Annotated in this window: 45 protein-coding genes, 1 tRNA gene and 3 pseudogenes; 26 read left to right on the top strand and 23 right to left on the bottom strand. The window is 41.5% G+C overall.

Annotated elements, in window-relative coordinates; all coding sequences use genetic code 11:
- The coding region (locus tag ACYRY3_RS05830) for a serine hydrolase (RefSeq protein ID WP_460200766.1) at positions 1 to 612 on the top strand (612 nt) is incomplete at its 5' end.
- Positions 613 to 943: 331 nt separating this feature from the next.
- Entirely contained in the window at positions 944 to 1,816 is an 873-nt protein-coding gene (locus tag ACYRY3_RS05825) for a hypothetical protein (RefSeq protein ID WP_460200765.1), read from the top strand.
- Positions 1,817 to 1,903: 87 nt separating this feature from the next.
- Here the strand turns inward: ACYRY3_RS05825 and ACYRY3_RS05820 are convergent, their stop codons facing one another.
- From ACYRY3_RS05820 to crtB, 3 genes are all read right to left on the bottom strand, one after another.
- Complete coding sequence (locus ACYRY3_RS05820) at positions 1,904 to 3,226, bottom strand: ABC transporter substrate-binding protein (RefSeq protein WP_460200764.1); 1,323 nt, start codon at positions 3,224 to 3,226, stop codon at positions 1,904 to 1,906.
- Positions 3,227 to 3,579: 353 nt separating this feature from the next.
- Positions 3,580 to 3,671: transfer RNA gene (locus ACYRY3_RS05815), tRNA-Ser, on the bottom strand.
- Between the two features lie 272 nt (positions 3,672 to 3,943).
- On the bottom strand, positions 3,944 to 4,888 hold the full coding sequence (crtB, locus tag ACYRY3_RS05810) for a 15-cis-phytoene synthase CrtB (protein WP_460200771.1): 945 nt from the start codon (positions 4,886 to 4,888) through the stop codon (positions 3,944 to 3,946).
- A gap of 108 nt (positions 4,889 to 4,996) precedes the next feature.
- Between crtB and ACYRY3_RS05805 the strand changes: the two genes are divergently transcribed.
- On the top strand, positions 4,997 to 5,131 hold the full coding sequence (locus ACYRY3_RS05805) for a hypothetical protein (RefSeq protein WP_460200763.1): 135 nt from the start codon (positions 4,997 to 4,999) through the stop codon (positions 5,129 to 5,131).
- A 60-nt stretch (positions 5,132 to 5,191) separates the two neighbouring features.
- A complete protein-coding gene (locus ACYRY3_RS05800; protein ID WP_460200762.1) occupies positions 5,192 to 5,656 on the top strand; it encodes a hypothetical protein in 465 nt (154 codons plus the stop codon).
- 66 nt (positions 5,657 to 5,722) lie between these two features.
- Here the strand turns inward: ACYRY3_RS05800 and ACYRY3_RS05795 are convergent, their stop codons facing one another.
- From ACYRY3_RS05795 to folK, 3 genes are all read right to left on the bottom strand, one after another.
- Positions 5,723 to 6,526, bottom strand: a complete 804-nt coding sequence (locus ACYRY3_RS05795) for a prohibitin family protein (protein WP_460200770.1) — start codon at positions 6,524 to 6,526, stop codon at positions 5,723 to 5,725.
- A 291-nt stretch (positions 6,527 to 6,817) separates the two neighbouring features.
- Positions 6,818 to 7,369 (bottom strand): NUDIX hydrolase, encoded by a 552-nt coding sequence (locus tag ACYRY3_RS05790; RefSeq protein WP_460200761.1) that lies wholly within the window; start codon positions 7,367 to 7,369, stop codon positions 6,818 to 6,820.
- Between the two features lie 85 nt (positions 7,370 to 7,454).
- Entirely contained in the window at positions 7,455 to 7,940 is a 486-nt protein-coding gene (gene folK / locus ACYRY3_RS05785; protein ID WP_460200760.1) for a 2-amino-4-hydroxy-6-hydroxymethyldihydropteridine diphosphokinase, read from the bottom strand.
- Positions 7,941 to 8,204: 264 nt separating this feature from the next.
- Between folK and ACYRY3_RS05780 the strand changes: the two genes are divergently transcribed.
- Positions 8,205 to 10,088 (top strand): PBP1A family penicillin-binding protein, encoded by a 1,884-nt coding sequence (locus ACYRY3_RS05780; protein ID WP_460200768.1) that lies wholly within the window; start codon positions 8,205 to 8,207, stop codon positions 10,086 to 10,088.
- Between the two features lie 86 nt (positions 10,089 to 10,174).
- Here ACYRY3_RS05780 and ACYRY3_RS05775 read toward each other — a convergent pair whose 3' ends face one another.
- Together ACYRY3_RS05775 and ACYRY3_RS05770 are read right to left on the bottom strand one after the other, a co-directional pair.
- Complete coding sequence (locus tag ACYRY3_RS05775; protein WP_460200759.1) at positions 10,175 to 12,016, bottom strand: polysaccharide deacetylase family protein; 1,842 nt, start codon at positions 12,014 to 12,016, stop codon at positions 10,175 to 10,177.
- 319 nt (positions 12,017 to 12,335) lie between these two features.
- A complete protein-coding gene (locus tag ACYRY3_RS05770) occupies positions 12,336 to 13,151 on the bottom strand; it encodes a carbon-nitrogen hydrolase family protein (protein ID WP_460200757.1) in 816 nt (271 codons plus the stop codon).
- Positions 13,152 to 13,955: 804 nt separating this feature from the next.
- Between ACYRY3_RS05770 and ACYRY3_RS05765 the strand changes: the two genes are divergently transcribed.
- The 6 genes from ACYRY3_RS05765 (at position 13,956) to ACYRY3_RS05740 (ending at position 19,326) form a co-directional block, all read left to right on the top strand.
- Positions 13,956 to 15,137: an IS607 family transposase gene (locus tag ACYRY3_RS05765; RefSeq protein WP_460200756.1), complete on the top strand. Its 1,182-nt coding sequence runs from the start codon at positions 13,956 to 13,958 to the stop codon at positions 15,135 to 15,137.
- A 505-nt stretch (positions 15,138 to 15,642) separates the two neighbouring features.
- Complete coding sequence (locus tag ACYRY3_RS05760; RefSeq protein ID WP_460200754.1) at positions 15,643 to 15,894, top strand: hypothetical protein; 252 nt, start codon at positions 15,643 to 15,645, stop codon at positions 15,892 to 15,894.
- Positions 15,895 to 15,973: 79 nt separating this feature from the next.
- The gene (locus ACYRY3_RS05755; protein ID WP_460200753.1) at positions 15,974 to 16,120 is read left to right on the top strand and encodes a hypothetical protein; all 147 of its coding nucleotides are present in this window, start codon (positions 15,974 to 15,976) and stop codon (positions 16,118 to 16,120) included.
- A 204-nt stretch (positions 16,121 to 16,324) separates the two neighbouring features.
- A complete protein-coding gene (locus ACYRY3_RS05750; protein ID WP_460200752.1) occupies positions 16,325 to 16,924 on the top strand; it encodes a GUN4 domain-containing protein in 600 nt (199 codons plus the stop codon).
- Positions 16,925 to 17,253: 329 nt separating this feature from the next.
- A complete protein-coding gene (locus ACYRY3_RS05745; protein ID WP_460200751.1) occupies positions 17,254 to 18,600 on the top strand; it encodes a proton extrusion protein PcxA in 1,347 nt (448 codons plus the stop codon).
- A gap of 123 nt (positions 18,601 to 18,723) precedes the next feature.
- On the top strand, positions 18,724 to 19,326 hold the full coding sequence (locus ACYRY3_RS05740) for a carbonic anhydrase (protein ID WP_460200750.1): 603 nt from the start codon (positions 18,724 to 18,726) through the stop codon (positions 19,324 to 19,326).
- On the opposite strand, the pseudogene ACYRY3_RS05735 reads toward ACYRY3_RS05740, so the two are convergent.
- Positions 19,302 to 19,763 (bottom strand): annotated as a pseudogene (locus ACYRY3_RS05735) (Uma2 family endonuclease); the annotation flags it as partial. The gene ACYRY3_RS05740 and the pseudogene ACYRY3_RS05735 overlap by 25 nt on opposite strands.
- Positions 19,764 to 19,914: 151 nt before the next feature.
- Positions 19,915 to 20,094 carry a hypothetical protein gene (locus ACYRY3_RS05730; protein WP_460200749.1) on the bottom strand — a complete coding sequence of 60 codons (180 nt, stop codon included), beginning with the start codon at positions 20,092 to 20,094 and terminating at the stop codon, positions 19,915 to 19,917.
- A 50-nt stretch (positions 20,095 to 20,144) separates the two neighbouring features.
- Between ACYRY3_RS05730 and ACYRY3_RS05725 the strand changes: the two genes are divergently transcribed.
- On the top strand, positions 20,145 to 20,411 hold the full coding sequence (locus tag ACYRY3_RS05725; protein WP_460200748.1) for a hypothetical protein: 267 nt from the start codon (positions 20,145 to 20,147) through the stop codon (positions 20,409 to 20,411).
- Between the two features lie 39 nt (positions 20,412 to 20,450).
- Here the strand turns inward: ACYRY3_RS05725 and ACYRY3_RS05720 are convergent, their stop codons facing one another.
- Complete coding sequence (locus ACYRY3_RS05720; RefSeq protein WP_460200747.1) at positions 20,451 to 20,633, bottom strand: hypothetical protein; 183 nt, start codon at positions 20,631 to 20,633, stop codon at positions 20,451 to 20,453.
- A gap of 132 nt (positions 20,634 to 20,765) precedes the next feature.
- On the opposite strand from ACYRY3_RS05720, the gene ACYRY3_RS05715 reads away from it, so the two are divergent.
- Both ACYRY3_RS05715 and ACYRY3_RS05710 read left to right on the top strand, forming a co-directional pair.
- Positions 20,766 to 23,237, top strand: a complete 2,472-nt coding sequence (locus tag ACYRY3_RS05715; RefSeq protein ID WP_460200746.1) for a two-partner secretion domain-containing protein — start codon at positions 20,766 to 20,768, stop codon at positions 23,235 to 23,237.
- A gap of 185 nt (positions 23,238 to 23,422) precedes the next feature.
- The gene (locus ACYRY3_RS05710) at positions 23,423 to 23,656 is read left to right on the top strand and encodes a hypothetical protein (protein ID WP_460200745.1); all 234 of its coding nucleotides are present in this window, start codon (positions 23,423 to 23,425) and stop codon (positions 23,654 to 23,656) included.
- Positions 23,657 to 24,315: 659 nt separating this feature from the next.
- On the opposite strand, the gene ACYRY3_RS05705 is transcribed toward ACYRY3_RS05710, so the two are convergent.
- Entirely contained in the window at positions 24,316 to 25,683 is a 1,368-nt protein-coding gene (locus ACYRY3_RS05705) for an RNA-guided endonuclease InsQ/TnpB family protein (protein ID WP_460200744.1), read from the bottom strand.
- 82 nt (positions 25,684 to 25,765) lie between these two features.
- Here ACYRY3_RS05705 and tnpA point away from each other — a divergent pair, with 82 nt between their 5' ends.
- Complete coding sequence (gene tnpA / locus ACYRY3_RS05700; protein ID WP_460200743.1) at positions 25,766 to 26,176, top strand: IS200/IS605 family transposase; 411 nt, start codon at positions 25,766 to 25,768, stop codon at positions 26,174 to 26,176.
- Between the two features lie 135 nt (positions 26,177 to 26,311).
- Here the strand turns inward: tnpA and ACYRY3_RS05695 are convergent, their stop codons facing one another.
- The 4 genes from ACYRY3_RS05695 to ACYRY3_RS05680 form a co-directional block, all read right to left on the bottom strand.
- On the bottom strand, positions 26,312 to 27,607 hold the full coding sequence (locus ACYRY3_RS05695; RefSeq protein WP_460200742.1) for an FAD-binding oxidoreductase: 1,296 nt from the start codon (positions 27,605 to 27,607) through the stop codon (positions 26,312 to 26,314).
- A gap of 110 nt (positions 27,608 to 27,717) precedes the next feature.
- The gene (locus tag ACYRY3_RS05690) at positions 27,718 to 28,155 is read right to left on the bottom strand and encodes a type II toxin-antitoxin system VapC family toxin (protein WP_460200741.1); all 438 of its coding nucleotides are present in this window, start codon (positions 28,153 to 28,155) and stop codon (positions 27,718 to 27,720) included.
- Positions 28,156 to 28,163: 8 nt separating this feature from the next.
- Positions 28,164 to 28,463 (bottom strand): hypothetical protein, encoded by a 300-nt coding sequence (locus ACYRY3_RS05685; protein WP_460200740.1) that lies wholly within the window; start codon positions 28,461 to 28,463, stop codon positions 28,164 to 28,166.
- A 101-nt stretch (positions 28,464 to 28,564) separates the two neighbouring features.
- Positions 28,565 to 28,732, bottom strand: a complete 168-nt coding sequence (locus tag ACYRY3_RS05680; RefSeq protein ID WP_460200738.1) for a hypothetical protein — start codon at positions 28,730 to 28,732, stop codon at positions 28,565 to 28,567.
- 497 nt (positions 28,733 to 29,229) lie between these two features.
- Between ACYRY3_RS05680 and ACYRY3_RS05675 the strand changes: the two genes are divergently transcribed.
- Entirely contained in the window at positions 29,230 to 29,706 is a 477-nt protein-coding gene (locus ACYRY3_RS05675) for an NUDIX hydrolase (RefSeq protein WP_460200767.1), read from the top strand.
- Positions 29,707 to 29,839: 133 nt separating this feature from the next.
- Entirely contained in the window at positions 29,840 to 30,658 is an 819-nt protein-coding gene (locus tag ACYRY3_RS05670; protein ID WP_460200736.1) for an alpha/beta fold hydrolase, read from the top strand.
- Between the two features lie 351 nt (positions 30,659 to 31,009).
- Here ACYRY3_RS05670 and ACYRY3_RS05665 read toward each other — a convergent pair whose 3' ends face one another.
- A complete protein-coding gene (locus ACYRY3_RS05665; protein ID WP_460200734.1) occupies positions 31,010 to 32,518 on the bottom strand; it encodes a UbiD family decarboxylase in 1,509 nt (502 codons plus the stop codon).
- A 226-nt stretch (positions 32,519 to 32,744) separates the two neighbouring features.
- On the opposite strand from ACYRY3_RS05665, the gene ACYRY3_RS05660 reads away from it, so the two are divergent.
- Positions 32,745 to 33,425, top strand: a complete 681-nt coding sequence (locus ACYRY3_RS05660; RefSeq protein ID WP_460200732.1) for a MotA/TolQ/ExbB proton channel family protein — start codon at positions 32,745 to 32,747, stop codon at positions 33,423 to 33,425.
- Between the two features lie 13 nt (positions 33,426 to 33,438).
- Here ACYRY3_RS05660 and ACYRY3_RS05655 read toward each other — a convergent pair.
- Positions 33,439 to 33,615, bottom strand: a pseudogene (locus tag ACYRY3_RS05655) (RNA-guided endonuclease TnpB family protein); the annotation flags it as partial.
- Between the two features lie 183 nt (positions 33,616 to 33,798).
- Between ACYRY3_RS05655 and ACYRY3_RS05650 the strand changes: the two are divergent.
- From ACYRY3_RS05650 to hypE, 3 genes are all read left to right on the top strand, one after another.
- Complete coding sequence (locus tag ACYRY3_RS05650; RefSeq protein ID WP_460200730.1) at positions 33,799 to 34,869, top strand: glycosyltransferase family 4 protein; 1,071 nt, start codon at positions 33,799 to 33,801, stop codon at positions 34,867 to 34,869.
- 444 nt (positions 34,870 to 35,313) lie between these two features.
- The gene (locus tag ACYRY3_RS05645; protein WP_460200729.1) at positions 35,314 to 36,525 is read left to right on the top strand and encodes an FAD binding domain-containing protein; all 1,212 of its coding nucleotides are present in this window, start codon (positions 35,314 to 35,316) and stop codon (positions 36,523 to 36,525) included.
- Between the two features lie 115 nt (positions 36,526 to 36,640).
- Positions 36,641 to 37,741 carry a hydrogenase expression/formation protein HypE gene (gene hypE / locus ACYRY3_RS05640; protein ID WP_460200728.1) on the top strand — a complete coding sequence of 367 codons (1,101 nt, stop codon included), beginning with the start codon at positions 36,641 to 36,643 and terminating at the stop codon, positions 37,739 to 37,741.
- Between the two features lie 96 nt (positions 37,742 to 37,837).
- On the opposite strand, the gene ACYRY3_RS05635 is transcribed toward hypE, so the two are convergent.
- Positions 37,838 to 38,413, bottom strand: a complete 576-nt coding sequence (locus ACYRY3_RS05635) for a response regulator (protein WP_460200727.1) — start codon at positions 38,411 to 38,413, stop codon at positions 37,838 to 37,840.
- Between the two features lie 54 nt (positions 38,414 to 38,467).
- On the opposite strand from ACYRY3_RS05635, the gene psbN reads away from it, so the two are divergent.
- The 3 genes from psbN (at position 38,468) to ACYRY3_RS05620 (ending at position 39,429) form a co-directional block, all read left to right on the top strand.
- Positions 38,468 to 38,599, top strand: coding sequence for a photosystem II reaction center protein PsbN (gene psbN / locus ACYRY3_RS05630; RefSeq protein WP_460200726.1), 132 nt, complete (start codon positions 38,468 to 38,470; stop codon positions 38,597 to 38,599).
- 174 nt (positions 38,600 to 38,773) lie between these two features.
- The gene (locus ACYRY3_RS05625; protein WP_460200725.1) at positions 38,774 to 39,001 is read left to right on the top strand and encodes a hypothetical protein; all 228 of its coding nucleotides are present in this window, start codon (positions 38,774 to 38,776) and stop codon (positions 38,999 to 39,001) included.
- A gap of 2 nt (positions 39,002 to 39,003) precedes the next feature.
- Complete coding sequence (locus ACYRY3_RS05620; protein WP_460200724.1) at positions 39,004 to 39,429, top strand: transposase; 426 nt, start codon at positions 39,004 to 39,006, stop codon at positions 39,427 to 39,429.
- Between the two features lie 1,782 nt (positions 39,430 to 41,211).
- Here the strand turns inward: ACYRY3_RS05620 and ACYRY3_RS05615 are convergent.
- Together ACYRY3_RS05615 and ACYRY3_RS05610 are read right to left on the bottom strand one after the other, a co-directional pair.
- Positions 41,212 to 42,159 carry a nucleotidyl transferase AbiEii/AbiGii toxin family protein gene (locus tag ACYRY3_RS05615; protein ID WP_460200723.1) on the bottom strand — a complete coding sequence of 316 codons (948 nt, stop codon included), beginning with the start codon at positions 42,157 to 42,159 and terminating at the stop codon, positions 41,212 to 41,214.
- Complete coding sequence (locus ACYRY3_RS05610) at positions 42,156 to 42,827, bottom strand: type IV toxin-antitoxin system AbiEi family antitoxin domain-containing protein (protein ID WP_460200722.1); 672 nt, start codon at positions 42,825 to 42,827, stop codon at positions 42,156 to 42,158. The genes ACYRY3_RS05615 and ACYRY3_RS05610 overlap by 4 nt, the downstream gene beginning before the upstream one ends.
- Positions 42,828 to 43,527: 700 nt before the next feature.
- Here ACYRY3_RS05610 and ACYRY3_RS05605 point away from each other — a divergent pair.
- Positions 43,528 to 43,716 (top strand): annotated as a pseudogene (locus ACYRY3_RS05605) (hypothetical protein); the annotation flags it as partial.
- Between the two features lie 57 nt (positions 43,717 to 43,773).
- Here the strand turns inward: ACYRY3_RS05605 and ACYRY3_RS05600 are convergent.
- On the bottom strand, positions 43,774 to 44,352 hold the full coding sequence (locus tag ACYRY3_RS05600; RefSeq protein ID WP_460200721.1) for a hypothetical protein: 579 nt from the start codon (positions 44,350 to 44,352) through the stop codon (positions 43,774 to 43,776).
- A gap of 879 nt (positions 44,353 to 45,231) precedes the next feature.
- On the bottom strand, positions 45,232 to 46,650 hold the full coding sequence (locus tag ACYRY3_RS05595) for a site-specific integrase (protein WP_460200719.1): 1,419 nt from the start codon (positions 46,648 to 46,650) through the stop codon (positions 45,232 to 45,234).
- A 560-nt stretch (positions 46,651 to 47,210) separates the two neighbouring features.
- Here ACYRY3_RS05595 and ACYRY3_RS05590 point away from each other — a divergent pair.
- Positions 47,211 to 47,799: DUF3364 domain-containing protein (locus ACYRY3_RS05590; protein WP_460200718.1), on the top strand; the 589-nt coding region annotated here is incomplete at its 3' end.

The raw sequence follows: 47,799 nt of genomic DNA, 5'->3' as shown, positions 1-47,799 counted from the left end.
GTTGATTCTAGCAATGATGCTACCAGTTTAGTTGTGGATATTCTCAGTGGAACCACTTCAGGTCCAGAATTACCCGTCGGACCCTTTGACACTTGGAAGCACCAGCGTAACATCGTGAACCGATATTTTCAGTCTTTGGGCTGGTCAGACCTGGAAACGGTTAATATTTGTCAAAAAACCTGGGGTGATGGTCCTTACGGGCGCGAACGAGTATTTGTGGGAGAGTTACTCGAAAACCGTAATATGCTAACGACAAATGCTACAGCCAGATTACTACACAGTATCGTTGGTGGCGTGGCAGTGTCCAGCGTGCGATCGCAAGCAATGATGGCTTTAATGAAACGCAGCCTCAAACCGGAGGATTTGCCAAAAGATGTGGAAGAAGACCAAGTGACAGGTTTTATAGGCGGTGGTCTTCCCCAGAATGCTCAAATCTGGTCAAAGGCGGGTTGGACAAGTCAAGTCCGTCATGATGCTGCGTACATTGAAATACCAGATAAGCATCCCTATCTATTAGTTGTTTTTACTGAGGGTAAAGCGAACGCGAAAAATCGCTCCATTTTGCCTTTTGTGTCCCAACAGTTTGTAGAAGCAATTAGCGGGTTGGGTTGACAGGGAATTGGTGCAGTTCGAGATCGTCCTACCTCGTTTCGTTCCCACGCATAGCGTGGGTTTGCATTCTCAAAAAGCTCTATAGCTCAAGAATTTACTAGTCTTTATTAATAGACGTATGGATATATATTCCAACAGTCATCATTCTTGCTTGTCATCTTTCTATTTGTGGATACGCTCGTTAAATTTCTTCTACCAATCTTTAAAAGACTCATATCCGCTAGGGGGTGTGGGAAGCAGTTTTTTGGTGTTATATGTTGAATATTGCCAAAACGCGGTTTAAGGTCATATAACTCATTATTTATCAGGCAATATTCTTTTAGGAGTGAATGTGAACAATATTTTTTTCTGTAAGAATGCTTTTCAGTTACTGAGCATATCAGCTGCTATGGCAGTTTTAGGTAGCAGCTTACCTGTTGTAGCTCAGACAGTGGATACCAAAAGCACTCAGCAGTTAATCCAGTCTTCCGGAATTGAAGCGTCTTCCCAAGTAGCAACAAGTATTGAAGTAGAAAACTTCTACCCAAACGTCTTTACTCCATCTGTGGAATCTACCGTCTTGGAAGAGAATTCAGCATCTGCTTCAGATTTAGACCAGGTAAAGCAGTTAGCAGATAACAGACAACAAGAAACTGGTAACAATGTGGTTACACCTGTTCCAGGAACAACAGCAACTTCATCTGCAGCGCTTGTCACTCCCCAAGAAACAGAAGCCCAAATGAAGCCCTCGGGTTCTGATGTAGCACAGTCAGATATTACCATCGAACCTGGTAGAAGAACCCGTGGTGGCTCAAGCTACATCGGAGTAGGAGGAAACATCGGTCTGGGCGGTGACTCGGCTTTGGGTGATGGTAGCTTTATAGTTCTCAGCAAAATAGGATTTACACCTACCATTTCTGCGCGTCCATCAGTTGCAATTGGAGATGACACCACAATTCTCCTGCCCGTAACCTATGACTTTTCATTTAGTTCGGTAGATCCGTTCTCGGAACCGTTACCCATTGCTCCCTATGTTGGGGCTGGTGCGGCTATTCAAACTGGCGATGATACTGAAGCTGCCTTTTTACTAACTGGTGGGATTGATGTACCTATTTCAAGTCAATTTACGGCAACAGCTGCTGTCAATGCAGCATTTTTCGATGATGTTACCGTAGGTTTGGCGATTGGAGTTGGTTACAACTTCAGTGGCTTGTTTGGTAGGTAAAACTTAGGTGTTAGGGGTGAGGGGTTAGTAGTTAGTAGACAAATTCAACTAACTACCTAGGGACGCAGGTTCGTTCGCCCCTACTCCCTATTGAGGGCTAACTTTATCGATGGTTTTCAGTTTACCGTTGTCTTCAACAGCCCAAACGTTGTAGATACCAACGACATCCCCATTTGGGTCAACATCTACATTACCACTGGCTCCTTGGTAGTTAATATCCTGACCTTCTTTGAGTAACTTCAATCCCTCACAAACATCTGTGACTTCTACACCTGGGGCATTAGACACTTCACGGATTTTACTTGCTATGCCAGTACCAGTGTTCTCTTTAGCAGCTTGTGCAGCTAGCACTAACAAAGCGGTAGCATCCCAGGATTGAGGAGCAAATTCTCCTGGTGAACCACCTTTTTTAGACTGCCAAAGTTTGGTAAGAGATTCTAATGCTTTGCCGTTAGAACCCGGTACTGTACCAATAACTCCAGCAACGATGTATTTCCCATCATTTGTTTTTCCGACTTGCGCTGGAAACTCATCTGACTTCATCCCGTCGGTCAGCATCACCTGTACTCCCTGAAGCAAACCTTGTTGGTACGCCGATTTCAATAGCAAGCTACCTGTTTCTACGTAAAAAACTCCCAAAACTGCATCAGGTTTACCACCGAAAGCAGCAGCAGCTTCACTTTCAAACGTAGTCGATCTCGGGTCGTAGCGAACGGGGTTATTTTTGTTAACAACTGTTCCCCCCAATTTTTCAAAAGCTTGTACAAATGCTTTTTCAAATCCAACGCCGTAATCGTTGTTAATAACAAGCGTGGAAACTCGCTTGTAACCTCTTTTATTTGCCAGTGCCGCTAAAGCTGGTCCCTGATAGCTATCGGGCGGAACAGTGCGTGCCCAAAAACCTTTAAATTCTCCTTTTTTTGCTTGTTCGGTAAAGACAGGGCTTGTGCTACCAGGGGAAATTAGCATAACTTGATTTTGGGTAGCAATTGAGACAGCAGCCGTTGACACGCTACTGGCAAAGGAGCCTACCACCCCTGCAACTCTATCTACAGTTGCCAGTTTTGTCATGCCGGCTGCACCAGATTTAGGGTCGGTCTGGTCGTCTACTTGAATTAAGGTTACAGGTTGACCGTTTACGCCACCACAAGCGTTGACAGTGTCAACCAAAAAGGGAACAGCAGGTATCATCTGCTGTCCTATAGAAGCCAAATCTCCAGTTGCTGGTAGTAGGGAACCAATCTTCAAACCACTCCCACTGCCACCAGTGGTCGGATTTGAGCTTCCTGGAGTTGTGTTACCACTGGTAGTCGTGGGGTTATTTGGGGCTTGAGTATCACAAGCCGCCGTTAAGAAACCAATTCCTATGGTAACCAAAGCTAAGGCAAAGGCTGTGCTCATTCTTTGCATATAGTAAATCTCACTCCTCTGATGTGTAGGAGCCTATATATACGATCGCAAGTTGACTATAGCAGCCCTATTTGATTTGTGAAAATTGCCTGACCCCAGAAACTGGGTTTCTCTAATTTCACGCCTGATTCAGGATTGCTATAGATTAAGTAAAACAGTTTTTCTATCGGCTCCAGAAGATAAATAATAACAAGATTATCCTCCTATTAGAGGATGTGTGTTTTGTTTTTTATGTTCTTCCTTCAATCAATAAATCAATCACGATTATTAAATGGCTACCTACCTTTAGAGCGTGGCAGTTAAAGTAGTTGCCACTAAGTAAGTTATCAGTGCTTATCGATCGCTCTTCAAAACGGAGAGGGAGGGATTCGAACCCTCGGTACGGCCTTACGAACCGTACAACAGATTAGCAATCTGCCGCTTTCGACCACTCAGCCACCTCTCCAGGGTCACGAGTAATAATCATATTACACTCGGACTTGAAATGTCAAGAGTCATTTGTCATTTGTCATTTGTCATTTGTTCTCAATATGAACAAATGACCCTCTAGGTATCTCAGAAGGAGACGCTAAGCACAAAGAAAGCGCACGCTCCACTTTGCCGATAGGCGCTAGCCGTGGCGTCAGCCATAGGTTATGCCCTTTGGGCTCTACGCCAGTTGCCTAGGTTGGGAAACCCGCCTGCAGCACTTGGCTCACAAATGACAAAAGACCGACATCATAACACTTGTGCTCGCAACCATGCTACTGGTAAGCTACATAACTTTTGTAACTTGGGCACGTAAGCACGTTGATTGAACACGTCATAATCGCTGCGTTCAATAACTTTGAGAATTCCACTGTAATGGATGAGGGCTGCCCACACGGGTAAACGGGCATCGGCAGACAGATAACTGATGCCCCTTTCTGCCTTTGCATAAAATTGGCGCGTCCGGGCAATTTGGTAGCGCATTAATGCTCGCCAGCGATCGTCAATTACACCTTTGATCAAATCTTGCTCTGTGTAGTTGAACCGCTCTAAATCCTCTAGAGGGAGGTAAATCCGACCCCGACGTGCATCCTCTCCTACATCGCGTAGGATATTAGTCAATTGACTGGCTATTCCTAAGGCAATTGCTTCGTCAGTGGGAATATATAGTTGTTTGCTCTTATTCCACGGGGCTGTTTGATGAGATGTATCAACTCCCATAATTGCTGTTGACATCAAGCCTACAGTGCCAGCGACGCGGTAACAGTAAAGGTACAACTCCTCGAAGGTTTGATAGCGACTCCGGTATAAATCCATGCGCTGACCTTCGATCATATCCCGAAAGGGTTGGATATTTATCGGGTAGTGGTGGAGAGTATCCACCAACGCTACATCGAAACTGTCCGTTGGGTGTCCTGCGAAAATAGATTTAAGTTGCTGCTCCCACCGATCCAAGGTTTCCGGTGTGGTAATGGCAGCAACAGGACCATCTACCAGTTCATCTGTACGGCGGCACCAAGCATAAATTGCCCAAATATGCTTGCGCTTTGCCTTGCTCATCAGCAGAGTTGCCAGGTAAAAGGTTTTGGCATATTCTGCCGTGAGGTGGCGACAAAGTTGGTAGGACTCGTCTATAGAGACCAACGTTTTCATGCATGGGGGAGAATCTTCTTGATTGTTGTTTCCCCCCTTTATAAGGGGGGATTAAGGGGGGTACATCCAACTTGTATACCACCACTGTAGCCTACAAGTTTTATTGAGAAAATCACAGGCTAAAAAGCTTATTATTTCGTAGGGTCGGCTATGCCGCACATCCTCTTGTTCAAACCTCTCTCTTATAAGGTGGGAGACGAAGCAGAAGAGGCGATCGCCAATTATAAAATTCCTGTTGCTCCTATAAAATATAGGGCACATGGCTATTTTCCACTTCCGTACTAGACTTTCTCTTCACTTTTCGTTAAAATACGGTAAGTTGATGAACATTATGAATTTTAAATTATGCAAAACCTCCCAAAGCTAAGCCAGGAGTCGAGCGTAGTAGCAGGACAATCAACCCTTGAGCAATTGCAGTCAGATGCTCCAGAGGGTTTGAAACAAGGGATTTTAAAAAAGATACGGGGTGGTTTGTTTCTCGTCTTGGGGTATTTACTGTCACCCCTATGTTGGTGGAATGACTTGATATTCAATTTACCGATCGCTTATTTCTTTGGGTATATTTGTAGTTTATTCTCACCCCAATTACTTCTACCGTGCTCTATTGCAGGTTACTGGCTATCTAACGTTGCTGGAATTATTTTGATGCAACGGGGAGCTTTGGATATGTTTCAAAATCAGCCTACAGAGCAAAACCTTAAAAAGGAGCTACTTACAGGTTTAGTAACATCAACTGCTTACACAATTCTTATATTAGCATTAATCCAATTGAAAATTCTTGATACTCCTAATTTATTTCCGGGAAGTTAGTAGGTAAGAGATAGTGGTTAGTAGTTAGTAGATTTATTGACCACTAACCACTATCCACTGTCCCCATTAATAAGATTTCAAAAAATCACTGAGATTAAGTAATTTGTGCTCGCCTTGACCAACAATGACTGGAAGTTTACCGTCCCATTTTTCCAGTGCTTGCTTTTCTAAAATTTCTGGGGTTAAATTTTCGCGCAGTATCCTGTGACTTTCAGCTTCTCCTTTTGCCAAATTTACTCTTGCTTCTGCTTCTTTTGATGCTTTAATAGCGATAAACTCTGCCCGCTTCGCCTCTTGTGCGGCAACTTGCTTTGCTTCCACCGCCTCACCAAATTTTAGTGAAAAGTGAATATGCACTAGAGAGATATCATCAACTGCAATATAATAATTCGCAAGTCGATTCGTTAAGGTTTCGTCTACTATTGCTTTCACTTCACCTCGTTTGGTAATAATTTCCTCGGCAGTGTACTGTGCCATAACTGCTTTTAGTACTTCTTCAATTGCCGGGTTAATAATTCGTTCGATAACGTCCTTTTCCTCTCCAATTCGTTGAAAGATGGCATTGACTTGCTCTGGAATAATATGCCAGTTGAGGGCAACATCTGCAAATACGTCCTGTAAATCTTTGGAGGAAGCCTCAGCCGATATGTCTTGCTTTTGCACTCGAACGCTTAGTTTTTTCACTGTATTGACAACTGGAACAATAACGTGAATACCTTCTCCCAAGATTTGGTCTTGCACTTTACCGAATTCCATTAATACACCACGTTCGCCAGCGTTGACAATTACAAAAGGTGTGAGAAAAAGAGTTATTAGACATAAAAGAGCAGTTAGTTTACCGGCATTGTTAAATGCTTGACTTTTTTTCATCATGTGCTTACTACAATACTTTCACTAAAAGCCATTGACCAAAAATAAGGATAAAGGATTAAGGATGAAGGATAAAGGATGAAAAACAGGCTGATAGATGAATACAAGTTCATGGCATTTTTTAGTATTTGTAGAATACGGTATCTTTGTAGAAATACCGTATTTTTAGTCTGAGTGACTGCAGATGAATTGTGAGTTGGGTTTAGTTTCTCAACCCAACCTACCGACTGTAACTACAGGTTTTTGATGGTGGCCACTGCCCACCCTACAAAAATTGGATTTGGTGGGCAGTTATTGATTTAAGAAAGGACGAGCAAGGAAAAAGCTAGAAATTGTTTTAGCGTCTACTTGTTCGCCATCTAAAATGTATTTCTCCAATTCTTCAGGAGTAAAAAACACTGTTTCCATATCTTCGTCTTCATCTAGTTGAGGTTGCTCATCAAGCTTTTCTAAGTCTTGTGCTAAGAAGGCATGGATAATTTCGTTAGAATAACCAGGAGCCAGAAAAAACTCACCTAGTTTTTGCCACTTGTGAGCGCGAAAGCCAGTTTCTTCCTGTATTTCACGCTGAATTGTGTCCAGGGGATCTTCACCGTGTTCTATAGTTCCTGCGGGAAACTCAAACACCCTCCCTTGCGCTGCAAAACGATACTGGCGTACTAGTAAAAGTTTACCTTCTGGAGTCACAGGTACAACCAAAGCACCCCCTGGGTGACGAATGCACTCCCAGTCGCCTTCAGATTTGTTAGGTAAACGCAAGCGATTGACCTCAAAATCAAACTTGCGTCCCTTATAGTACAAGCGCTGTTTTAGTAGTTGGGGTAATTCTCTACCTAATGGCATACTCGATTTCTCTAGTTAAAAAACACACAAACTAGTACTTTCGGTGGATGTGAAAATAGCATTATCTGCCCTTATTGCTGTAAAATTAGTTTCCCACCAATAGTTGAACTTCTGTACAGTCTACCTCTTTAACTAGCTCTTTAATCGTCAGCCCGGAAACTGGCTCTACCCAATCTGGAGCAATTTCTGCAAGTGGTACCAAAACAAATGCTCGTTCTCTCATTCGGGGATGGGGAATTTGGAGTTGTGGAGTCTTTAAAATTAGGTCATCATATAGCAACAAATCCAAATCCAAAGTGCGCGGTCCCCATTGCTGCCGTCGCAAGCGTCCAAATTTATTTTCAATTTGTAATAAAGTTTCTAGCAGCAGTTCTGGCATCATCTCTACTTGCAGAATTGCAGCCCCATTGATGTAATCTGGTTGTGGGGGTCCTACTGCTTTTGTTTTATACCAACTAGATTTTGCTTGTACGACAATGCCTGATGTTTTGTCCAAAGTTTCTGTTGCAGCTTCTAGAATTTCCAGAGAATCACCGATATTACTACCCAAAGCAATTGCGATAGCTTTCATCCGCTTGTCAGTCAAGAAATAATTAGAAAAATCTATCAATAAAGATTTTTCTATAGGGATATAGCTAATTATTCAGCGGATGTTATACTAACACGGTTGTGGCTCAAAAATAAAACAAGTTTTTCATGAAGATCGGATTGCAACTGCTTGAAGCGAGGGATTGACGTGATAAAGTTTACCTCCTGGTTCAAAGAACGACCAATAAAGTCGAGTGAATCTGATAAGGAGAAACAGTCACTGCAGCCCAATTATCAGGACGGCGGCTTGGAGTGTACTGAGAATAAGAAGTTACCAAATTCCTTGGTAAAAATGAGGAAATCACTGAACGGTATACTTTCAAAACTTCCTGGAAGTCATAAACCTATTTATCGTCGCTCTTGGTTCTGGGCAGGCTTAGGTCTAAGTAGTGGGATTGTTGCTGTCAGTTATGGTGTCTGGACAATAGACCGTTCTCTACCTGATAAAGCAGCACTAAACGCGGTTGTCAGAGAACAAACACTGACTATCAAAGCTGCTAATGGTACTATTTTGCAACAGCAAGGAGAAGCAACCAGAGAACAGCTAAATCTAGAGGACATACCAGATAAACTCCAAAAAGCTTTCATTGCTTCAGAAGACAGAAGATTTACCAAGCACAAAGGTGTAGATTATCAGGGAATTGCAAGAGCAGTTTTAAATAACTTGCGATCGCAAAACGTGGTAGAAGGTGGTAGCACCATCACCCAACAACTAGCAAGAATTCTCTTCCTCAAACAAGAGCGTACAGTTTGGCGCAAGCTGAAGGAAGCCCGTCTCGCTCAGAAAATGGAAGAGGAATTGACAAAAGACGCAATTCTAGAACGATACCTAAATTTAGTGTACTTGGGTTCTGGAGCTTATGGTGTAGCGGATGCAGCATGGGTATACTTTAGCAAGTCAGTCAATCAACTCACTCTGGGCGAAATGGCGACGATTGCTGCATTACCTCCCGCCCCAAATAACTTCTCGCCGCAAGTGAATCAGCAAGCGGCGAAACAGCGGCGGAACTTGGTTTTACAACGGATGCAGGAAGAAGGATTTATTACAGCAGCTCAAAAAGAAGCAGCAGTTGCAGAACCTATCACTCTCAAGCCCAGTCCGCCCAGGCGATGGCAAGTAGAATCTCCTTACTTTATCAGCTATATTCAGAAAGAAATACCCAAGTACGTCCCCCCTCAAGTTCTCAGTGCAGGCGGCTTAACGGTGGAAACCACTCTAGACCTAGAGTGGCAGAAGGCGGCAGAAAAAGCTGTAGCAAAGACCTTGAGAAATCAGGGACGTTGGGAAAATTTTAAACAAGCAGCTTTAGTTGCCATTGACCCGCGCAATGGTCAAATTAAAGCAATGGTCGGAGGAAAAGACTTTAATAAAAACCAATTTAATCGGGTTACTCAAGCACAACGTCAACCCGGTTCAACATTTAAAGGGTTTGTGTACGCAACTGCGATCGCTAGCGGTTTCAATCCCACTGACGGCTACTTAGATGCTCCTTTAATAATAGATGGTTACGAACCGAAAAACTTCGATGAGGGTTATCGAGGTTGGATTAACATGAAAGATGCTCTCACCAAATCAATTAACATTGTTGCGGTGAGAGTGATGATGAAAGTCGGATTTGAGCCAACTATCCAATTAGCGCACAAAATGGGGATAAAATCCGAACTCAAGCCCATGTATTCCTTGGCTCTTGGTTCTTCAGAAGTCAATCTCCTAGAATTAACCCCCAACACCCACTTGGTAATGCACGGTTCTTCCTCCGTTCCTGAAGATTTGCTGGCTCTGATTAACCAGTACGGTGGTACAATTCCCGAAACTTATGGTGTACCCGTAGAAGAAATCCAAAAAGGTATCAAGAGCGGTGTACGTAAGGTGAACATTGACACCGACAACCGTTTGGCTATTACCGCGGCAGTACGTGAAGCATTGGCTGCAAATACTAAGGAGTTTGACCCCCGTCACTTCCTCAAGCCTTCTATTAAGTATATGCAGAAAGTTTGTGCCGATCGCTATCAGCAATTTAGCACTGCGGGTAATGCTAGCAAAATCAAGCAATTGTCTCTAGATGAGATGGCTGCTAAGTACGCTAAGGGCGAACTTGCTGCTACAACCAAGAAAACTGTAATTGTTTAATAGCTGAGGTAAATAGCGACACACTCTTTGGTGTGTCACTAAATTACTGAGGATTCTAGTATTAATGAGACTCAACCGGGTAGCGTTCAAGTTCCCCGGTTTTTTGTTTTATTTTCCACAAGAACGCAAGTGCTGTTATCTGCCGATAGAGGGGGCATGAGTGCAACAGCATGAGGAACGGGACGGGGTTCATAACGTACCAAAGACTCTCCCTGGTAAACCAAAGCAGCACTCTGACCCGAATCTACCATCACGACATCACGCAGCCCTGCCTTAACAAGTGCAGCACCCAAGGTCACAGAGTCCACAGACTCAAGAGAAACCCCGATAGAGGGTTGTTTGTTCTGATTTATGCCCCAAAAAGCCCGATGGCGCGGTATATCAAAACCATACAAACCATTAAAGGTACTGGCTTCTTGAGGTTGACCATCTTTGACCAGCCATGCTGCGGCAACAAAAGCATCCGTTAAGTCAGGCATTTCCGCTTTTATCCCCTCCAAAGTATTGTGCTTGGTTGAATCAAAGGGAATAAAACGTACAGCATGGGGGCTAATCAGTACGAGGGGACGTCCCCCTATTTTTTGAATGTCCCAAGTACTACCAGGAATAAATTGTTTTGTATTCTGGCTGTAGACTGGTCCAATCATGACATTAGAATTTAAGGATTTTAGAGAAAAGAAACCCCCGTCTATTGCAGCAACGGCATTGGTTCCAGTTTTATCTAAAATTTCTTCAACCTGATAGCGGCTATCAGCATGGATGGTGATTGGTTTGCCACCAGAAACTAAGACGAGGGGTACTTTGTCAATGATAACGGCGTTTTTTTCTACAGGGCTGGTAAAGTCAAAGCCCATTTTCCAGCTAGGTAATTTGGGTCCACCCCAAGCTTCGGCAATGACTTCTCTGATTCTAGATTGCCCGAAACGGGAAACTGCCAACAAACTTTCTGATGCACCAGCATATTTCTCGTCCGTATTACTCATTGTGAGTGCTAGTTGATATCCAGCTTCATGGACGGCATTTGCGACTTGTGCATCATATTTTCCAGCAGGATACGTAAAGTAACGAATGGGGATACCTAAATTAGCCTCAAGAATAGCCTTAGATTCTACGACTTCCTTTTTAATTTCTTCTGGTGGTAGAACTGTTAAGTCTGGTGGGTGAGTGACGCTATGGGCAGCAATTGTGACTAAAGGATCGGCTACCATCTCTTTGAGTTGTTCCCAACTCACATGAGTTCGACCCACATTATTTCCAACTCCCTTTGTGTATATCGAGAAGACACCGGGATAGCCGTACTTTTTGAGCAAAGGATAAACATACTCATAGTGCCCCCCATACCCATCATCAAACGTCAATAGAACTGGTTTTTCCGGAAGAGGAACTCCTGTTTGTAAATGGGTGGTTAGCTGGTCAATACTGATGGGAGTGATGCCGTTGTCTTTTAATAACTGGAAATGTTCTTCTAATTCTTCTGGAGTAACATCAAAAAAGACTTCTTTTTTTGGTAAAATATCGTGATACATTAAGATTGGGACTTTTGCTAGTTTTGCCCGTTCGTGAAGGTTAATTCCAGGGCTGCGATTTAGAAACGCAAAGACATATGGTCCAAAAGACTCAACAAGAGATGTCAATCCCAACTTGGGTTGGCTGACCAAGGTAGACATCAAAGCAAAGTTACTGGCTACATGGGAAAAGCGATCGTTAATTCCTGATGGGGTGGTGTTACCACAAACTTCACTAACGTTTGTTGTATCTTGAGGTTCGCCAAGTCTTTCCTGTCTTCGATCGCGAGATCGGGCAGCCGCTACTTCTGGAAACAAACCCGAAAAAGCAAACAATCCACAGATAAGGATATAAAATAGGCTCTGCGGGCGAAAATTAATAAATAAGTTATTCAAGATACGAGTATTTGCCGTTAATTTCATAATTATTCTCGGAACATTTCTGCTCTGTAACTGCGGTTTTACTTCAGTCAGAGCAACGCCTACACATTATTGCTTTTTTTTATCAAAATACAGTGTAAAATCTTAAAAAAAGTTTAAGTATAAAATAAAACTTGTTTAAGTGTTACAAAAACAAGTTGGTCAAATTCCCGACTTCGTAAATAAGCCGGGAATCTTGGAGGAATCTTGCAGCCCCTGAAAATATAAATAGATAACTTTTTTTAGCTTTGACTGGACAAGAAGCTCATAAAGTTCCTCAGCCAAGATTCCTGTTTTGTTGGGTTTCGTTCCTCAAACCAACCTACACAAAAATACGGTGTTGCAGGCTGGGCATTTGACGGCGAACTTGTTCGATTCTGGAAGGCTTGATTTCTGCGATCGCCACTCCTGGTTTTTCGCCAGCATCAGCTAAAATAACTCCCCAAGGGTCGATAATCATAGCGTGTCCGTGGGTTTGGCGGCGGGCATAGTTGAATCCGGTTTGGGCTGGGGCGATGACATAGCAAGTGTTTTCAATAGCACGAGCTTGCAGGAGAACTTGCCAGTGGTCTTTACCAGTAAAAGCGGTAAATGCCGCAGGAACAAATAAAACATCACCACCTTTATGGGCTATATGTCGGTAAAGTTCGGGAAAGCGGACATCATAGCAAACGGAAAGCCCTATGTTACCCAATTCTTGTGAGAAATGGACGGGGGGTAGTTGCGACCCTGCCATCACCGTGCTGGATTCTTGATAGGTATTGCCGTCTGGAACGTTAACATCAAATAAATGGACTTTGTGGTATCGAGCCAGTTCTTGACCGTTGGGATCGATGAGTAGAGCAGTGTTGTAAACTTTACTGCCACTTTCTGATGGAACCGGAAAGCCGCCACCTAAAACGGTAATTTGGTAGCGTTGCGCCATTGTTTTGAGAAATTTTTCCGACTCTTGAGCGATTGTACGAGCTTGAGCCATTTTTTCACTTTCCTCGCCCATAAAAGGAAAATTTTCTGGCAATCCTATTAATTCAGCACCCTGGCGCACGGCTAAATCGATTAATTCCTCTGCTTGTGCCAAGTTTTTTTCTAAGTTGGGCACACTGGTCATTTGAATAGCGGCGGCTAAATAAGACTTCATAGATTTAAAACGAAATAGTAGATGTGTGTGAGAAGAAAAACAGTTGGCATGAAAACAGGGATCGCAGAACAAGCAATGCCCTTTTGACTAATTTCATCCTTTATAGTGTACGCAGTTCATCTTAGCTACTTAGTAAAGCTTTATTCGACTTGAACAGTAGAATATCAAAATATATCCTTATAGAGAAGCGCTTAGGTCTAATTTAAGCGAGACTCGCCAACTTTGCAGAAATTCGTTGTTCACATATCTTAATACTGCCTTTCTGACAAGAGTAATAATTACTGTATTTTTACTTAACTTAACAAATAATAGAGCAAAGTACTTTGATTAACTTAACCTATGTTTTAAATAATCTTTGGCAATCGTGGATTTATTCCGTCTCTTATATGGATCTTCTAGAGAAATTGAATAATGAAATAAAAACAGTGCTCTGATAAGATTTCTATTACTATCTCTCACAGTTAAGGTTAATGAATCAGGCTACAAACAACTGACTATTGGTGAAAAATGTATTGCTAATTTTCGATAGCGATGCCCTCTAACTAAGAGGTTTTGCACTCCAAAGTTATAATATTCGTTTTATAACCTAAATTTCTATCAATAGTTGTGGATTAAAGAAATTGTTTGGTTCATTTGGATAACCTCGCGGATTGCAGAGTATGCGAGTTGAACCAATGGTATAATCCAACTGTTTGTGAATATGACCGTCAAAACTAGAATGTAAAATACCTACTAATTTATAGAATTTTCCGGAATTCTTTGAAAGAGTGTGGTATGATGAAATAGTTAATACCACGATTAACTATGACAAGATATGTCACACCGAGAGAAGCGATGCAAATCCTCCAAGTCTCGGAAAAAACGCTTAGAGACTGGGACAAAGCGGGAAGAATTGCCACTATTAGAACTCCTGCGGGACATCGAAGGTACGACATCGACTCAGTACTCACTCCACAATCAACCAAACAAAGAAAAACAATCCTTTATTGCCGAGTCAGTTCCCATAAGCAGCGAGAAGACCTTAACAGACAAGCAGACTACCTCGAGTCCTTGTTCCCTACAGGAGAACTTATCAAAGAAATTGGATCGGGACTCAACTACAATAGAAAAGGATTACAAACCCTTTTGGGACAAATTTTGTCGGGAGATATCGAACAAGTTGTATGCAGTTATAAAGACAGATTGGCAAGATTCGGAATTGAACTTATCGACTACATCTGCCAACAAAACAATTGCAAACTCGTGGTTCTCAACCGCATTGATTTATCTCCAGAAAGAGAGTTTGTTGAAGACATGCTGGCAATTATCCATGTCTTCAGTTCCAAGGTGTACGGACTCAGAAAGTATATTTTTGGCTTAGCCTTTGTCATGGTCTTTTTGGTGCTGGCTGCTCAGTACGAAAGCTACGTTGACCCTACCATTATCATGATCACAGTGCCCTTGGCAATCTTAGGCGCTCTCGGTGCGGTTGTGTTTCGGGCAAATGTTTTCCAAGTTGGTGGGGTTTGGCCAACGGTTAACAATAACATCTATGCCCAAGTAGCTTTGGTCATGCTAATTGGTCTAGCAAGTAAAAACGCAATTTTGATTGTGGAATTTGCTAACCAGTCGGTAGAGATAGGCATGAGCATTACCTCTGCGGCAATTCGAGCTGCGGAAGAGCGCTTACGACCGATTCTAATGACTGCCTTTTCAGGTCTGGTCGGTTTTTGGCCGTTGGTGATTGCTAAAGGCGCTGGGGCGATGAGTCGTTGGTCTCTGGGGACAGCACTCTTTGGGGGCTACCTTATTTCAACTATTTTGAGTCTATTTTTAGTGCCAGTTTTGTACGTTGTGATTAAGGAGTTAGAAGAGCATTTCTTGAAACCGGGCAAGCCTGGTAAGCCCAGTAAGGTTGAGAAAACTGAGCAGCCGAAACAACTTCAGGTTCAACAGGAGAAGGAGGAGGTTCTCTCCAAATTTCAATCTTCTCCTCAAAATGAATGAGCAATCAAATTTAGTCACCGGCACACAGCTTAGGTGCAAAACCTGGGCTTTTCTTTTCGGATGTATACTGAAGTAATAGCTTTCTACTTTACCTTAAACTTATAATACCTCAGAAAGCCTAGACCATAGCAGTACAGAAGTAGCTCAACGTTTGTTTATAGAGGTAACAAAAATGTTTAGCAAATGGAATATCAACGATTGGATTAGCCACATCTTATTTACTATTACTGTTGCGTATTTATTTTACTCCTTCTTCTTGCACCACTAATTCTAATGGTTAAGGAATTTTTTAGCTGGAGCGATGGCTCTACCTAAAGTTTTAAGTAGGTGTTTGGGCATCAAGGCAACTATCTTAAGAGATATAAAAGTAGCTAAAACCTCTACAATTGACCAATGATGAAGAACTACCTTAACTAGTTAACTTGATTTATTCCAACCTACTTATCACTTATTAATTGCTGCGCTTCTGTGACAACAAAGAGAATTTTGTCAATATAGGAAAACCATGAACATTAGGCTAATTATCTTTTCAGGGGTTATGACTGCTCTTATCGGCGCGATTATAGGTTTAGCTGCCACCAAGATTGGTCAACGTAACTTTAATCAACTAGATTATGAAGGTCAGCACTACAAAGTCTTGCATGAAAAATATGTTTTAATAGGTATGGGTCTAGGATTTGCTGTGGGTGCTGGGCAAGAATACATCCGAGAGATGAAGGCTGAAAGAAATAGAGAGCTAGAGGAGCAAGACAAGTAAAAGTGACTCAGTCGGCTTGTTGGCTGGACTGCTGCAAATGACTCAAAACGCAATCTTTTATTGATTGAAGTTGTCTAAAATGCTGCTTAAGCTTAAATACAGCTTACTTGGCTTACTGCTTGTAAGCACTGCCACGTTCACCACCACTGACTGGCACTTAGGAGCGATCGCTGTAACGACCTTCTCGCTGGCTTACTTATCTAAAGGCATGAGGCGCTATCGGTAGAATTTTAGGATACCGAGTCTTAATCATTCCTGTGAGATTTTACATTAAGCACGATCGAAAGAATACTAACTTGTAAAAGAAAGATCGACCCTAGCAACTGAAGATTGTGCTCATTAAAATTAATCATGTATATTGCAGTAACCATAGTTTATTTCAACGCGTATGTCCTCACTCTCCACATCCTGTGTTTTTTAAGAAGAACCAATGTCTAATCAAGCTCATGAATCTAATGCCGCCACTGATTTAGCCGCAATTAAGGAACAGATACAACAACTTAATCAGCGTTTATCAAGCCTTACCGAGCGAATTGCTCGTTCAGAGGAGAATCTTATACTGGTTGCAGATCTCTATAAATACAAAAAGCTGCGAGATTTATTAGCGGTAGGAAACTTGCGAGCAGCGGATTTGGAAACTATTCAGGTCATCTTAACAGTAACCGGACAGCCAGATGTGGAATCTATCACCCCTGACGATATGAGGCGGTTTCCCTGTGATGAACTTCAGGTAATTGACAATCTTTGGAAAACCTATAGCAAGGGTCGCTTTGGCTTCAGCGTCCAAATGCAGATTTATCAAAGTGTGGGTGGTTCTCTCAATACCACTATCTCTCAAGATATTACAGTTATTGAGCGCTTCGGTGAACGCGTAGGCTGGCGTGTGAACAGCAAATGGCAAAAATGTGATGAACTAAACTACACTCTGGTTGCACCAATAGGTTGTCATCCATCGCGTTGGTGGAATTCCCCCTTTGGTTCAAAAATGACGAACTATTTCTTCAATCGGTTGATGGCGTGTGAACTTTAGATCCACACAACGGTCATGACTCCGAATTTCTCATACCAATTTCAAAAATGTTTGCAATACACCAATCCTCTACAGAGACGCAATCGCTCTTACACCAGTATCTGTTGTATTCTTTTTTCGATAACTATTTTGAATATCTCCATCAAAGCAGCACCTAAGTAAATCACCACAAATCCATTTAAAAGGTCTTGATTGTCCTTTGTGATTTATAGGGTTATAGGCATTTTGACATTCTTTAACTGTTTTTATTTTCGCCGAGCTACTTATTTTGGTAACAGAGCCAAAATAGGTGAAACAATCGCAATCCTAAGTAAAAAAAAAGGTTTGCTATGAAGAACTCTATTTTGATGCAGAAGATTAGCTCTTACTTACTTACTGTTAAGCAGTGGTATTTAGAGACTCCAGAGAGATCGCTGGATGAAGCGTATAAAGCAGCCTTATTGATTAAATCAATAGAAGATAAACATTTTAATAGTAAGAAAATCACCCCTGAATCTAACAGTTGCAGGGGCAGCGTTATGAGTTATTTTCAATCGGAGCTTAAAAAACATTTAAAAACTATTCGTTTAAGATTGGCAGAGTTTGAAGTAAGCCGTTCATTTGTTAATACTTATAATCAAACAATTACCGCAGTAGTACAACATACTACCATAAATTCTGCCCAATCTTCCCGTGCTATTCAAACAAGAAACAATCCTGAATTGATTTTAGAAAAGCTTAGGTTTATTGATGAGGTATTAACAAAGTACAACTTGGATGAGCAAGCTTCAATCTCTTTAATTGTCAACACTCAAAATATTCATAACGACCCCAAGACATTTGTTGTTAATCAGAAAATAGAACCTATTAATAATTTGGAGGATAAAAAGACAAGCTCTACTGTTGAAATGAATGTATTACCCAGGTCTTTATTAAATACAATTAATCGCATTCAAAGCAAACACAATCCAAAGGCAGAACAACAAATTATCAAAGATTTTCGTTTATCGCAAAGAAGATCGACGATAGCTATAAAATTTATTTTCATGCTAATTTTAACTCCTTTATTGACTTATCATTTATCAAAAAATATATTGGTAGAACCAATAGTAAATAAATTTACATATTCTACTTATGACACAGTTTTTTTTAATCAAGAAATGGAAGAAAAAGCACTTTCGGAAATGAGAAAATTTGAGGAAAAAATAAAATTTGATAACCTAATGAAGTCAGAAACAGAAATTTCTTCCGAGTTAATATCAAACCAGATGAGAGAGAAGGTACATGAGATTGCTCAAAAATTCCAAGCTGAAAGTTCCAATGGTATCAAGAATATTTTTGCAGATATACTATCTGTAGGTGCTTTTAGCTGGCTCCTTCTTGTTAGCAAGCGAGAAATCGCAATTTTAAAGGATTTTATAGATCGCATAATCTATGGTCTCAGTGATAGTGCTAAAGCATTTATTATTATATTATCTACTGATATGTTTGTAGGCTTCCACTCGCCACATGGCTGGGAAGTCATTATAGGAAGTATATTGCAACATTTTGGTCTTCCAGAAAACCATAACTTTATTTCTTTGTTTATTGCAACAATTCCAGTCATTTTGGATACTATATTTAAGTATTGGATTTTCCGCTACTTAAATATAATCTCACCTTCAGCAGTTGCTACATATCGAAATATGAATGAGTAAAAAATGAATGCCTAAACATGAAGATAATACACTAGAAGTAAGCACTGAAGAGTTTAGAATACATTCTTCTATGTAGCCTGTAAATAAAGCAACTATATTTGTCTAATAAGTGGGGAATTAAAAATGTCAATGCAGGGAATAATAAGAGGGCTAAATGAGTTTCATAAAAGCTATTTCTGCTCCCACCAGCAGTTGTTTGAGCGCCTTTCTAAAAGCCAACACCCTGAAGTGCTTTTCATCACCTGTTCCGACTCCCGAATTGACCCAAATCTGTTAACTCAAACCCAGCCTGGGGAACTGTTCATTATTCGCAATGTCGGTAATGTCATTCCACCATATGGAACGATTAATAGTGGTGAAGGTGCAGCGATCGAATATGCTGTTCATGCTTTAGGGGTCAAGGATATTATAATCTGCGGTCACTCCCAATGTGGGGCAATGAAAGGGCTGTTGCAGTTGGGTAGTCTTGCCGACGAAATGCCTTTGGTTTACGAATGGTTAAAGCATCATGCAGAAAGTACCCGCCTCCTTGTTCAAGAAAACTACAAAGAGTACTCTGGTGAGAATCTTTTAAAGATCGCAATTGAGGAGAACATCCTAACCCAGATACAAAACCTGGAGACTTATCCGGTCATCCGTTCCAAACTTCACGGCGGTCAACTCTACCTTCACGCCTGGGTTTATGAGATTGAGACTGGAAAATATTTACCCTCAACTAAGCGATAAACTTCTAAACGTTTTCGCTTGCGGCGTAAACGTGTTGGAGCATAAATTGCATAGTATAAAATTCCCAATTGGGCATAATCTATTTTTTTCTGTTCGTATTCTGCGTTGTACGTTTTAGAAACCACTTCTAAAGCAAAAATAGGAACAATTCCATCTTCTTCCCAAAGCACATAGCTGAGTCTGCCATCTTCACCAACAAAACGTTCTACTCCTAAACTAAGAAAGCCATCAGGAACGATCGCAGAATAACTGGTATCGTAGTAAATTCCCATATTTATACCAAAAAACCAGTCATCGCGCTCTTGCCAAATTAGAGACAAGATAGCTAGTAACAAACTGGGAATTAAAATTTGTAATTCGTTATTTACAGGAGTATCATCAGAATCTGGTAATTCTACCGATGAAGGTAGACAGTCTAACGGGTTGTAGTTGAACATAATCGAGCTTGGTACTTGAGTGTTAACTGTTGACTGCTGAGTAGAATTTTCATACATCAGCCAACTGTGAACCGTCAGCAAATAAATCTCAACTCATTTGCCCATAACTTAACAGTAGCTCAAATTATAGGTAAGAGATTTTGGCTGCAGCCTAAGGAACTTCCATCCTAAAAATATCCAAATTTCTCTTGTGGTGTGGGCTTCTAGAGAGCCACTCGTATAGAACGGGCGAGGACGCCCGTCCCACAAGACTTATTAAGTGAGTTTCATGAATTTCAACCATAACTTCTGTCCCATTAGGAACATTGATATCTTGCAGAAGTTCAATCATTTGACCGCGTTTGATTCCTTGAATATTTCATTGATGAAGCTCCTTCCGTAATGGCTAATCATTCTCGATCGAGTATAGCTTTCTCTAGGTTACAAAGAATTCTGGTCAATGCGATCGCGATCGACAAACTGAGTCTCAGGGCTAAACCACCACAATTGTCTTGCGGTTGTTTCACCCTTATAGCACGGCGGTTCATCTCCACCGAGTTTCGCATAAGCAGAACGCGCATTAGAGGGTTAGATGATTTGCTAGCTGAAGGCTGCAACTTGCTTCAAGATTACTTTGTCATGCATCCCAAAGCCTTAGAAGAACTTTAGGTGTGTCAAAAGAAGTAATAATTTCCTATACAGTCTTTACTATTCTGCATTTTTAGAAGCAAAAACCCAGTTACGGTTGCAGGCGATCGCCATTGCTTCTGACTCCCCTGCACCAAACTGTTGGCTGTACTCTAACTTCTGAAGCTTAAGGTTGCTAATATGTTCACTTCTTTGATGGGCTAGCCAAATGAAGTAATTCGCCACATCTTGACAAGTAAGCATCTTGCTTTTCACCCCCTCTAGAATATACCTCGTACAGCATACAAAAACTTAGTTCCGAATGCTGTTAAGAATGAATGTGAGGAACAATAGGATTTAGGGAATCCTAAATTAGGTATAAAACAAAACTATATAATGAAAAGACTCCCTCGTTGTTTGGGGTTGGCGAATCGAATATTGGCAGGTTTAACGCTGCTGCCATTAGGAATTATCTTCCTTTGGAATGGCTGCGCCCGTGCTCAAGTTACCTCAGATGGCAGCCTCAATACCACTGTTTCCCAGAGTGGGAACAATTTTACGATCTCCAATGGTAGTGCTGCAGGCAGTAATCTCTTTCACAGCTTTGGGCTGTTTTCCGTTCCTACTGGCGGTTCAGCCACTTTTGATTTAGTTAACACTCCCAACGTCTCCACGATTTTTGGTCGAGTAAGTGGGGGTAGCGTTTCCAATATTAATGGCTTGATTCAGACTATTAATAGCAGCAATCCCGTTAGTCTGTTTCTGCTCAACCCCAATGGCATTGTATTTGGACCCAATGCCGGTCTCAATATTGGCGGATCATTTGTTGGTACAACTGCAATTAGCATTAAGTTTGCTGACGGGTTTCAGTTTAATGCTAGCAACACCACAGCAACTCCTTTGCTGACGATCGCCGTACCAGTTGGTTTGCAGTTTGGGCAGAACGCAGGCGCAATCTCATTACAGAACTCTATGAATGAAGTCCCCCAAACTCCACTGGGATTAAACGTGACTTCCGGTAAGACCCTTGCTTTATTGGGAAATGGAATTAATTTAGCAGGTGCTGTTCTCAAAACCGTAAATGGCTCTATCGAACTTGGTAGTGTGCAATCGGGAGAAGTTCGCCTAACAGAAGTACCCCAGGGATGGATATTTGATTATTCCCATACTGGAGAACTGAGCGATATTCAATTGACTCGGCAGGCACAAATATCTGGTTATGGGCTTGGCAGTAGTACCATTCAAATGCAGGGTAGAAACATTAGTTTTTTAGAAGGTTCATCTGTTACCACTCAAAATCAAAGTAGTTCCTCATGGGATAGGATTGCGATTAATGCCACTGAGTCGTTTGTCCTTGCAGGAACAAACCCACCAGGAACTCAAAGCAGCCAATTGACAAGCATCGCAACTGATACGGGACAGGGCGGAGACATTATTATCTCAACTGGGCAACTTGTGGTGCAAGATGGAGCGCAAATCAGGACTGTGAATTCGGGTTCGGGGCAGAGTCGCGGTATTACGCTAAAGGCAACAGATTCAATATCAGCAAGTGGATTTAACCCTGTCGTTCCTTCAACAGCAACATCGATTTTCACAAGCTCGACTGGTTCTGGAAGAGCAGGAAATCTTACTCTTTCAGCCCAAAAACTGATAGCGGCTAACGGCGCTGTTGTTGGGTCAAATACTAGTGGAACTGGTGATGCTGGCGATGTCCAAATTGATGTCTCGGACTCAATAGATGTTTTTGGAATTAATAACGTCACATTTCTCCCTACTACTGTGGCATCATCAACAATAGGCATTGGTAACGCTGGGGACTTCTCCATCACCACTGCACGATTAACAGTGCGAGATGGGAGCTTAGTTACCTCCTCAACTGGCGCAATAGGAAATGCTGGCAATGTCAAGATTTGGGCTTCAGACTTCATCGAAGTGAGTGGCACAGCACACAATAGTATTTTTAGTAGTAGCATTGGATCTAATGCACTGAGCCTCGACCCTGTCGCCCGTGCCACTTATAGGTTGCCCGAGTTTCCCACCGGTCATGCCGGAGGGGTGATTTTGATTGCACCTCAATTGCGTGTTATGGATCGCGGTGACATCGGGGTGAGAAATCAGGGTACGGGCAATGCAGGTAATTTCGAGGTTTATGCTGGCTCGATTTTTCTGACCAATCGCGGCACGATTTCCGCAGCGACACAATCCGGTAACGGAGGAAACCTGCTTCTTAATGTTCAAAAACTATTGCTCATGGGCGGTAATAGCAAAATTTCTGCTGAAGCTAAAGAAGCAGGCGATGGTGGTAATATTACATTCAACGCTCCTATAGTTGTGGGTTTAGAAAACAGCGATATTTCTGCTAATGCTGTACAGGGAAGCGGTGGTAACATCCAAATCAACGCTCAAGCTATCTTTGGATTACAGTTCCGAGACCAACTGACTTCTGAAAGTGATATCACTGCCAGTTCCCAATTTGGGGTAAGTGGTAAGGTTCAACTGAATACCCTCGGCGTCGATCCCAATTCGAGTTTTGTTGAACTGCCAGCGAATTTCACCGATCCATCCCAGCAAATTGCTACAGGTTGTTCCGGTAGTGAAGGCAATCGCTTTGTGGCAACGGGACGGGGGGGTGTGCCGCAAAACCCAACTCAGCAGGTGGTAGGCGATCGCCCTTGGGAAGATCTGCGTGACTTGTCTCCATATCGAAAAACTAGCAATGTCACTGCCGAAAAACCTACATCACCACAGGTTCTTATCGAAGCCACAACTTGGCACCTCAACGCTAACGGCAAAATTGAGTTAATTGCGTCACCATCTCCCACACACATACAGCCATCGTTAACCTGCGCTGCAGTTCCTAGGAGTTAATTTGCCCAACAATTTTAACATTTTTAGATATTTTGCTAAACACGAATTTATCGGTATTTTGCTTGTCATCTATCTGAAAGGGGAACCATTTATGTTTCTTTGGGATGGTGCGGTTTTATTAAGAAAATTAACATTCTTATATTAAATGCCTAATTTTAAATGTTTACAAAACAACTAAATAACTTATGTATCTCAAATCGATATCCATTATAGAACAGGAAACAATATATCATATTGAGCTGGTTAAACATGGGGTTAAGTATGGAATAGCTGCAAAGGTAGCTAAAATTTTAGCCTTTGGATTAGATGATGCAGCCCTAACTGAAGAAGAGAAAAAGCTGGTTCAAGAGGCTTGTAAAATCTGGCTGAAACAGCATCAACGCCTTAAGAATATAAATTCATTGTTATCAAAATATTAATTAAATCATAAACTCTCACACCACTCCATCTCAATTTCTGCTGAATAATTATAATTTTGGCTATAATGTGTTACTTTAGTAACTCTAAAATTCTGATTTCTCCAAACCAGAAATTCTCCTACTATAGGAATTCTGGCTAATCTAATACCAATTCTCTAAAATCTGGCAACACATTCAAACCCCGAAACCCAGAGCAGATAAGACTTTTTTAATTACGTTCGCGAAGCGCATATTACGAATTAGTATAACTACTACCAGCCCTAACGCCAAATTGTGTTTATTGATGCTGACTTAGTGAGAGTGTTAGCAACAATTCAATTTAGGGAACTCTATAGATTAAGTAATATCAAGTCCGGTTAATTAGTTATGATTAAACAATCTGTACAAAAACCAGAAAACTCGCTCCCCCTCTCCCTCTCCCAATGAACACAAGTATCAATCAACTTCGGTTCGGGTGGGTGATTTCCATCAAACCCAACCAAATCCTGTAAAGTAGCTTTCTTATTATCAGAATTTTCCACAGCTTCCATGTTTACTTTTTATACTCCCATCTCTATCTCTATCTCAAGGGACACTTTCCTCAACTCTGGAAATCAGAGCATGGAAGTGTCCTCCTCTGCGTTTCTGTGGTTGATTTCGTGAAGTACCTACACCAACTGCTAGGCAGTATGGTGTAGGCTTCGGGTTAATTCCCGAATTTCATTTAGGGTACTTATAGAATCCGAAGATGCTATAATCAATTTCCCCTTCCAGCTTTTTATAGTAGGGAAAACTCCCAACCCTACTCGTTTTATGTTGACAGCCGCATTGATATCACGGTGTATAATGCCAACATTACACGCTTTACAATCATGAAGTCTATTTGATAATTCTTTCGGTACATAGGCATCACAATTGCAACAAATTTGTGATGTGTAGTTTGGTTTTACCTTGATAACCTGTCCACCAGTTTTCTCGACTATGTAAGACAAAATATCAACAAACTGACCGAACCCAGCATCCAAAAAACTTTTGTTTAACCCACTTTTTTGGGCTTGATTGTTTGGCAGAAACTTACCGTTTTCATCAAGTTTAGCTTTGTTCCGTTTAGTTAGGTTTTTTAAGTCTAAGTCTTCAACAAAAAAAACTTTCTTGCCAGTTCTTGTTAGCTGATGACTTGTTTTGAAGTGATGGTCAAGACGAGAACGTGCTATTTTCTGATGTAACTTAGCTTCCTTTCGTGCTAACTTACGTCGTTTAGCAGAGCCTTTTTTCTTGGTTGACTTGTTTTGAGATATTTTTGCTAGCTTATCTTGGTTCTTACGAAATGCTTTTACCGAGGGGAGCAATTTACCTTCAGAAGTTGCCAGAAAAATGTCTGCATCTAATACAGCATCTAAACCACTGGAATTATTCACAGTTGGAACAATTTCTATTGATAAAGCATCAGGTACCGAACTGTCTTCTAACGATAAAGTTATATACCATCCGTCAGCTTTCTTAGAAACAATACAAGTTTTTACCTTGAACCCATCAGGTATCGGTCTATGAAGGATTATTTCTATTTCCCCTATCTTAGGTAGCGCGAGTAAATTGCCTTTTATCCAACTATCCAAAGCTTGAGGGTAAATGAATGACTTGAAACTCGATTCTGATTTGAATCTAGGCTTACCACTGCGCTTACCGTTTTTGTCTCCTTTGATGTAACGCTCAAATGCTAAATGTACTCTTTTAACTGTATTTTGCAAAACCTGAGAGTAAGCACTACCAAGGTCTAACAACTCTCCAGACCATTCAACTAGAACCAAGTCTTCTTTGAGGAATGGCAATAAATCTTGATGAATGTTGTAGCTAGGATTAACTCTAAGTTCTGGGAGGGGACAAGAGATGATTGAGCAGCTATTTACTGGACAACGATTGTTCTCCCACCAATCTAATTTATCACCCAACATCCTGTTATAAAGATACTGACATAATCTTCTAACATGATTTAGCCTATGCTTTTGTTCAGTGTTAGGCTTAATCCGGTACTGGTAGCTTAATTTCATTTCTGTCTCACCTCCAAAGTTGACTATCAGTGTTATCATTAATTATAATTCAAGCTCCCTAAAACTTGAATGATTGTCAAGTATGACAGAGAACTATTTATCCCGTGCTAGAGGGCTTTTAGACCTAAAAGCACATTTAGTGTTAGTGACTAAGTATAGACGAAAAGCGTTGACAGATGAAATGTTAGTAAGATTAGCAGATATTCTCAAAGAATTGCTTTCAAAATGGGATGGTGAAGTCATAGAATTTAATGTTGAGAGCGATCGCATTCATCTGTTATTTATGTATAATACTCAAACTGATTTACCTAAATTTATTAATAATTTAAAATCAGTTACTAGTCGATGTTTCAGAAAAGAGTTTGCAGATCATCTCAGTCAGTTTTACTGGAAAGATGTATTTTGGAGTGGTTCATATTTTATTGCTTCATGTGGTGGCGTTACTGTTGAAACCTTGAAGAAATATGTTGAGTCTCAGTCTCGTCCTAATTAACAAATACTCATCTGTCCCCCTTTCTCGTTTGGCTGCACCAAACATCGCTTGAGGGACGATTCGTATTTGTTGCCGCTATTCATCCCAACGCTGACTGCTAAGAGCAGTACAGCGTGGGACTTCTATCGGTAAGAGTTAAATCCCACCTACAAAACGACCGGGACTTAAAATATACCCCGCATCAAACTGTTCTTTTATACGACGCATTATCTGTAAAGCATTGCCAGTATAGCCCCACACATCTAATCTTTCTTTTACCGTCACTGGCGCTGCCAAAATGGTGAGAAAACCGCCATTTGTTTGGCAGAGATTTCGCGTCTCCAATACCTTATCAACTGTATTTTCACCTTCAAACCGCAATACCCCCAATCCACTAGCGATGTGAATCCAGCCCATTTCTACCTCAGTCAAAACCTTAACAGCAGAAGTGGGTAACACTCCTATTTTGCAGGTAATCACAGATTCACTGGGAGAAGAATGCATTTGTTCTCGCAATATGAGCCATAAATCGGCTTCATCCGCCTCTGAATAAATCTTCCCCTGCAAACCCAGTTGTTTCCCAACTTCTAAAAGTTGGTTGGACTGTTCTTTCACACTCTCAGCAATACTTTGGAAACGAGCAATCAATCCCAATCCTTGACCTAATTCTAACCTAGATACCAGTTGAGGTGATAGCAAATCGGCTTGGGTTGGTGTCAGTGCGGAACCTCGCAGAATATCAGCCGCTTGCTCTACAGCCGTTGCTTCACCAGTTAGCACTACTGTACCCGATGCCTCAAGAAAGGGATACAGGCGAAATGTGACTTGCGCGATCGCACCCAGGGTACCAAAGGAGCCTGTAAACAGCTTCATCAAGTCGTACCCTGCAACATTTTTTACCACTCGCCCCCCGGCTTTGGCAATCTGTCCATCAGCCCGGACAAAGGTTATACCTAATAATTGGTCGCGCACGCTACCATACCTTTGTCGAAGGGAACCTGTATCAGCAGTGGCGACAATACCACCGATTGTTGCTGATTCTGGTGTAGCAGGGTCAATAGCAAGAAATTGTTTGGAGTTCGCTAATATTGTTTGAAGTTGGGAAAACTTCATTCCTGCTCCCACGGTGACGGTCAAATCACCTACGGCGTGTTCGATCGGTTGGTTGATACGTTCTGTACTGACTACAATATCCGCACTTTTGACCAATCCACCCCAATTGAGTTTACTACCACTACCGCAAAGTAATACGCGCCATTTGTTGCGGTAAGCTTCTGCAATGATGGCTGCTAGTTGTTGGGTTGTGGAGGGATAGACGATACAATGAGGTGGGCTTGGGGATGCGATCGCCTCCAATATCAATTTTTGCCGTTCAACTGGTATATTTTCCCAAACACAGACAGCATTTTCATCACCGATAATAGATGCCAAACAAGAAGCGATCGCTTTCATAAAACCTCGTGAGAACTGGGAAAAGCCAGGAGCGTATTCCTTCTATCTAAAACCATAATAGATGAAGATTTCAAACGATTATTGACAGGATTACTGTCTTCTAAATTGTCTTATGATGTTATGTCTGTGGGGTGAACAGCAGTAATTTCTAAATAACGGGCAAAATCACTAACATTAAATGTTAGGATATGGGTTAAGCCATGTACCAACATCGCTGCAACCAGTCGTGTATCATGCACCTTGACCCCCGACACCCTATAATCCACAATTAAACGCCGCCATTGTGTATGAACTTCTGTACCATCAGGCAAAAAAGTGAAGTACCGCTCTATCACTTGCGCTCTCCGATCTGTCTCCTCAATTGATAAGCCAAAACCACTCCGTGCTGTTGTGGGTCGCGTACATACGTTCCAAAATTCTCCCAAAATTTGTGATGTGTAACAGACTTCTTCTCCCCTTTGCAGTAAAGAATAGATGGCATCACGAACCAAAATATGATTTGGATCTGAAGGAGAAACGAACCGTAATAAGATGTTTGTATCTGCCATGAATAGCATCAATCATGATTCCCATAAATGCTTTCACGGGTAAATGCTTCTGGCGGTAAAACTGCTATTTTTTCCGCACCTTGAGCTAACAAATTCATGTCAGCTTGCCATTGTTGTGGGTCAAAAGTACGCTTTGTACTAAGCTCGGAACTCTGTTGTTTCTGTTCGTGTGATGTGCCGAAGATATCCCTTTCAATCAAATCGCGGATATATGCTGCTCTGTCACCTCCAAAGTGACTCACTCGCTCATCAATCAGCCTGAGGAGAGGTTCGCTGATTCCAGTTACCTCAATTTTGTTATTGTCCATCTGGGGTTTCGGGGATATACATACTTAAATTATGGCTTGATAAGTGGTCGGATATTGCACGCTTGTCAGTTGTTTACCGTTAAAATCAGTTGTCATGGAATCTACAGCCATTTCATCTTCCTAGGCGTGCAAGAAGAACTTTGCAATGAGCCAGGTAAAGATGGCAGCACCCAGGCTGTTTGCAGATTGCAGTAGCGTGCTTGTTCCCTATAACCAAAGCTTCTTTCCAATGCTTTCCATCCCATGACGGAGCAAACTACCAGCTGCATGAGTTTCCCCGCCCAACAGCATTGGTAAAAACCAGGCACAGATTAGCCACTCTTATGGATACTATTTATCTTTATCAGTCAAGCATTCTTGACGTTTTGTAACAATATTGTTAGCCATGTTCACCTCATTAATAAACAACAAAAAACCTGCCCTAGGCTTGATGTAGGCAGTATCTACCGTCGATCTTACTTAATATCTTAGCCTAGTTGGGCAACGTCGATCTTTTAAACAGCAACCTATAGTAACGCATTATAATGTTTGTGTCAATGGAACTTGAGAACCAATTTTGCTCGGTGCTTTGCAAAAATATCTGTGAAAAACAGTATTTTTCGTTGCTGGTTAAATCATGGTTTTCTGAGGTAATCTTTAAAATATAAGCCCAATTTATCAACACCGTTGTATAAGATACAACTCAACATTTCCGTTGAAAAAGTGTTGCGTGATGGGGTTCTCTGCATTAAAAGTCAGAATTTGAACATTGAACAATCTTGCTTTTATGGATGTGGCTGTTCAGTCCACACGTAGTTTATGGCGATTTGGACAAACCGTACTGGGCATAATCTTCCGCCATCCCGTCCCAGGCACAAGCATTATCCCAATATTGCCGGATGGTCGGATTGTTTTAATCCGGCGACGAGACAATGGTCTGTGGGCATTGCCTGGAGGTATGGTGGATTGGGGAGAAGATGTTCCAAGTGCAGTCCAACGCGAGTTAATGGAGGAAACGGGGCTGGAATTGGCTAAAATTCGTCGTTTGGTTGGTGTTTACTCCGCGCCAGACCGCGACCCCAGAATTCACTCCATCTGTATTGTTGTTGAAGCGGATGTACGGGGACAAATGGAGGTTCAGGATACTTTGGAAGTTATGGAAATCCAAGCTTTTGCTGTTGATTCCCTTCCACCGGGAGAAATGTCCCACGACCACAGTCGCCAATTGCAGGACTATTTAAATGGCTTGACGACACTGGCGTAAAATGGGTTATTTGTTAATGGTTAGTGGTTAGTAGTTAGTGGTTGGGAAGATAACAACTAATTACTAACAGTTATCTAATAACAAATCCTAATGTAAAATCTGCTAGTGTTAATCACTATATTAAATAGCTAATATGGACTCTCTATTCCGTAACTCCCGAAGAAAGCTCTCTCAAGGGCTTTTATTTTGGCGTGAAGTTGGTCAAGGAATTCCCGTTGTTTTTTTACATGGTTCCTGGAACGATAGCAGTCAATGGGTATCCTTAATGGAATCGCTTTCAAAAGATTTCCATTGCTTTGCACCAGACTTATTTGGATTTGGCGAATCAGAGCGTCTAAACATCCATCATTCGATAGATTTTCATGTAGAGTGTTTGGCAGAATTCCTGCAAGCATTGAAGCTAGAAAGCGTCTACTTGGTGGGACATTCTCTAGGGGGTTGGATAGCTGCTAGTTATGCTTTAAAGTATCCAGAGCAAGTTTATGGTTTGGTGTTATTATCACCAGAAGGCATAGCGGTAGCAGGACAACAAAAGCGGTTGCAAAATATGCAGCGCATTATAAAATTTCCACCAGCATTGTTTCAAATATTGAGAGTACTGCGCCCAATCACTAAAATTTTAGGTTGGAATGAGCGAATTGAAAGGTATTGGAAGTTGCGTGAGGCGATGCTCAATTATCCCGTTACCTGCCAGTTACTCTTTCAACGGCAACAACCAGAAATCAAAGCAGAGTTACTGCAAGACCAATTGTCTTCAATAATAGCTCCAGTTTTAATTTTGCAAGGTGGAAAAGACTCGAAAGAGGTTATGGACATGAGTCAGGCATATTCTCAGTATATTTCCAGATCTGAGTTGAAAACCATCGCTCGTGGTGGAAATGATTTACCTGAGTCTTGTGCTGCGGTTGTTGCTGGAGATATTCGTGACTTTATAAAAAGCTATTGGTCGTAACTATTTAGCTAAATCTGTCCGAAATCCCACGTCTGACCTTTGGCATCAACTTTTTGGTCTAGAGAAGCTTCACACAGCTCGTCTGAACAGAATTTAACTGTATAGATTAAAGAATGGTAGGTTGGGTTGAGCGGCAGATTAATTCAATAAATGTCCGATTGTGTTGGGTTTCGTTCCTCAACCCAACCTACGGTGGATGGTACTTTTCGCGCTAACTGAACCGTATTGTCTTACCTGACATCTTGCACTTTCTCAATAAGACCTGGTGGGCAGTGCCCGCCCTACTTTGATAATAAGCTTTCTGAGCTTTGATTTTCGCAGTAACACGATGGTGCAAGATATGCGTTAGGCTTACTTAAAATCGTAACCAAACAAATTTGGATCGACTTCCCCAAGCTGCAAATCAGCCAAACCATACTCAGCCCAACGTCTATCAACCATTGCTGCTATTTCTGGATCGGATTCTAAGGAAGCACCCCATTCATGTTCGGTTTCTGGAGGAATCTTTGTTGTTGCATCAATGCCCATTCTTCCACCCAAACCAATTTTCTCACTGGCAAAATCCAGAGTATCAAAGGGGGTGTTTGGCAAAATAAACACGTCTCGTGAGGGGTCAACTTTGGAACTAATAGCCCATACCACTTGGCGAGGATCTCTAATATTAATTGTCTTATCAACTACAATCACGAACTTGGTGTACGTAAACTGTGGTAAAGCGCTCCAAAATGCTAAAGCTGCCCGTCGTGCTTGTCCCGGATATGCCTTATCGATAGATATGATTGCTGCTTTGTAACTCAAAGCTTCCATCGGTAAGAAGAAATCTACAATTTCTGAAACTTGCTGCCGCAAAATGGGTGTGTAAATTCGATTTAGGGCGATCGCCATCATAGCTTCTTCTTTTGGTGGGCGTCCGCTGAATGTCGTTAAATAAATTGGATCTTTGCGGTGAGTCATGCAATGGAAGCGAATTAGAGGTGAATCTTCCACCCCTCCGTAATAACCCATATGGTCGCCAAATGGTCCATCCGGTAAAACTTCCCCTGGTGTAATTGTTCCTTCCAATACAAATTCCGAATCTGCAGGGACTTCTAAATCTACTGTCTTGCACTTTGCCAATCGCACCCCAGAACCACCATAAAGCCCAGCAAACAACCATTCTGATAAGTCTACAGGTATCGGTGTCGCAGCTGCCATGATAATTAGGGGGTCTACGCCCAACGCGATTGCCACTTCTAATTTTTTTCCACGTTCTGCTGCCTTGCGTAGATGCCTTGCCCCACCCCGCACTGATAACCAGTGAACGGTCATCGTATTTTTGGATTGTAGTTGCAAGCGATACACTCCTACATTAGGTGTACCTGTCTCACAATCTTTAGTTATCACCAATCCCAAAGTGATAATTTTACCTGCATCACCTGGATAAGGGCGTATCAAGGGTAACTTATTTAAGTCCAATTCATCCCCTTGAAGCACGATTTGCTGGCACGCAGGGAAAAAGTCGCGTCCTGGTTTTGCCTTCAATACATCAAAAAGCACTTTACCAAACTCCACCGCTTGAGCAATCTTTTTGGGTGGTTTTGGTTGTTGCAGCATGGCTAATTTCTTACCCAGTTCCTCCAACTCCTGAGGATGCTGCATATTCATTGACCAACATATTCGTTCTACTGTTCCCAGCAAATTTACCGCTACTGGGAAGGATGCCCCTTTGACATTTTCAAAAACAAGCCCCGGTCCACCTTTTTGCAGCATTCGGTTAGCAATTTCAGCTATTTCTAAGTCTGGATCGACTGGGGCTGAAATCCGCTTTAATTGACCTTTTGCTTCTAGAAGTTTAATGAATAAGCGCAAATCTCTTGCCATTGTTCAAAAAAAGTTGATGTTTAAGAATTGTGAAGCGTTTCTTATATTATTAGCTATTTGTTATTCTTCCTTAGTCTTGTTTACCTTTTAAATAGAGTTTTTGTACATCTTAACCAAAAATTAATCTTTACTTTAAAGAATCTTAATTAAAAAAACCAACAATTTCAAGTATTCTTAGCTAGAATAAGCATCATTTTTGACAAAAAAGCGCTGAACAAAATTAAGTATGACCAGAATATACGACACCTTCCTGGCAGGCGGTCTCGTCATGTGGCCTCTTTTGTCTTTATCTATTGTGACACTTGCTTGTGCCTTGGAGAGGGTGTGGTTCTGGTGTAACTTGGTGATTAGAGAGAAAAGGTTAGTGCGAGAAGTGTTGGCAACAGCAGAGATTGACTTAGAAAAGGCGGAAGCAATTGCGGAACGAGCTAACCATCTTGCCATTGGTCGCTTTTTATTAGAACCTCTCAAACTGAAAAATTCTTCTCCCGAAATCTTTCACTTGGCAGTAAAAGCTGCTAGCGATAAAGAATGCGTAGAGATACGTAGAGGCAATCGGTTACTGGAAAGCGTCATAGCGATCGCACCCTTGTTAGGTATCATAGGCACAGCGACTGGTTTAATTACCGCTTTTACGAACCTGAAAACAGGGACAACGGATTTCTTCCTAGTGACTGCTGGTATAGGACAGGCACTCATTAGCTCTGCAACGGGAATTACTATAGCAGTTGTAGCTTTTATCTTTTTCCGTATTTTTGTCATTTTGCAATTGCAGCAAATAGACTTTTTTTCTAAAGTAGGTAACGAATTAGAGTTAATTTACCTACAACATTGGAGCAATCAACAGCTAACAGTGAGTAGCGGACACCTCAAATTAAATAGCAATCACTCAGGCAATGATAAATAATAACTGACGTGAACTACCCACACTGACCTGGAGTACCAGGTACAGTGTTGGCTTCTGTACTCAACGGCGAATGCCTGAGATTTGACTTTCGTCCCATCTTTGGGCTTGCTTCCCCTCCTACAGCAGAGACGGCTGACCCTTCCGCCTTTAGCATTCTGATTCCCTCTGCTCGAATATTGGTTGCTGCGGAAAACAAAGCCTTGCCAAGCTACGCGCTCGTGCTGCAAAGCAGGTTAGTTTTTTGTAGTGTCTAACGACTTTGCTGCAGGACTCTTGGTTCAGTATGAATTCTCTATCTCTAACCCATCTTGCAGTGCCGCCGAGCACTATGGTTTGCCCTAGGTCTAGTTGTATACATTCTGAAGAGATCGTGATGCGAATCGCTCAAGTTTCTCCCTTATGGGAACAAGTACCGCCTCCTGCTTATGGAGGAGTTGAGTTGGTGGTTAGTCTCTTGACTGAAGAACTCATTCGTCGTGGTCATGAAGTGACTCTGTTTGCATCGGGTGATTCGAGTAGTTTTGCCAAGATAGAATCTGTTCACTCACAGGCATTGAGGTTAGACCCTACCGTTAAAGAACCAAGCGTTTACGAAACACTGCAGCTAATGCGAGTGTACGAACAGGCGCACAAGTTTGATGTCATTCACTCTCACGTTGGCTACCCTGCCCTACCCTACGCCAGATTGGTGGAGACACCGACCATTCATACGCTGCATGGCATCTTGACGCCAGATAGTGAAAAGGTGTTCAAGTATGCTCGCTCTCAGCCGTTTGTCAGCATTTCCAACGCGCAGCGACAACCAAGAGTGGGACTCAATTACGTTGCCACTGTCTACAACGGCATTGATCCAATGACTTACAAGTTTTACCCCCAGGCAGAGTCGTCTCCCTATCTTGCATTTCTGGGTCGAATCTCACCTGAGAAGGGGGTGCATTTAGCGATCGAAATTGCTAAACGTTCGGGCTGGCACTTAAAGATAGCAGGTAAAGTCGATGTAGTTGATGTGGATTATTTCGAGCAACAGATCAAACCTCACATTGATGGAACGCAGATTGAATACCTGGGAGAAGCTAACCATGCTGAAAAGAGCCTCCTGATGGGAGGAGCAGTTGCAACTTTATTCCCGATTACCTGGCGTGAACCGTTTGGACTAGTAATGATTGAGTCTATGGCAGTTGGTACACCAGTCATTGCTATGGAACTAGGTTCGACGCCTGAAGTAATTGTCCACGGTAAGATAGGCTTTTTGTGTCGCTCAGTCAAAGACTGTCTCTCTGCCATTGATAGAGTGCCTGAGCTAAACCGCTACGCCTGCCGAGAGCATGTGCTGAGAAACTTCACGATTAAGCAGATGACAGATGGCTACGAAGGTGTCTACAGCAAGCTTGCTAGTCGTACAACCGAAGACCTTAGTATGATGTACCCCGAAACCTGGACATAGGAATAAGATAGAGTCGCTGCTTACAAAACTAGCAGAACTATGGAGACAACAGGAAATGCAGCGCAAACAGCACAGCGCGGAGTTCAAAATCATCGAGTGCCAGCCGTAGTGCATTTCAATAAGTGAGGTGGTTGAAGTGTATTAAAAAGAACAAGATGAGAACAAATGAACCCAAGAAGGAGGGCAGTGCATATTATTAGTACATACCAGCTTCATACTTCTTAGGGTACACCATTTATATTGAGGGAGCATTTTAGCCGATCGGTAGCTAGGTGTAAATCAACATATAAGTAAGTCGGCGTAAATAAACAGAAATATGTTACAAAACGTAAATGCATTGAAAACCCTTACAAATGACCAATGACAAATGACTAAGGACGACCCTTACCAGTGACGTTTTTTCTTACTGACCTACTTATTTTGTATTGAAGGTAGGATATTCTTTTGAAGAGCTTACCATATAACCCCATGCCAGATAGTCAAGTCTACGCAGACCGAAACTCTCAACCGTTGCGCGTCATTATTGCAGGTGGTTCAATGGGTGGTCTGTGTGCGGGGTTGGCATTGCGCCATATTGGTTGTCATGTGAGAATTTTTGAGCGTTCACCTGGTGTTTTGCAGAGTCGGGGTGCAGGTCTTGTTGTACAATTGGAACTGGATCGCTTTTTAACAGAACATGGTATTGCTGCAACAGAAGCAGTGAGTATTCTGTCTGAGAAGAGACAGTTTCTACTGATTGATAGCAGCATAATTTGGGAAGAATCAACGCCCCAACTCATGACTTCCTGGGATATGCTCTACCGTCACCTCAGGAAAGATTTCCCAAATGAGTTCTATCATCCAGGGAATAAGGTTGTTGGTTTCGAGCAGAGTGACAACTGCGTGAAGGTGTGCTTGGAAAATGGGCAAGAAGAGGAGTGCGATTTACTTATTGGGGCTGACGGTGCTGGTTCTGCCATTCGTCAGCAACTGTTACCAAACGCTGTTCCTGAATATGCAGGCTACGTTGCATGGCGAGGATTGATAGACGAAAGTGTTCTTGTGCCTGAAGTTGCAGAATTTCTCGCTAACAACTTCACGTTTTATCACGGACCAAGTATGCAAGCACTGTGCTATTTGGTACCGGGACTCAATGGGGAACTAGAGGTAGGAAAACGCCGTTTTAACTGGCTTTGGTACTTTCATGTTTCCACTGAAGAGTTAGGTGAAATGATGACCACTCGTCAAGGGATTGTCCGAGAGTTTTTTATGCCTCCAGGAGAAGCCCGCGAAGAAGTCATACAACAGCGAAGTATAGAAGCAAAGAAATTTTTACCACCAGTGTTTCAGTATCTTTTTGAGCTTACAGAACAACCTTTTATTCAGCCAATCTACGATTTATCAGTACCGCGTATGGCTTTCGAGCGAGTTTGTCTCATCGGTGATGCGGCATTTCTTGTCCGTCCGCATACGGCAGCTGGTACTTCCAAAGCCGTTACAAACGCCGTCGAACTTGCACAAGAGTTACAGCAATCTGAAGGTGATGTGGTAGAAGCACTCAAAAGCTGGGAAACAAACCAGCTGGCTTTGGGAAATTACCTTAAGGTTTTGGGAGTGACTCTAGGTAATCGTTTGGGACTTCAGCTTAATTCCCAATTCGTAAGTAGGTCGATATAAATAAATTTCGTCATTGGTCATTGGTCATTCGTCATTGGTCATTCGTCATTCGTCATTCGTAAAGGACAAATGACAAAGGACATTCCTAATTCTTACAATTTATTGCTCATTTAATATGAATTCTTCCTCTTCAAATTCAGTACAGCATTTCTTATTTCCAAAAGGCAAAATGTTTTGCCGTCGGGGTAAAGTGACTGACACTCATATTACCCTCGCACATGGAAGCGGGGGTATAGCTATGCGAGATTTGATAGACGAAATTTTTGTGAAAAATTTTGAGAATCCGATTCTTTCAGAATTAGAAGACCAAGCCAGTTTTAATTTAGCAAATCTCTTACAGCAGGGAGATAGACTTGCTTTTACCACTGATTCTTATGTTGTAGACCCTTTGTTTTTTCCTGGTGGTGATATTGGAAAATTAGCTGTCAATGGTACGGTCAATGATTTAGCAATGAGTGGTGCCAAACCTTTGTATCTAAGTTGTGGCGTTATTTTAGAAGAAGGGCTTGCTGTCAAAACTTTGCGGCGTGTTGCTGAAAGTATGCAAGTTGCTGCTCAAGAAGCTGGTATACAAATTGTTACGGGTGACACGAAAGTTGTCCATCGTGGTGCCGCAGATAAATTGTTTATTAATACTGCTGGTATTGGTGTTATTCCGGCAGGAGTTGCTATTTCTGCCCGTAATATTCAACCTGGAGATGCAGTTATTGTTAATGGTGAATTGGGCAATCACGGTACAGCAATTTTAATTGCCCGTGGAGAATTAGCATTAGAAACTCAGATTGAAAGTGACTGTCAACCGTTAAATGGTTTAGTTGAAACTATCTTGAATGCTTGTCCTAATGTTCGTGCAATGCGAGATGCTACACGTGGGGGTTTAGCCACAGTGTTAAATGAATTTGCTTTGAGTTCTCAAGTAGGAATTCGCTTGGATGAGCAGGCTTTACCAGTACGCGAAGAGGTCAAGGGTGTTTGTGAAATTTTGGGTTTAGACCCATTGTATCTTGCAAATGAAGGTAAGTTAGTGGTGATTGTGGGAGAAGAGAATGCTGAAACTGTTTTATCAGCTATGAAGTCCCATCCAGCAGGGAAAGATTCTTGTCTTGTGGGTGAAGTGATTTCCTCTCCTCCTGGTATCGTTTTATTGAAAACTGCTTTTGGTGCTGAGCGTATTGTTGATATGCTTGTTGGGGAGCAGTTACCAAGGATTTGTTAAGTTGTATTTTGTAGTTTTTGGTAGGTGATAGTGGTGGGCAGTGCCCACCCTACTTTTACTTTCATCCTTCAGCCTTCATACTGAGCGTCTTTTATACTAGTTTGTCTGAAGAAGATCCTGTAAATTTTCCAATAATTCATTTGATGTATAGGGCTTAGGCAAAAAGGTAGCGATACTATGACTAATACCTTTAATCATCTCATGATTTGAGGGAAGCCCACTGACTGCGATGATTTTAACTTCTGGGTTAATTTTTTTCAAAACTCGGATTGTTGTGGAACCATCCATAGAGGGCATCATCATATCAATTACCACAACATGAATTTCTTTTTTATGTTGTATGTATAAAGCTACTGCTTCTGTGCCCTCACGAGCAACTAAAACTTTATAACCATTTTTTTCTAAAGACGTTTTTGTAATCTCAGAAATTGCTTCATCGTCATCAACCACAAGAATTAATTCTCCATTGCCCAAAGCTAATTGGTGATAGTCGGTTATACAATCTTTCTCTATTGTCTGTGAGACGGGTAAATATATCTGAAACCCCGTCCCTTTTCCCACTTCACTGACTACATTGATAAAACCTCCGTGGTTTTTAACAATACCCATGACTGTGGAAAGACCGAGACCTGTGCCGTGCCATAGTTCACCTAAGATGAGTTGCCTAAGCAATTTTTAATCTTCTGTAATATTCTATAGGAAGAGTACTCGTAATATATACTTCTTATGGAACCCGCAATAGTTCTTAGCATTTCTGTCGGTGCGATCGTAATTGCAATCACCGCAATGTCCATCTACACCTCCTTTGGTCCACCTAGCAAGGAATTGAGCGATCCCTTCGAGGATCACGAAGATTAGCGCTAACGTTAGTGGGTGCAACAAAAACGCACCTACTAACCTCTCGGAAGACTGTGTAGCTAGAGATTTGACTGCGCTTTATTGTAAAGTTCTGTTGCTTATATGAGAATTGCTGGCTAATCCTCAAAGGTTCAAGATTACTAGTGTGGCACACCAGCAATCATTAATTCAGAGGTGCAAGAACAACTTTTGAAAGAACTTCAAGAACCACAAGGATTTAAAAGTTATGAGGAAATACGAACATGGTTAAAAGCCGAAGAGGGGGTAGAAGCTTCATACAAAGTAGTACATGATACAGTACGTTATCGAATGAAAGCTAAGTTAAAAGTACCAAGAGCAGTCAGTGTAAAACACGACCAACAAGCAGAATCAGAATTTAAAAAAAACTGCCACAATATCTAGATGTGATTAAAAAGTATGTAATCTCACCATTAGATAAACACAGAAGAATTAGATACTGGTGTGGTGATGAAAGTCGTGTAGGATTAAAGACAGAGCTAGGAAGATTAATTACCCTCCGTGGTGTAAAACCATTGGGCAAAATGCAGTGGAAGCGAGAAAATTTCTATTTATACGGTTTGGTAGAACCACTAAGCGGGGAATATTACATTTGGGAATTTTCTCATCTTAATACAATCTGTTTTCAGATTTTTTTAGAACAGTTTGCAACCACATATCCTGAAGATATACACGTTATTCAATTAGATAATGGTGCTTTTCATTTAAGCCAGACTCTTGTAATACCAGAAAATCTTATTCTACTGTTTCAACCTCCACATACCCCACAAGTGAACCCAATTGAACATAATATTTGCGATCGCTATGCCTAAGCGTAGTCGTTTCGAGTTCGGCTTCAATCACTTCTACCTTAATAAGATTAGTCATAGAAAAAATTCTGATACTAATTACCTTATCATTCCCGGAAAACTATCAATCACTTCAGCTTATCAAAGTACCATTATCCATAATTTCGTCTGCTACAGTAATGAATGTGTCGTTGATAACTGCGTAAGCAGGGGCGATCGTGGTCTGGAATTTAAAACGCTAAAATTTAGCACGCTAACTATTGCCGCATCCTAATTGGTGCGATACGGCTAAAGCCGTTAAGCTTCGCTTATCGTGCTTGGGTCATTGTCCCCCTTGCGGGGCGAGGGAAGTGAAAAGGCGGATGCCAATGCAATTCTTAAGGCTGCCCAAGAAAAGTTTCGATCCCCTTACGGGGTGAGGGAAGTTTACAGGACGCAATCCAAAACGCGGCAAAACAGATAAACTTGTTTCCATCCCCTTGCGGGGGCGATGTAAGTGTAAAGGTCAAGTAGAGTTTGCTCCTACCGATTGGGAACGCGAGTTTCCATCCCCTTTCGGGGCGAGGTCAGTGTAAAGCATTAACTCATGCTGAAAATAATGCCACCCTTAAAGTTTCCATCCCCTTTCGGGGCGAGGTCAGTGTAAAGTTTCCTAAAAGCACCCGTTATTTTGATTTAACCAGATTGTTTCCATCCCCTTTCGGGGCGAGTGCTCTGTAAAGTTTTTTTTGGGAGCAGTATCTCTTTTGGTCGCCCTCATTATGGTTTCCATCCCCTTTCGGGGCGAGGTCAGTGCAAAGGATAAATGATGGTTTAACGGACTGAGTTGATTTGAGGTTTCCATCCCCTTTCGGGGCGAGGTCAGTGTAAAGCATTTTCACCGCATATTGGATGGTTGTGGCTATAATATTGTTTCCATCCCCCCTCAATCGACGCACCTCTTGAAATATCTAAAAATTATCAAAAAAGCATCAATTTTTTCAGCCTGAAAGTCTTACAGCGTAAGCAATCGACGCACCTAAACGAAGTTATGCGGTTTTCAAGGTTCTGGCGAGGTGCGTCGATTTGAATTAACACACTAGGCTGAAGTATATAATGTGTGGCTTGAGAAAGTCAAAAACGACACAAAATTTAATCTACTCCGCAGGCGCGATCGCACCTAAGTGGTGCCGCTTAGGTATAACAAAACAGGATAAGGCAATAGCTAAAACCCTTGATTATTGGCTGTTTTCTTTGTGAAGTGTTAATGGATAGAAGCGATTTTAATCACTGCCCATAAGCGATCCTCCCTACGATAATTTTATGGCTCTTGTCATTTCTATAACCTTATGTATCCTAGTAGGTCTTTTTTTCTGCTCGTTTCAGAAGTCTTGTAAATTCAACACAGCTTCTCCCCTCTCGTGTAGTACAAACAGTCAAAAAAAAAGCCCTTCACAATGAGCGTGAAGGGGCTTTTAATTGTTTTGGTGGTACGATCGCACCTCCAGTTTTTCTTTACGCGATTTTAGTAATTTGTAACCCTGATGAAGTGTTAATAATTCGTATCAATTTCTTGAGGGATTTCAATGTATTCCGGATTAGTTGTCATTTTTTTTGAATTCTTTATTTAGACTTATTGACAAAATTTTCTTGTTTTTAACTTGTCACCAATGGGGTTTTCCAGATACCGTGAAAAGTCAGCTTGTAGGAAGCCGAAGTGTCCTTTATTTTGTGTTCTTTTTGGTTTCAACCCCAAAATTCAAAGTCTCTCTCCTTGTAGGAGAGAGATTTAGAGAGAGGTTTTCCAGATCCCGTGAAAAGTACGAGCTAAGACCTAGGTATTGAATTAAAGTCAGAAACTTGCCAGCCTTCTGCCGGAGTCCAAATCTGATTAAACACTTGATTTTGTGAAACTGCTAAACAGGGTGGCATCAAAAAACTCTTAATAATATCAATAACTTCATTTAATGAATTTTGATTAACATTGATTCCTGCTTTCTTAACAAAAGCTTCCCATTGTTTCTTTTTGTCCGAGTCTTCGGCAAATTCCACTGTTAAAGCAAAAGGTTCGGTATTTGGTATGGAAGTTTTACGTCGTTGAAATGTAGCCTGAATAGCTTGGCTCAGTAAAACTCCTTCAAAATTAAAATTTCCGCAAAGAAACAAAATATCGTAGAAGTCTTTTAATCTACTATTTTTTATACCAAGAGAAACCATCGCTTGGAATTTTTCAGAAACCACCGTTTCGCGAGGATAAATCTGCATAACGGGTACTGGTAAAGAGAGTATTGTAGGAAACGAGGCTTCTGTTGCTGTAGGCGTAACAGCATCTCCAAAACCAACATCAATTTGAAGTGGAACAGGAGTATTACTTAGTATTCCTTTTAACTTAATTCTCACTCCCTCATATTCCTGGTCTTCCTTGATTTTCTCTCCCACAACAGTTTCTTCTTGAAAAAGTATGCCATCTTGTTCATACTTTATACAGCAGATTTCTTTAAAGATTTCCACCAAGTGTGGAATTTCATTAACTCCAAAACTGAGTAAATCTAAATCCTTTGTTGCACGGTGAGGTTCACCATTCCATACTCTAAAAAGAGTAGCTCCTTTTAAGATAAATTGTTTATGGTAACGAGACAGACTTAATCTATACAAAAATCGATCCGATGCATAACGCGATAGCAAGTAGGAAAAATCTTCTTTTCTCTCTTTCGCTAAATTAAGTAATCGGCTTCGGATCGATGCAGGTACGTTACTTAAGGGCTTTCGGCTCATGCCAGTGAATCCAGATATGGACGCATTACATTTTGTACTCGGCAAATCTTAGCATAATGCCAAATTTCATCTATCGTACAACGTCGTTCTTTCCAACATTCTCGTAGTGCTTCTAGAGCAACATCAAGACCAATTTTGTTGCGAAACTTAAAGCAATCGGCAACTGTTTTAGCAAGAGAATAGATGGGCACACGTATGCCTTCAATCTCATGTTCTTCAATCCCAGATTCTAGAGCTTTTCCAGACATATGAACAACTCGTAGTGGAAGAAGCTCATCTTTAGGAGTACGTGCTTTTTGACCTATAGCTAGCCAAACCTCAAAGGGAGCTTGAGTAGTGAGTTCGTAAAAACTGAGGGCTGAAAGTAGACAAATAACTCCATGAGGAACTCGTTCAATTGCTTCAACTAGACTATGACTTTCTGTAATCTCAGCATGAGCAAAAGTGTAAACCCCGCGTGCGGAACGAATAAGGAGCCCTTTTTGCTCAAGACGCTTTAGATACTCTCGATGAATTCCTCGTGCTTCTACATCTTTAGCTCGGATCGCACCAACTTCGCGGGCAAGATCCAGTACCTGCTGTATCTTAGTCATATCGCAATCAATCACTTGCTTGAGTTTCTGTCTCTTGAAATATGTGACAAAACGTCGGTAATTGTCAATATTCACCTACACTTTAACACAGTTGGTAAATAAAATATGCTGTTTTTGTGATAAAACGTCGGTATTTATTCAAAAACTTCAACACTTTATCACAAAATTCCAGATTCAATTTTCAGATAGGCCACTCGATCGGGGATGTCCAAGAAATAAAATTATCTATCCTGTGTGACGGGCGTCCTCACTCGTTCTACATAAGTGGCTCTTTAGAAGCCCGCACCACAAGAGAAAGTTGGATATTTTTTATCTGGAAGTCCCTAAGAGCAAGAAAGGGTATGACTAAATCAATAGTAACGACTAAAGAAAAGTTGAATAAATAAATTTTTGACTTTTGACTTTTGACTTCCCCAGAGGGGTGACCAGGTATCGGATTTCGTGAATGCTAATTCTATCGTGGAAAGAGGTGCTTTTACAAATATTTACGGTTCTTGCGTACTTAGCGTGCTAATTTTATTGAAAAATAAGCTTGAGCCCAATGCTAGCCAAGCATAACAGTCATGATTGAATGCAAAACGGTCGGATGGCTGAAAATTTAGACTAAAAGCGCCTGTAAGCCTTGATATTAAAGCAAATTTATCAACTGCAATTAACAATTTAGCAAGATATGTGCGAAAGAACCACGAATTTTTCATGTGATACACGGTTAGCAACCATTCAAAAAGCTTCTAAAATTACCGTGTATTACATGGAAAAAGATCTGATGAAAAAGATGAAAAGGGATGTTCAGGGTAAATTTGCAATTAAAGACTCGGACTATCGTGAGGTGCGTTCTATACGGTTGACAGATTATACTTGGAAGGCATTGGGTATTGCCTCTGAATGCTTAGGTTTAACTCGTGCTGACTATTTAGAACACATTGCTAGGCATAACAATTTACCAAGTATTACACGGGAAGAGAATGTAGAGACTAAGCATGGCTAGTCTCTACACATCTATATAATTGAATCAAGAAATTTAGTCTGGAAAAGCCACACCAGTCATCGGGTCGCGGATATATAACCCCAGTGTAAGACTACGCATCACTTCATCCCAAACAGGTGTGAGCTGTTCTGCTTGGTCTACCCAATAATCGAATGTAATCAAGCACTGAACGTTCGACCCTATGCCAATGCAAGTCCGCGAGAAAGCTTCCCGTGGTTCTGCTTGAGTGTCGATGAACTTAATCTCTGTCCAGACAATGCGGGCAGTTTGACGCTTGACGGTAAATATCTCGCTCTTGGCAATTACGTTGCGAGTTTCATTTTCCACCACTTTCTTCAAAATGGATTTTAGCGGAAACAGGCTCCAGTCATGGGGTGGCAGGCGATTGAAAGAGACTTCCAAACAGCAATCATCGTCAGGTGGTTTTTTATCGCGGAACTTAAATGAATTTTCTTGTGGCTCAAGGTCCCAATTCTGAGGTACATTGAAGCGAACTGCCCCCCGATTTGCCACAAAAATCTTGTAACCAGGTGGAGCTTCCCAACGATGGTCTGGTTTTAGTTCAAGCGTTTGTTTCATCCATTCGAGATTGTTTTTCTTACGCTTTGCCATAGTGTTTCTGCCAATCTGGTACTTTGATTGCCCACTTGGTCAATATTATATTATCAAGTTCTGATAACTCAACTTTATTTTATACGCTTTATAAAGCTTTCGGGTTAGTTACAATTAATTTGACAAGGGAAAAAGCGCTTCAATTTTTAGAAGCGTATAAATTGTGTTGGAGTTAAAGTATGACCGACGTACAAGCGATCGCTTGGATTGAAAAAGTAGAAGAACTTGAAGGTGGTGCTTTTGCAGGAAGATAAGTTACAGACGAGGAAACAGTACGTAATGGCAATTATTATTTAAGTGGCGATTATCTTATTAAAAATTTAGAAATAATTCGGCAAGAGAAACAAAAAACGTTAGATACGCTTGCTCACTTAGAAGCAGCAGAAAAACGCATTCTGGATAAAATAGCTCAGAAGCAAATAATTTTGTAATAAGTTATAAGGGCGAACGGCCGAGAGCCCCTACGGGTGTACCTGACTTTTCACGGTATCTGGAAAACCCCTCTCCAACCTCTCACGCCAGTTGCTACAACTCCCGAAGAGCAACGCACTGGCTTCCCTACAAGGAGAGAGGCTTTGATTTCTCCCCCTTCCCTTGTAGGGAAGGGGGCTGGGGGGTTAGGTTTTCTACATGACGTGAAAAGTCAGACGGGTGTACTTCATTTACCTGAAATATGCTGTATGTGACAGAGACAACCAGCAACCTATTGCTTTAATAAGTACGGTGACTAGAGGCTGGTACAGTAGTCAAGCAGGGGAGCAAAACACACATTTTCTCTCTACTGCAATCCTTGATATTTCGTGAATTTAGAGACGCGCCATGGCGCGTCTCTACAAAAAACTAGGTTTTTTATGATTTCTGTACCGATGCTATAGATTTTTAACTCCTCTTATAAACTAGCTCCATTTTCAACTTCTCAATCTCCAACTTCAACTTTTCATTCTCCATCCTCAACTTAGCATTCTCTTCCCTAATCACCTCAATCTCAGTCCTCTTTGTCAAAGCTTGATTAATTGCTAACTTCCGCATATCCAGGGAGAACCAACGCTGATAAGTTTGGGTATGAACTTGCACGCTATGCCCCAAATTATCCGCTGCTGCTTTGATTGGTATGCCTAGAATATGTGCCCGAATCGCCCAAGCATGGCGCAGGTCGTAGGGCTTAAAATCTAATCCAATTTTCCGAAACCACCAACTCACTCGTTGTGTTAATGCTGTTATTTCTGCATGATTGTTCTTGTTTTTCTTGCTAATTGTTGTTGACAGCATTTCTAAATATTTCGGATTTCTTAAATCAAAGTCTTCAATCCATTGTTTATGTAACGGTAATGCTTGTCTTTCCCCCGTTTTACAATCTTTATGAACTTTCCAAGTCAAGTCTACATTATCTGTACTTAACCACCAATCAATACTGGGATTGATAAAAATTTCTCTTGGACGCAAGCCAAAAACTGCTAACATTCCATAAGCCCACCGCCAAAGCTGCCAGCTATCTTTGACATCTTGATTGACTTGATGTCCCCGAGTATTTAAGTACTCTTCAAATTTCAGAATTCCCATACATATTTCCTCATCAGAAGGAATTTTACGGGAATTGGATTCTGGCATTTTGGAATATTTAGATAAATCGATTTCAATTTTGAATGTTAGGCAAAATGCTGCGATCGCACGAACCGCATTATATCGAGCCCATTCCTTATCAATCTTCTCAATGGATGCTATAAGATTTTGTGGAGAAGCTAAATCATTTGGATTTGTAAATCGTTTTGTGCGAGAAAAATAATAAAAAAAAGTGTGCTCGCTTTTTGTAGTTCGTTTGTGAGTTTTAAAATATTCCTCTTCAAAATTTTCCAGTAATTCTCCTATAGTTTTGAAATTTTTTCTAATAGCTTCATTTCCTAAATATTTGTCAGTCCATTGAAAGTTATGCCTTGCAATTAACTTCCCCAATTCGTATGCTTCCTCCTCAGCAGTTTTCAGCCCATCTAAATTGGCGGGAATATTTAAACTGAGATTGTACTGCTTTCTCCCGGTTCCCTTTGTGTCCTTGTCTCCCGGTTTAATGGGTAACGTAGCACGTAACTGCAAGCTTCCGTTCGATTCCCTAATTGTGACCTTTGTCTTTGCTGACTTCAAACGCTGATTAACTTTCTCTAATTCCAGTAAAACCTTATTTTGCATATGCTCTCTTTGTTGCTGTGCTTGCAGACTTGAGCCAAGAAAACTGCCATCTGTAGATGAAACAGGCTCCAAGTCTGCAAAAGCTTGCTGATATTTGTCGGTACCCTGTTTTTCCATTGGGGTTTATTTAGCCTAAATTTAGTCTAAAAATAAATGTGTTACCCGCAAACAGTGTTTGGCTTTTACATTGATTGCAGCAAACATTACACAGCTAAAAGCTATTAAACCACAAAAAGAGTTACTCCGGTCCTTATCACGGTTACGACGGCTTTGCAATCTTTGCTCGTGACATGGATTTGGCTTTGAACAGCCCCACTTGGGATATTATTCCAACTCCTTGGAAGAAAGAAGCCGCTAAAGTTGCTGTCTAACCAACTCCTTGTGTGTTACTAGGTTGTAACTACCTGGTAACACAAGATGAGGAAGCAAAACCTCAACAAAAAACATTCCCAGGCTCAACCTGGGAATTAGAAAAAAAAACTAACCGGGGAGGTTCTGCCTTCTCCCTAATAAATAAAACGAGTCAGGCAGAATCCCCTTCACGCTAAGTATTCCTAGGTAGCAATCCTGGGATGGGGGTGATGAGGAAAAGAGGGAAGTCATTTCCCAAGCCCCTATACCCAATCCCTAATACCCAATTCCCCAAAACTAACCCTAAGCTCGCTTGGAGAACTTCAATGCCACAGAATCCAGAACAAATTAAAGACCACGTAGAACTGTTCCAACAACCAGAATATCAAGAATTATTCAAGAACAAGAGAGAACAGTTTGAAGGCGCACACAGTGCCGAAGAAGTAGAGCGGGTTGCTGAGTGGACAAAAAGCTGGGAATACCGTGAAAAGAACTTCTCTCGTGAAGCGTTAACTGTTAACCCCGCTAAAGGTTGCCAACCCCTAGGAGCTATTTTTGCTGCTGTTGGCTTTGAAGGTACTTTACCCTTTGTACAAGGTTCTCAAGGTTGCGTTGCTTATTTCCGTACTCACCTCAGCCGCCACTACAAAGAGCCGTTCTCCGCCGTTTCTTCTTCCATGACTGAAGATGCTGCGGTATTCGGTGGTCTGAACAACATGATTGAAGGTTTGCAAGTTGCTTATCAACTTTACAAGCCCAAAATGATTGCTGTTAGCACCACTTGTATGGCAGAGGTTATCGGTGATGACTTGGGTGCATTCATTGGTAACGCTAAAAACGCGGATGCTGTTCCCAAAGATTTCCCCGTACCTTTTGCCCACACCCCCAGCTTCGTTGGTTCCCCCATCACTGGTT

This window comes from Scytonema sp. NUACC21, from assembly GCF_054684315.1.
This window is presented reverse-complemented; position numbering and strand designations above follow the sequence as displayed.

Coding starts and splice junctions, on each gene's coding strand:
- ACYRY3_RS05750 (WP_460200752.1), top strand. CDS start 16,325: ATGTCTAATCAAGCTCATGAATCTAATGCCGCCACTGATTTAGCCGCA.
- hypE (WP_460200728.1), top strand. CDS start 36,641: ATGAATTCTTCCTCTTCAAATTCAGTACAGCATTTCTTATTTCCAAAA.
- ACYRY3_RS05730 (WP_460200749.1), bottom strand. CDS start 20,094: ATGATTGAACTTCTGCAAGATATCAATGTTCCTAATGGGACAGAAGTT.
- ACYRY3_RS05770 (WP_460200757.1), bottom strand. CDS start 13,151: ATGAAGTCTTATTTAGCCGCCGCTATTCAAATGACCAGTGTGCCCAAC.
- ACYRY3_RS05695 (WP_460200742.1), bottom strand. CDS start 27,607: ATGAAAGCGATCGCTTCTTGTTTGGCATCTATTATCGGTGATGAAAAT.
- ACYRY3_RS05760 (WP_460200754.1), top strand. CDS start 15,643: ATGAACATTAGGCTAATTATCTTTTCAGGGGTTATGACTGCTCTTATC.
- ACYRY3_RS05690 (WP_460200741.1), bottom strand. CDS start 28,155: ATGGCAGATACAAACATCTTATTACGGTTCGTTTCTCCTTCAGATCCA.
- folK (WP_460200760.1), bottom strand. CDS start 7,940: ATGAAAGCTATCGCAATTGCTTTGGGTAGTAATATCGGTGATTCTCTG.
- ACYRY3_RS05595 (WP_460200719.1), bottom strand. CDS start 46,650: ATGGAAAAACAGGGTACCGACAAATATCAGCAAGCTTTTGCAGACTTG.
- ACYRY3_RS05715 (WP_460200746.1), top strand. CDS start 20,766: ATGAAAAGACTCCCTCGTTGTTTGGGGTTGGCGAATCGAATATTGGCA.
- ACYRY3_RS05745 (WP_460200751.1), top strand. CDS start 17,254: ATGAAGAACTCTATTTTGATGCAGAAGATTAGCTCTTACTTACTTACT.
- ACYRY3_RS05600 (WP_460200721.1), bottom strand. CDS start 44,352: ATGGCAAAGCGTAAGAAAAACAATCTCGAATGGATGAAACAAACGCTT.
- ACYRY3_RS05725 (WP_460200748.1), top strand. CDS start 20,145: ATGGCTAATCATTCTCGATCGAGTATAGCTTTCTCTAGGTTACAAAGA.
- ACYRY3_RS05650 (WP_460200730.1), top strand. CDS start 33,799: ATGCGAATCGCTCAAGTTTCTCCCTTATGGGAACAAGTACCGCCTCCT.
- ACYRY3_RS05685 (WP_460200740.1), bottom strand. CDS start 28,463: ATGGACAATAACAAAATTGAGGTAACTGGAATCAGCGAACCTCTCCTC.
- ACYRY3_RS05675 (WP_460200767.1), top strand. CDS start 29,230: ATGGATGTGGCTGTTCAGTCCACACGTAGTTTATGGCGATTTGGACAA.
- ACYRY3_RS05805 (WP_460200763.1), top strand. CDS start 4,997: ATGCCGCACATCCTCTTGTTCAAACCTCTCTCTTATAAGGTGGGAGAC.
- ACYRY3_RS05670 (WP_460200736.1), top strand. CDS start 29,840: ATGGACTCTCTATTCCGTAACTCCCGAAGAAAGCTCTCTCAAGGGCTT.
- ACYRY3_RS05615 (WP_460200723.1), bottom strand. CDS start 42,159: ATGAGCCGAAAGCCCTTAAGTAACGTACCTGCATCGATCCGAAGCCGA.
- ACYRY3_RS05720 (WP_460200747.1), bottom strand. CDS start 20,633: ATGCTTACTTGTCAAGATGTGGCGAATTACTTCATTTGGCTAGCCCAT.
- ACYRY3_RS05790 (WP_460200761.1), bottom strand. CDS start 7,369: ATGCCATTAGGTAGAGAATTACCCCAACTACTAAAACAGCGCTTGTAC.
- tnpA (WP_460200743.1), top strand. CDS start 25,766: ATGACAGAGAACTATTTATCCCGTGCTAGAGGGCTTTTAGACCTAAAA.
- psbN (WP_460200726.1), top strand. CDS start 38,468: ATGGAACCCGCAATAGTTCTTAGCATTTCTGTCGGTGCGATCGTAATT.
- ACYRY3_RS05660 (WP_460200732.1), top strand. CDS start 32,745: ATGACCAGAATATACGACACCTTCCTGGCAGGCGGTCTCGTCATGTGG.
- ACYRY3_RS05820 (WP_460200764.1), bottom strand. CDS start 3,226: ATGCAAAGAATGAGCACAGCCTTTGCCTTAGCTTTGGTTACCATAGGA.
- ACYRY3_RS05755 (WP_460200753.1), top strand. CDS start 15,974: ATGCTGCTTAAGCTTAAATACAGCTTACTTGGCTTACTGCTTGTAAGC.
- ACYRY3_RS05740 (WP_460200750.1), top strand. CDS start 18,724: ATGTCAATGCAGGGAATAATAAGAGGGCTAAATGAGTTTCATAAAAGC.
- ACYRY3_RS05710 (WP_460200745.1), top strand. CDS start 23,423: ATGTATCTCAAATCGATATCCATTATAGAACAGGAAACAATATATCAT.
- ACYRY3_RS05795 (WP_460200770.1), bottom strand. CDS start 6,526: ATGAAAAAAAGTCAAGCATTTAACAATGCCGGTAAACTAACTGCTCTT.
- ACYRY3_RS05775 (WP_460200759.1), bottom strand. CDS start 12,016: ATGAAATTAACGGCAAATACTCGTATCTTGAATAACTTATTTATTAAT.
- ACYRY3_RS05680 (WP_460200738.1), bottom strand. CDS start 28,732: ATGCAGCTGGTAGTTTGCTCCGTCATGGGATGGAAAGCATTGGAAAGA.
- ACYRY3_RS05800 (WP_460200762.1), top strand. CDS start 5,192: ATGCAAAACCTCCCAAAGCTAAGCCAGGAGTCGAGCGTAGTAGCAGGA.
- ACYRY3_RS05665 (WP_460200734.1), bottom strand. CDS start 32,518: ATGGCAAGAGATTTGCGCTTATTCATTAAACTTCTAGAAGCAAAAGGT.
- ACYRY3_RS05765 (WP_460200756.1), top strand. CDS start 13,956: ATGACAAGATATGTCACACCGAGAGAAGCGATGCAAATCCTCCAAGTC.
- ACYRY3_RS05705 (WP_460200744.1), bottom strand. CDS start 25,683: ATGAAATTAAGCTACCAGTACCGGATTAAGCCTAACACTGAACAAAAG.